We start from the raw sequence: 57671 nt of genomic DNA on the forward strand, positions 1-57671 counted from the left end.
GTTGACGAATCAACGTAGTAGCTTGACAACCATCTATATGCGGCATTTGCACATCCATTAAAATCAGATCTGGCTTTAAAACTTGTAGCAGCTCCATACCATCAGATGCATTGGTTGAGGTTACAACATTTACATTAGCTTTTTCTAAAACACTACTTATAATTTCTAAGTTTAGTTTATTATCATCAATTGCCAAGATCAGTAAACCTGACACCTCTCTACTCGGTTGCTGTGCCTGTATATTAGCGTCACTTGCAATTTGCTTTAATGCAAAACCACTACTTAAATCAAATAATCGCTGCCCAAGTGCAGATGCTTTAACATGCTGCGCTAATAAGCCTTTACTCATAGATGAACTAAAGGTTAGCTGATGATTAACGATAATGACCGATAAAGTGTGTGAAGTAAGCGAGTCATTTATTGCTTTTACACTTAATAGCTCAGGTAAGTCAGCTTCATCAACAATAAGCTGATTATATCCCGAAAGTTTGATTGGGTAATTCAATGCTTCATCTAAATCAATACTGGTCAACTCTGAATAGGCTGCTACAGCGCGTTTTAAAGCTCGGCTTCGCTGGGATATAATAGCCAGAGCATCAACAGGCAACAGCTGATTTTTTGTATCGTCTACCTGTAAACTAATGCTGAAATAAAACTCACAACCAAGGCCTTTTTCACTGTTTACGGCTATCTCGCCGCCCATAAGAGATACAGCATGTTTTACAATAGCCAACCCTAACCCTACACCTTGATGGGTACGTGTTGATGATTCATCGCCTTGTGTAAAGGCATCGAATAAACGTAATTGGTCAGCCTCATTAATCCCGCTGCCAGTATCTTTTACACTAAAACAGATCGCTTGCTCGGTACTATCTCCCTCAATTAGCTCCATTTTTAAGGTAATACTGCCATTGTGAGTAAACTTAACAGCATTAGTTAATAAATTACCCAACACCTGCTGTAGTCTTATGCTATCGCAAATCAAACTAGGTGCAATTAAAGGGTCAACATCAATAATAAATTCAACCCCTTTTTGCTCACACAAGGGCCCTGTTAAGCTATCGCAAATATCAATAAGTTCCACAACCGTAAATGGGGCTAGTTTTAACTCAGCCTGTGCGCTTTCAACTCTGGCAAAATCGAGCATGCGGTTGAGCATTAATAGTAAACTTTGCGCAGCTTGCTTAGCTTGATCTGTTTGCTGAATTTGTCTTTGCGTAAGCCCTTGCTCTATAAGCATGTCAAGCAAACCTAACACCGCATTCAAAGGGGTACGTATTTCATGACTTAAGTTAGCAATAAAGCGACTTTTAGCAAGGGTTGCGCGCTCAGCATTGTGCTTAGCTTTAGTTAATGCACTCACATCTTGTAAGTGGATAACATAATACGAAGGATCTCGCTTTTCATCCCACACGAGCGATACACTGAGTTGAAGCCAGCTAGTCAAATTTCCTCGTGCTAATGTTAAATGATAAACCTCTTTCTTATCATCAAGCAGCTGAGCTAATCTTGTTTTAATTTCTTGCCACTGACTATCATCAAATAGTAGTTTAAGTTGCTCACCTACCAACACATCTTGCTCAGTAAATAGTTTTCTTGCTGCTTTGTTTACCTGCAATATAGTCTGATCAAGCGAAAGAAGCACAACACCGTTTGCAGCAAATTCAATAGCACTTCTAAATTTAGACTCAGACGCTTTTAGTGCATGTAAAGTTTGCTGCTGTTCTGTTATATCTCTACCGATCCCCATTGTGCCTAACAAGTGCTGCTGCTCATTGTAAAAAGGCGCAATCGTCAGTTGGTAAGACTTATCATCTGTATCAACGCGTTGCTGAACATTACTGCGATTTTGTAAAACCTGTTTTTCAAGAATACTTATTTGTTCGTATTCGTCAGTTATATCTTGTATACGCCTACCCACTAGCGCGCTTTGATCGCACCCAATGTACGCTTCAAATGCCTTGTTGCACCCTAAAAAAGACCCATCAATATTCTTAAAATATATAAAATCAGGAACACTGTTTAACATTGTGTTTAGTAAAGCTAAATGTCGCTCTTTAGCTTGATAACTGCGTGTTAGTTTTTCTGATTGCAATTGCAGCTTTTCGTCAAGCTCTCGGTTTACATCTTGCAGCGAATCGACTAGTTGTCTGTTTTTAGCAAATACTAGTTTTATTTTAGTGAACCATGGCTGCCAATTAATAGGGATTTGATAATTAGACTCTTTGCTGTTGTCGTTATTGCTTTGCTCTAAGTAATGCATGAGATGTGTCATAGGTTTTAAAAATATGCGCTGACTTAACCAAAAGAACACGCAAAACATCAAACTTAAAAACAGCGTTAAAAATATAAACTCGAGTAAAATTTCATACCGAATAACATTTACAAAATCGGATTTAGGCTCATAAAATGCAGCATGTATTGGGAGGTTGCTTTTTGGCTGCATAAAAAAGTTTGTGCCACTGGTTAACACCGTTAATTTTTGTTGTGATGCCGCCATTTCAGGCCAGTATTCCTTAAGTGTGATCCCCTCAGCTATCGCATTTTTTGTGCTTGCAACAACCTGATCAAACCGATTAACAAATATATATTCCCCCTGATTTGGCGTAACTTTTTTTAGCCAGGCAGAAATAACCTCCACATCGTAAATAACGATAATATAATCACGCGAGCCAAGTTCTCGCTGGCGTCCGATTGAGTAGTAAGCCTTCCCGTCTATATTTACAATCGGGCTTGAAGATAAAAGGCTGCCTGAAAAGTCTGGTTTAAATCGCCCTTCAAGAATCTCTGTTAGTAATAAACTCTTGCTCTTATTACGCCTAGCTACAAATGCAGCGCCATTTTCATCAACATACGCAACGGCGCTAAGCGACTGCATAAGTGCCAGAGTTGTATTAAACGAAGGACCTAATTTAACTAACTGTTGCCACTTTGAAAGTTCATTTGGTGAAAGATTAAAATCCCCTTTACCTACAATCTCGGTGCCTTGTTGAGTAAAATGGCGATAGTAATAACCTTCATACTGATTAATACCTTCAAATAAATTACGATTAGCAAAACTCAGTGCAGGCTGCTCGTATAAGTTAAGCATATTAGCCATTAAATCACTGATTGATTGCATGCCATGATTTATTTGGGCGGATATATTAAGAAAATCAGCGTCACGTTTTTCTACTGTGCGCTCAAGCTTGATATTGTAAAGATGTAAACACAGTAAAAAAGCAACAATTAAAGGCACCAACAGGGCAACAATTAAAGAGCGATAATAATGTTTGAGAGGTAAAAAATTCAACGTGCAGTCTGCCATTTGGCCCGAAAATCAATCATTAGACTATCGAGCCAAATAGTTAAGCGCAAGTTATAAATTTTCTTCTGCAAATGAAGCCAACCGACTTCTTACTACACCATTTAAATTTATGGTTGCACTGCCTTCAAAGTTTTTAAAACGCTCTACTATGTAGGTTAAACCTGATGTGACTGGCGTTAAATAATTACTGTCTATTTGCGCCAAATTACCGGTGCAAATGAGCTTGGTACCTTCTCCGCAACGAGTAATAATGGTTTTAAGTTGAGACGCTGTTAAATTTTGGCTTTCATCTAAAATTACCACCGCATTTTGAATACTGCGCCCACGCATAAAATTAACCGACTTAAACTGTACATTGGCCTTTTCCATGATGTAATTTCGGCTCGATATTGGGTTCTCGTCACCTTTATGGAGTACTTCTAGCGTATCGGTAATAGCAGCGAGCCACGGCGCCATTTTTTCCTCTTCCGTACCGGGTAAAAAACCAATAGACTCTGCAATTTCAGGGGTATTTCGGGTCACAAGCACTTTATCGTAAATACCCTTTTCTATAACCAACTCAAGTGCACAGGCAAGCGCTAATAACGTTTTCCCACATCCAGCGGGGCCCGTTAAAATCACCAGTTCAATGCTAGTATCAAGTAATGCATCAAGCGCCATACCCTGATAAATATTTTTGGGCTTAACGCCCCATGCATGATGATGCATTAACCGCTCAACACTAATATCTTTTATAGTAATGTGCTTATCATCAAACGACTTTACCCTAGCTGCAAAGTGATTACTCTCGTCAAGTAAATACTCATTACAAAATACATCGGGTATTAAATTTTTAGGCACATGATGAAACGTATCTCGCCCGTGCTGCTCTGTATTGCATTGCCCTACATGTTCCCAAAAATCACCCTCTACTTTTTTATATCCGCTAGTGAGCAAATTAATATCATCAATAAGCTGATCTGTTCGGTAATCCTCTACATATTTAAGCCCTGCACCTTTAGCTTTTAAGCGCATGTTTATATCTTTGGTAACCAATATCACCTTTGAATCGCTATGCTGCTTTTGTAAATATACAGCACAGTTAATAATTCGATGGTCGTTTTCATTGCCTGGCAAACCCGAAATTGAATCTGCGAATAAATGGTCGTTAACAATAATGAGCGTACCGGCAGAGCTCGACTTTGCTTTTTTATTACTGGGTAAGGCTACACCTTGTAGCATTTGTTCAGGGGTTGCGTTTTTGAGTACCTCATCTAAACCACGAATTGCAACGCGGGCATCGCGGCTTACATCGTGTTTTCTATCTTTAATATGATCAAGCTCTTCAAGTACGGTCATCGGAATAACCACGTTATGTTCTTGAAAAGACAAATAAGCGAGGGGCTCGTGGAGGAGTACGTTGGTGTCTAGCACATACATTTTACTTTCAAGGTTCGAAGCTTTTTCCATAGCACTTTCCTTACGTTTTATGATTTTTATGCTATACCAAAATAACTAAGTAAAACGGGCAAAAATCAAAACCTGCAATACTTAATTGCCAAGGCATATTGAAAGTTTAGTCTATTTGTCATAAAAGTCCGTTTTATTACAACCTGAATTTAGTTTTTATTTACCTTTTTAATAGGTTAAAAAATGGCGGTTTTATTCTTTATAATTAACACTTATAAAATTAATTAAAAGTGAGCTAAATAGCGCCTTGCAGTGGTGTTAGCTTACAGGTAACATAGCCGCCTTTTTCATCATAGACGAGACATACATGAATTTTTCCTTAGGTCAGCGTTGGATCAGTGATACAGAGTCAGATTTAGGATTAGGCACCGTTGTTGCCATTGAAGGCCGCCAGGTCAGCATATTATTTCCAGCCAGTGGTGAAAACCGTGTTTACTCTACAGCAGAAGCACCCGTTACCCGTGTGGCATTTAATCCAGGCGATGTGATCAAAAGCGTTGAAGAATGGGAATTAGAAGTCGAATCTATTGAAGTACAAGGCGAGTTACTTTGCTATGTGGGCACCCGTGTTGATAACGGCGAAGAAGCAAAGTTAAAAGAAACCTTTTTAGATCATTTTATAAAATTTAATAAGCCACAAGACCGTTTATTTGCCGGCCAAGTAGATCGTTTTGATCGTTACACGCTTCGTTACCAAACATGGCAACATAAATTTGAACGCGAACAATCACCTATAAAAGGATTGATTGGTCAACGCGCTAACCTTATACCGCATCAGCTTTACATTGCCCAAGAAGTGGGTAAACGTTTTGCACCACGCGTATTATTATCTGACGAAGTAGGCTTAGGTAAAACCATTGAAGCAGGCATGATACTGCATCAGCAAATTATTAGTGGTCGCGCCAGCCGTGTACTTATTGTTGTACCTGAAAACCTTCAGCACCAGTGGTTAGTCGAAATGCTACGCCGCTTTAACTTACGTTTTTCTATTTTTGATGAAGAGCGTTGCGACGAAGCCTTTGCCGACTCGCCAAATGTATTTGATACAGAGCAGCTAGTCCTTACTAGTCTTGAGTTTTTAACCAAGAAAAAGCGCTGGTTTGAACAAGCCACATTGGCTGATTGGGATCTATTAGTTGTTGATGAAGCGCACCACTTAAGCATTAATAACGGTAAACCAAGTACTGAATATCAACGCATGGCTGAGCTAAGCCAAGATATTCCGGGCCTTATTTTACTCACAGCAACGCCTGATCAACTAGGCCATAGCAGTCACTTTGCGCGTTTACAATTGCTCGACCCAGACCGTTTTTACGACTACGACGTATTCAAAGAAGAAGAAGCCAATTACAAAGATGTAGCGCAAGCGGCAAACCAGTTATTGCAAGATCAAGCTCTTGACGACAATGCAAAAACAACGCTAATTGAGCTATTAAAAGAAACCGACATTACCGTCATTCTTGAAAAAGCGCAGCAAGGTGATTTACCAGCGCGTAAAGAAATACTTAACATGCTACTCGACAGACACGGTACTGGCCGTATATTGTTCAGAAATAGCCGCAGTGGCATTGATGGCTACCCAAGTCGTAAATTGCATGCCTATCCAATGGCATTACCAAAGCAATACAAAACGGCCATGTCGGTATTAGGTAACATGAGTGGAATTCAAAACGCTGAACTGAGCGCGCATCGTGCTCTTTTTCCTGAAAAAATATTCCAAGAGTTTGAAGGTGAAAGCGCAAGCTGGGGGGCCTTTGACCCTCGCGTAGATTGGTTAATCGAAACACTTAAAACGCTTAAACACGAAAAAGTACTCCTTATTTGTGCCAAAGCCGAAACGGCTATTAGCCTTGAACAAATACTGCGTGAACGTGAAGCGATTAAAGCCTCGGTTTTCCACGAAGGTATGTCGATTATAGAGCGTGACCGCGCGGCTGCCTTTTTTGCAGACGAATACGATAACGCACAAATATTATTGTGTTCAGAAATTGGCTCAGAAGGTCGTAACTTTCAGTTCTCACATCACCTAGTGTTATTTGATTTACCATTAAACCCAGATTTACTAGAACAACGAATTGGTCGATTAGACCGTATAGGGCAAACACAAGATGTAAACATTCACGTGCCATACTTTGAAAACACGGCGCAAGAGGTGTTACTGCGTTGGTACAACGAAGGCCTTGATGCGTTTGAAACCACATCAACGACTGGCCAGCTATTGTATAAAGAATTTCGTGATGACTTACTCGAGTTTATTTCAGCCCATAACTGTGATGAAGACGAACTTGACCCACTCCTTGAGCAAGTAGCTCAGCAAAATACTTTGCTACGTAAAAAAATGGAAAGTGGACGAGATCGTTTATTAGAACTGCACTCATCGGGACAAGGCGCTGCCGACTCATTAGTTGCTGATATTGAAAAGCTCGACAACCAGTTTGAGCTGCCCAGCTACATGATTAACGTGTTCGACACCTTTGGTGTAAGCCAAGAAGACAAAGGCGAAAATACAATTATATTAAAGCCTACAGAGCATATGTTAAGCGCGTCATTTCCATCGCTTAAAGATGACGGCATGACAGTGACATTTGACCGTGATACTGCACTTTCACAAGAAGATGTACATTTTATCAGTTGGGATCATCCAATGGTGCAAGGCACGATGGATATGATTTGTGATGATGACTTTGGTAGCGCATCGGTTGCTTTACTCAAAAACAAAAAACTTCCTGCGGGCACCTTTTTTGTTGAGCTTATTTTTGTAGCCGAAGCAATGGCGCCTAAAGCATTACAAGTGGGTCGCTTTTTACCCCCAACGCCTATTCGTATATTGCTTGATAAAGCCAGTAATAACTTAGGCGAAAACGTCGCATTTGACGGGTTTAACCAACAGCTTTCAGCCGTTGGTCGTCAAACAGCAAGTAAACTTGCGGGTGCGCTTCAAAGCGCAATTCACCCTATGATCACAACTGCAAAAGACATGGCACAAGAAAAACTCGAGGTTATTCGTTCACAGTCGCTAGCTAAAATGCAAACGTCTCTTAGCGAAGAACAAGAGCGATTAAGCGCGCTTAAGCAAATTAACCCTAATATTCGCCAAGAAGAAATTACCTTTTACGATAAGCAACGCACCGAGCTAACTGCACACATTGAAAAGGCGCAGTTACAACTAGATGCAATTCGCTTAATCGTGGTTTCTCACTAAGATTTTGAGCTTTTAGTTGTTAGTAAAAATTGCAAACAACAGCAGCTAAGTAAAGCGTGGTATTTATACCGCGCTTTTTTATATTCAAAAAAGTATATAAATTAGAAGCCTTCGTACAGGCTATCAATGTTTTCCTTGAGCCTTTGCCCTTGCTACCCTAAAATAGCGTCCTTCAAAATCATTAAGGTCGGCCGTGTTAGTTAATTACAATCCCCCAATGAACCCGTATTTAACCATACTTTTTCAAGACGACGACTTGCTCATTGTTAATAAACCCAGCGAATTATTGACCGTACCGGGTAAAGATCCTAAGCATGCCGACAGCTTGATTAACCGCGTTAATCGCGTGTTTCCAACCGCACGAATTGTTCATCGTCTTGATATGGCAACGTCTGGCATACTCTGCCTTGCTATGAATAAAGCTGCACACCGACATTTAAGCATGCAATTTCAAGATCGCGAAACCGCTAAGCGTTATATAGCTCGCGTTTTTGGTAAGCTTGAACAAGACAATGGCTCGGTTGATTTACCCCTTATTTGCGACTGGCCTAATCGCCCAAAGCAAATGGTAGATCATGAAAATGGCAAGCCATCACTCACTCATTTCAAAGTACTTGAACGAGAAGAAAACGCCACACGCGTAGAGCTCACTCCAATTACGGGGCGTTCACATCAATTGCGCGTACACATGCTAAGCCTTGGCCACCCTATTTTAGGTGACCGACTCTATGCTCATAAAGAGGCGCTTGCAGCCGCACCGCGTTTACAACTCCACGCACAAATGTTGCAACTAAAACACCCTGTCACCGAACAAGTAATGACCTTTGAAGCAGAACCCGAGTTTTAATGGGCTCAATTACTTAGGAAAAATTAAACTTTTAAACAAGCATGCCGATACCTAACTAATGACGACTGGTTGAGCGTGTTATGGTGTTTTTGCAATTATTTAAAAAGGTTCTGTGTTACATGGCGTTTAGCTGTGTAGCCCTTTTAGCACTCTGTACAACGGCTGCAGAACATATTGCCCCGCCTTCTTTATCAAGTATTGAAAATAGCGATATTAAACGCCTTTTACCTACCGACGAAGTAAAAACAATGCTAGCAGGTGAAACTGAATTTTTAAGTTTACGTAGTGAATACATGAGCGCTGATTTTAGAGGGATTGTATTACTTATTCCCGATTGGCAATCAGCCCCTACCAACAATGCTGGAATGAGTTACTTACGCAAAGAGCTTAACAATTTAGGCTACACCACCTATGCGATGGCCACCCCTGATATTGATTGGCAAGCGAGTAAAATAGCTGAGCCTGCTGCAGAAATAGCACCAAGTGCCGCCACTGAAACAGAGAGTCAAGCCAACAGTGAGTCAGATCAGCCTAATGCTTCAAGTAAAAATGAAGCGCCTCATCATGTGGATACCATTGAAGCCATCAGCGACGAAATACTCGATAACTACAAACTAAATTTACTTGCTCGCTACAAAGCGCTTTACCAAACCGCGATGCAAGAACCCACAAATATCGTTGTAATTGCGCAAGGCACCAGCGCAGGGGTGTTAACTGAGTACTATGCAGACTTTCCACAAGAGCGTATTGATGCGTTTATTAGTTTAAGTAGCTATCTGCCCAATGCAAAGCGCAATAAAAGCTTAAGCCAAACAACGTCTCTTGTTACGCCTGCACTTTTAGATATTTATTACGCCAGCGACAACCGCGATATTTTAATTAACTTAAAAAATCGCCAGCGCTGGGTTAACCGAAACGCCAAGTTTGACTACCGCCAGCGCCAGTTATTTGGGCTTCGTGATCAACCTCAACAACATGCTCGGCTAACAAAAGAAATAGACGGCTTTTTACGCCGCCTTTTTTAAATACTCATAGGCTGCTTGAATGTCTTGGCTTTTTTTAACCGCCAATTCCATCATATGTTTTGGTAAACCTTGCGATACTAATTTATCAGGGTGATGTTGCGCCATTAACTTTCGGTACGCTACTTTTACTTCCCGCTCGGTTGCCCCATCGTTAAGTCCTAAAAGCCCAAGCGCTTGCGCACGATTCATATTATTGTTGGGGGGTACATGGTGCCCTGAGCCTTCTTTATAACTGCTACTTTGCCCTTGCTGCTGTTGGTAACGCTGTTGCTGTTTTCTAAAGTTAAATTCAGCTTGATAGCGTTTAAGTACAAACGCAAAATGAGTTTTAGAAATACCTAACTGCTTGCTTACTTCACTTAATAACTGCTTTTCTTGCTCAGCTAAAACGCCATCAGAAAACGCCATTTGAATTTGTATTTCTAAAAATAATTGCAGTAAGTCATGACGCTTAGCAAAGCGTTCTTTAAAATCATAGACAGTTTCTTTTAATGAAAAGTCGCTTTGTTTACCCGCTTGAAAAGCATGCTGTGCTTCACGGCGCTCTTCGCCTTTCAAACCCATTTCGTCCATAAATAAGCTAGCGGCTTTAATGTGTACCTCGCTTACTCGGCCATTAGACTTTGCAATATGCCCCATCACTGCAAAGCAGCTTGAAAAGAATAGCGCTTGACGCTCGTGGACATCATCACCATTAAATAAACTTGAAAAACCACCCGCCTTATCAAAATTATTTTTTAAGCTTTTATCAAATAAATGACCAAGGTATAACCCTAAAATAGCACCAAAAATTTTGCCAAACATAAAACCAAAACAAAATCCGAGTATTTTTCCCCACATGTAAACGACTACTCCTATTAATTATGTGTCGGCTTACGCCAAGCGCTCATTTAATGCCGTTAAACGCGCTGGTGTGCCTATGTCATCCCAATTACCAATATAAAGCTCGGTAGACACTAAATGCTTACTTAATTTTTCTCGTAATAACGGCCCAAGCGGACGAATGCCCGGCTCTAAACCATTAAAAAAGTCAGCCTGATAACGACTAATACCCGAAAACGTATATTTTTGACTATCTGGCGATAAGTGGCTCAATGTAAAATCCCCATCGAGATTATGTGGGGGATTTTCAATAAGCACCAAATGTGCCTCACCTGGTTGCAAATGTAATTGCATAAGCGAGCTTACATCGTAATCGGTAAATACGTCGCCATTTATCACAATAAACGACTCCCCCAATAAAGGAAGTGCTTGAATAATACCACCCGCGGTTTCAAGGCCGCCTTCAACTTCTTGGCTATAAACAATATTTACACCAAATTGACTGCCATCTTTAAAGTACGCTTTAATTTTATCACCCTGCCATGCAAGGTTTATCACTATGTCGGTAATGCCAGCAGCCTTTAAGTTATTAACATGGTGCTCTATGAGTGGTTTATTTTGCACTTTAAGCATAGGTTTAGGCATAGCTTGAGTGAGCGGCATCATGCGCTGCCCACGCCCTGCGGCTAAAATCATGGCTTTCATAAATTTACCTGCTCTAATCTTTTAGTCACTTTTGGCACTATCGTATTTTTAACCCATTCACTGAGTGCATTAAGTTCAGGATAGCGTTCAGCAACATCTACAATATATTCAAGGGTAGGCAAAATATTAGCTAAATAACCTGTCTTGCCGTCACGCAAATACAGGCGACAAAATATACCGGCGGCTTTTAAATGACGCTGTAAACCCGTTAAGTCAAACCAAACCTTAAATTCTTCAAACGAAGTATTACTGACTAAGCCTTCGCGTTTAAACTCGTTATATCCAAATGCTAATAGCTGAGCGAGTTCATTATTAGGGAGCTTAAAATAGCAATCGCGTAACAACGAAACTAAATCGTAACAAAGTGGCCCTCGTACGGTGTCTTGGTAATCAATTATTGCCCACTGAGAATCGCTGTGCATAATATTACGGCTGTGGTAGTCGCGATGAACTGTGACCGTGGGTTGTTCAAGCATGGTTTGAGTGAGTAGATCGCAGCTCGACTCCCACATTTTAAGTTGGTTTGTATCAACGTTTTCAGCAATAAACTCTTTTACTAACCATTGGCTGAATATCGACAATTCAAGCGCTATAAAGTCTTTACCATAGGCCTGCATACCTGAAGCCTCAGGCGTTTTTGCCCACTTGGCTGATAAACTTATTAACTGTGTGTAGTAGTCGGTTCTATTTGCATCATTAAGCATGTCGGCTAAGTGTGTGCTGCCTAAATCAGTTAAAATAAAAAAGCCTTGTTGTTCATCACTTTTAATAATATGCGGTAACAAAAAACCCTGGTCAGTAAAAACTTGATTCAAAGATAAATACGGTGCGTTATTGACCTTTTGTGGATCGGAGTCCATTACAATAAAGCGCTGATTATTAATTGTTAAGCGAAAATACCGCCTAAAACTCGCATCTCCGGTTATCGCCTCAAGGGTATCTGGCTGTTTGCCAAAGTGGGTCGTTATGAAGTGTTGTAAATTATCAAAGCGTGTCATTTTATAAGATATCTATTTTTAACTAAGTTAATTAGGTCAATTACTGTATTTGCCATTATTTTCCTTTATTATGTGTAAATTATATTTATACACACAGTATTAGGGTCAATAAATGAGCAAAACCTGGGGCATTTTGATGCTAAGCGTAGTTAGCGCACCATCGCTTGCCGAAACTGAACTGACACACAAACTTTGTGGCACTTCAATGCAAACCAGAGCTTGGCAACCGCTACCTGGCGTAAAACTCGGTAATGTTGACATTAAAGCTGATGATGTAGAACTCCTTGGTACTCAAAGCGCCGAATTTACCGGCAATGTTGATATTAACACCGTTAATATGAGTTTGTCCGCACAAACTGCATTGATAGACAAGCAACGTGGTTTACTTAATGCCACAGGTCCTATTGTATATCGCGATGCTGTTAGTAACGTAAATAGCTCAGGGTTAAATGCCGATTTAAATAATTCAGAAATTAGCCTGTTAGGTGCTGATTACAAGCTAACAGAACAACAAGGTAAAGGCGGTGCTGAAAAGCTCACTATAAATGATTCTGGCTTAGTACTGATGAATGCAAGCTTTACTGCTTGTCCGGGCGAAACCCCAGCTTGGGAAATTGAAGCCGACGAGATTAATTTATCTCGCGAAGAAGGTTGGGGCGAAACTCACAATGCCATACTTCGAATTTTAAATACCCCTGTTTTGTATTTACCTTATTTTACTTTCCCATTAGACGAGCGCCGTAAATCGGGATTACTCACGCCTAGTATCTCAAGCTCAGACAAGTATGGCTTAGAAACCATTACTCCTTATTATTGGAATATTGCGCCTAACTTAGATGCCACCATCACGCCGCGTTATATGGCTAACAAGGGTTTGCAATTAAAAACAGAGCTTAGATATTTAACCAAGCAACATGAAGGCCTAGTGGGTATAGAATACCTAAACAAAGACGACTCAGAGCCAGCGCTTGGTGAGCGCTACATGTTTCATTGGCAGCAAAAAAGTTACTTAAACGAAAATTGGCGAGCAAGTGTTGACGTTACCAATGTAAGCGACGATAACTACATTACTGATTTAGAATCAAGTTATGCGAGTAAAACCGACACCCAACTTTATCGTACCGGCGTACTGACTCATTTAGGAGACACATGGCGGACCGATATAAAAGTTCAAAACTTTGAGGTGCTGGGTGATCACTTAGAGTCGTACACTGCTATCCCACAAATTAATTTCACACAAACAGCACCATGGAAATTTGATCATTTTGATTTTAGCGTGTCTGGTGAGTTGAGCCATTTTACCAACAGCTCTGCAATTATAGATCAAGCAACTCGAGTTCATATTGAGCCAAAAGCACGGTTTGATTACGACCAATACGCATGGTCATTTTTATCTGAAGTAAGCTTATTACAAACAAATTACGATCAACAAGGTGACCTATCTGGCACACAGTTTAAGCAAAGCGTATCGCGTACTTTGCCAAAAGTACGTTTATATTCACAGCTTAATTTTGAGCGCGATACTTCCTACCTTGTCCAAGACGGTATTCAAACACTAGAGCCGCAAATACAGTATTTATATACGCCTAATAAGGATCAGTCTGATATTGGTTTATACGATACAACCAAATTACAAGACGATTATTACGGCTTATTTAGAGACACACGCTTTTCTGGTGTTGATAGAATAGCCGCCGCAAACCAGTTTACGCTCGGTGCAACAACGCGCTTATTTGATAAAAAACAAGAAGAGATTTTTAACTTTAGTGCCGGACAAATATTTTATTTATCTGATGATGCCAAGCCAACCGAGCAAAGCTTAAACTCAGATACCAATTACAATGCATTATTTGCAGCGCAAACCATGGTACATTGGCATCGTCGTTGGTATTTTTCTGCGGGTATACAGTACAACACTGATAGCAAACAAATGATTCAATCAAATGCCACTTTAGATTACAAAGGTGATAATAATCAGCTAGTGCAATTGAACCATCGCTATGCAAATGATGTCTCAGGAAATACAATCGAGCAAACAGGTGTGTTTACAAGTATTCCAATAAGTGACGAATGGCAGTTTATTGCAAGCTATCATCGCGACCTTGAAAACAACCGAAGTGTCGAAATATTAAGTGGATTGCAGTATGAATCGTGCTGTTGGGCGTTTCAAATTACTGGTCACCGCCAAATCGAAACTGATTTAAATCAGTCAATAGGTACAGAGCAAGCCACCTTTGATTCAGGTATTAGTTTTAATTTTGTACTAAAAGGACTGGGAAGTAAAAGCCGCTATGATGCACAAAAACTATTACAACAAGGTATTTTTGGCTATCGTAGACCGTATTTTCTTAATAACTAGTATCACAAACGTACTATTAGCAAGAGTAGTAAATAGAACATGACTTTAAAAAAATTATTAGTATCAACCGTTTTAAGTATCAGCCTGTGCCAAAATGCATTTGCTGAACCAGTAGAAATTGACAAAGTTGTTGGCATTGTAAACCAAGGTGTTATTTTACAAAGCGAAGTAAACTCCATTGTTGATCGCGTAAAAAAGCAAGCCCAAGAACAAGGTCAACAATTACCTAAAGACGAAACTTTACGTGTGCAAGCCATGGAGCGTTTAGTTAGCCAAGCACTGATGATGCAAATGGCTGAGCGCATGGGTTTACAAATTTCTGACAGCCAATTAGATCAAACGCTTGCTAACATTGCAAAAGAGCAAGGCGGTACAATTAGCGATTTACGACGTACGGTTGAAGCATCTGGCGATAGCTTTCAAGCATACCGTGAAGAAATACGTAAAGAGATCACAACACAACAAGTTACCCGTGCAAACGTTGACCGCCGCATTTATATTAGTGAGCAAGAAGTCGATAATTTATTAAAAATAATGGCTAGCCAAGGTCAAAGTGCGGAAGAGTATGATATTGGCCACATCCTGATCGATATTCCTAACGAAGCAACAGCAGATGAAATATCAGCGGCTAAAACCCGTGCTGATAAAGTTATTGAATTACTTAACGACGGCCAAGAATTTAAACGCATTGCAATTTCATCATCAAGCGGCTCAAAAGCACTTGAAGGCGGTCAATTAGGTTGGATGGGTATAAATGAGATGCCTTCTCTTTTCGCTGAAGCTGTAAAGAGTAAAAAGAAAGATGCTATCGTAGGGCCACTTCGCTCAGGTGCTGGCTTTCATATTATTAAAGTTCAAGATGTGCGTGGCCTACAAGTAGTTGAAACAACAGAAGTGCGCTCACGCCACATACTTATTGAACCTTCAATTATTCTAAGCGAAGAAAAAGCACGTAATATGCTTGCTGGTTTTGCTAAAGACCTACGTGCTGGCAACGCTGATTTTGGCGAGCTCGCTAAAGAATACTCTGAAGATCCAGGCTCTGCACTCAAAGGCGGTGAATACGATTGGACTGATCCAACTACCTATGTTCCTGCGTTTAGAGATACATTACTATCGCTCAAACAAGACGAGATTAGCGAGCCTTTTAGAACCCAGTTTGGTTGGCATATAGTACAGCTACTCGACAAACGTGTTGCTGATAAAACTGAGTTAGCAAAACGTAACCGCGCACATGGCATGCTATTTAACCGTAAATTTAAAGAAGAAAGCTTCAACTGGCAGCAAGAAATGCGCGAACAAGCCCATGTTGAAATTTTCCCTACAGACGAATAAATATGACCTTAAGAATAGCAATTACACCAGGTGAACCTGCCGGTATTGGTCCAGATTTGCTTATTACGCTTGCTCAGCAAGCGTGGGACGCACAACTTGTTGTGCTTGCTGATGCCAAACTATTAAAAGAACGAGCGAAGCTGTTAGGTTTAACTATAAACCTCATTGAGTTTGACGAAAACGCTCCTGCTAAAGCAACACCCGCAGGCAGCGTGTATATTTATCAAGTCAATTTAGGTGATGATGTAGAGCTAGGCGTACTTAACGATGCTAATGGCCAATACGTGTTAGACACCTTGCGTATCGCAAGCGAAAAAAACATGGATGGCACGTTTGACGCTGTCGTTACAGGTCCTGTTCACAAAGGGATTATAAATAAAGCCGGCATTTCGTTCAGTGGCCACACAGAGTATTTTGCACAGCAGTCAAATACCGCAGATGTTGTCATGTTATTAGCCACTGAAGGACTTCGTGTTGCGCTTGTGACAACACATATTCCACTGGCTTATGTTTCTCGTGCAATCACCGAAGACCGCCTTACCAAGGTTGCCACTATTTTAGATCACGACTTACGGACTAAGTTTGGTATTGAAAAGCCGCGTATATTAGTCTGTGGGTTAAATCCGCACGCTGGTGAAGATGGTCACTTAGGCCGTGAAGAAATAGACACAATTACCCCTACCCTTGATATTTTAAGAAGCCAGGGTATGAATTTAATTGGCCCACTACCTGCCGATACATTATTTCAAGATAAATACCTTTCAGAAGCCGATGCCGTACTTGCTATGTATCACGATCAGGGTTTACCTGTGCTAAAATACAAAGGATTTGGTAAATCGGTGAATATCACGCTGGGTTTACCTTTTATTCGCACTTCAGTTGACCACGGTACAGCGCTAGATTTAGCTGGTACAGGCACCGCTGATGTTGGAAGTTTTGAATTAGCGATCCGCGAAGCAATCAAGCTCGCCCATGAAAAAGCACAGAATCAATGACCGATAAAGTACACTTAGGACACCGCGCCCGAAAACGTTTTGGACAAAACTTTCTATTTGATGAAATGATCATCGATAAAATAGTTTCAGCAATCGATCCTAAACCAGAAGATAATTTAGTAGAAATAGGCCCAGGTCTAGGTGCAATCACCGAACCTGTGGCTGAACTTAGCGGACACCTAACAGTTGTAGAGCTAGATAAAGACCTTGCAAAACGCTTAATTGAACACCCATTTTTAGGGCCAAAATTAACGGTAAACCAAGGCGATGCAATGAAATACGACTTTGCAAGCTTAGTTAAAGACGACAAAAAGTTAAAAGTGTTTGGTAACTTACCTTACAACATCTCCACGCCATTGTTATTTCACCTTTTTGAGTTTGCCGATAACATTGAGCACATGCACTTTATGCTTCAAAAAGAAGTTGTAAAGCGCATGGTTGCAGGTCCTGGCAGTAAAACATTTGGTCGTTTAAGTGTAATGACTCAGTACTACTGTAATGCAATGCCTGTAATTGAAGTGCCACCAGAGTGCTTTAAGCCTGCCCCGAAGGTTGACTCTGCAGTTATTCGCTTAATACCAAAAAAGCCAGAGCAACGTACAGCCAAAAGCGTAAAAATACTCAACACAGTCTGTTTAGAAGCGTTTAATCAACGTCGTAAAACATTACGAAACAGTCTTGGCAACTTACTAACAGCTGATGAAATGGCAAGCATAGGTATTGATGCTACATTACGCGCTGAAAGCTTGTCTCTACAACAATTTATCGATATAGCTAACTGGATTTATGACAAAGAGCAGTAATATTGGGTCACCTGTAAAGGTGTCTGTAGAAACATTTTATGTTGAAGGTCAATCGCAGCCTGAAATCGAAAAGTACGTATTTGCTTACTCTGTAACAATAAAAAACCATAGCTTATGCAGTGCTAAGCTATTGCACCGTTATTGGTTAATTACAGACGCAAACGGCAAAGAAGTTGAAGTTGAAGGCGAAGGCGTTGTTGGCGAAACCCCAACAATTGGCCCAGGTGAGAGTTACAAATACACCAGTGGTGCTATCCTAGATACACCTGTTGGTACAATGCAAGGCCACTACACGCTACGCAACGAGTTTGGTGCAGAGTTTGAAGCACCTATTAATGTATTTCGTTTAGCTTGCCCTAATATTTTGCATTAGTAAAAACGCTACATGGCCGATTATGCAATAGGTGATTTACAAGGGTGCTTCAAAGAATTCAGCACCTTGTTACAAAGGGTTGATTTTAACCCAAGTAAAGATCACCTATATTTAGTGGGTGACATTGTTGCCCGTGGTCCTGATTCACTTGCCTGCCTTGATTTCATCTATCAACATCAAGACAGCATGACCATCACACTGGGCAATCATGACTTGCACATGATTGCTTGTTATTTTTTAAATAAGCCGACGAACCCAAAAGATAAATTAGCCCCTATTTTTAAAAGCAGCTTACTCAAGCGTTATATCTCTTTTTTACAAACCCAACCACTCGCTTTATATTTAAAAACACATAATTGCTTTATCTCTCATGCAGGCTTAAACCCTGATTGGTCAATTGAAGATGCATTGCAACACGCAAAATTTGCTCAAGATTGCTATCAATCAAAGAATGCAAAAAACTTTTTTAAGAATATGTACTCTCCCCATCCTAAAAAGTGGTCAACAACACTCAATGACTACGAAAAGTTTAGATATATAGTTAACTGCTTTACCCGCATGCGCTTTTTAACCCATGACCATAAGTTAGATCTTAATGCAAAAGGTGCAATAGCAGATAGCAAAATGTTAACACCTTGGTTTATGCACAAGAACATTCTCACACTTAAGGATGAGCTTGTTTTTGGTCACTGGGCATCACTTGAGGGTAAAACAGGGGTTAACCATGTTCATGCTTTAGACACAGGCTGTGTATGGGGTAACGGGATGACGTTAATGGAACTTAAAACAAAAAATCTATTTATAGAAAAATGACTCTTTTTACCTAAATAACCTGAAAAATTCCAATACATCTGTTAGATTTATAAACTAATAGTTAAAATTAATTAAAGTAATTGATTTTAATTACTTAACTTATCCGAATAAAAGCCGATAAGTTTTAATTAAAGTATCTTTGAGTGGAAATCCATATGAATCTAACAGTGAGCCAACGTATTTGGGGTGGTTTTATATTTATCACGCTATTACTTTTAATTATTGGCGGCAATTCGTTAATTAAAATAGCGAATATAGACCGTTCTACTCAACAGGTGAACCAGCTATCATTACCGGCATTAAACAAAAGTTCAGAGCTACAAGCTGAATTCATATTAATGAGTAAGGCAGCACAAGCAAGTTTTTATACTTCATCTGCAAGTGAGCTTGAACCCATTAAAAAAAGAGTATTCGAACAAAAAAAATCATTCAACGAACTCCATGCACAGCTTCAGAGCGTTGTTAAAAACGACCCTGAACTAAGTAAAAGTAGTCAAAGTGTTGAGCAAACCTATGAAAACTTTTTAAGTATTGTTGAAAACTTACTCGAAGATAAAAATAAACAACTGGCATTAAATAAAACACTCACTGCACAAATTGAAGCCATTGAGCTTAGCGCAGAAGATGCTAACTCAGTAGTTTTAGACATAATTGATATAGATGGTTTTGAACAAGACCACCCTCGTGCTTTCCAAGCTGCGAATAACTTGGAAAATAACTTTATGTCGGTGGTTACCAACAGTACCGACATGTTAACAGTAAAAACGTTAACCACATTAGATATCGTTAAAAGCGAGCAAACCTACTATCTTGAAGAAGTAACACGCACTGTTGCTCTAATTAAACCGGCTATTGAGCAAAGCCATAGCGACTTGTTTAATGACCTCAAAGAGCATGTTGAAGCACTTGAGAGTAACGTAAAAGGTAACAACAGTTTAGCCGCGAATAAAAAACGTTTAATTGATTCAATTGCGCTCACTGAAAAAGAGCTAGCCGACTCAGAAGCCGCAACAAAAATAGCACTTAATCAAATTGACGAGTTAGTTTCGCAAGCAAGTAATGTTGCCTTTGAGCTTCAAAAAGGCGTTCGTAATGACGTAGACTCAGCAAATTTATGGACATGGGTTGGTATGGTTATCGCAACTTTACTTGCCATCGCCATTGCATATATAACCGTAAGCCGTATTACAAAACCACTTGCCGAAGTAAACCGAATTTTAGACATTGTAGCCAGTGGCGATATGACTCAACGCTTAGATGACAGCGCTAAAGACGAATTTGGCGAGCTATCAAAAAGCTGTAATACCTTAATAGACAGTTTACGTAGCTTAATTAAAGGTATTATTTCTCGCTCGACTCAATTAGCAGCTGCATCAGAAGAAACCTCAGCCATTACTGCAGAATCAAGCCAAGCTATTAGTAACCAGCAAGCACAAGTGCAGCAGGCAGCAACAGCAACGACTGAAATGAGCAGCACATCGCAAACAGTAAGCAATAGTGCACAGCAAGCATTAAGCGAAATTAAAAACGCAGATAAAGAAGCTGAACGTGTTAAAGGTATTTCCAACAATAACAAATCAACTATTGAGCAATTAGCTCGCGAGGTTGATGATGCCTCTCAAGTTATTAATAAGCTTCACCAAGATAGCGCATCGATTGGCAGCATACTTGATGTTATTCGTGGCATTGCAGATCAAACTAACTTACTCGCGCTTAACGCCGCAATCGAAGCCGCCCGTGCAGGTGAATACGGCCGTGGCTTTGCCGTTGTAGCAGACGAAGTACGCTCACTGGCAAGTAAAACTCAAGAGTCGACACAAGAGATCCAATCAATGATTGAATCGCTACAAACGGGCGCAGAAGCGGCTGTAACAGCAATGACCAAAGGTAAGCAACGTGCGGTATCGTGTGTAGAGCAAACTGACTTAGCAAGTACAGCGCTTGACTCAATCACCTTTGCGGTATCGCAAGCCCATGACGTGAGTGAAGAAATATCTACAGCAGCACTTGAGCAACAACAAGTGGCTGAAGAAATTAGTGAACGTTTGGAGTCAATTGTTGCTATTGCAGAACAAACAGCTGAAGGCGCAAGCCAAACTAATATCTCAAGCTCTGAAGTAGCAAAACTAGCCGAAGAGCTGCGTTTATCGGTAGACGAGTTTAAAGTTTAAAACGCTTTGTATATACTAAAAACCCCGTTAGCACCATGTGTTAACGGGGTTTTCTTTATAGCATTAGAAAGTAAAGGTAGTTACTTTTGGCAATGTGAACAAAAAACGGTACTACGCTGCCCCAGCCTTATTTCTTCCAGCTCATTATCACACGTTAAACAGGGCTTTCCTTTTCGCCCATATACCAATAGCTCTTGAGCAAAATAACCCGGCTTACCATCACTTTGTGCAAAGTCTTTAAGCGTGGTACCACCTTGAGTGATAGCGGCAGCAAGCGTGTCTTTTATTATAGGGATAAGTGCTTGATAGCGCTTAAGTGACACCTTCCCCGCTTCGCGCTTTGGATGAATCCCAGCTTTAAACAGTGACTCGTTAGCGTAAATATTCCCAACCCCTACTACCACAGCGTTATCCATAATAAACTGTTTTACAGGTACTTTTTTATTGCGTGACTGCTCGTATACGCGCTTTGCGAAAAAGTTATCCGTTAAGGGCTCTGGGCCAAGCTTTGAGAGTAACTTATGCACCTCACCTGGCTCTTGCCATAAGCAACACCCAAAGCGGCGAGGATCGTTTAAGCGCAGCGCTTTATCATTAGCAAATACAAATTCAACATGGTCGTGCTTTTTTAAAGACTCACTCTTATCTACAACCCTTAGGTTACCTGACATACCTAAATGTAAAATAGTGCTACCAAGCTCACAATGCAGCAATAAATATTTTGCACGGCGCTCAATATTGGTAACAGTTAACCCCTCTAGCTGGTAAACATCGTCAGGTACTGGCCAGCGCATACTCGCATTATAAATATTAACCTTGGTTACAACTTGGTTTTTTATATGAGGAGTAATGCCCATTCGGCTCACTTCTACCTCTGGTAATTCAGGCATTAATTAGACCCACTTTGTGAAAAATCAAAACTAGGAAACAACTGTGTAGCTATAGTTAGATCAAGTGCAAATACGCGCTGAGTACTTTTTTCGAGTAAATAATACTGATTATTTCCTTTGTAAAGTAAATACACCCAAGGCAAACTTTCTCCAGCTAATTCAAATGTGGTAACAAACAAAGGCGCATTTGGGTTAAAAACCACAGACTCATTAACTACAGGCAACTGTATTCCTTGCCAAATATTGACAAGTTCTTGTAGTTGTTGCTCTGATGGTTGCCAAAAAACAGGCACATCTTTCTTTATTGCAGTTGTACGCCAACTAGTACCAATACGCTCAATTTTTTGATCAACAAAACTAAGGGTTAAAACAAAGCTTTGTGCAGGTAACACCGCTTGCAATGTGGGCTCTTGTTCACCACTTAAAAACTGCTTATGCCAACCATTTAAAAAGAAAATCATAATCAGCATCGAGAAGATTATAACGTTATTCCACCCCTTACGGCCCAGTCGCATATTTATACACCTAGTAAATTCAATATTTTAAAGTGTAACTAAAACTTAATTGCACTGTCTATATGTTAAAGGGCGCAGACTTTGTTAGAATATCGGCAAATTTAAAGGAGTTCCGTCAATGTCTATGTATGTAGTGGGCCATAAAATCCCAGATTCAGATTCTATTTGTGGTGCAATTGCACTGGCTTATTTAAAAAACCAAATTGATGAGCCGGCAATACCAACTCGTCTTGGTGAAGTTTCACCAGAAACTCAATTTATCCTTGATAAATTTGGCTTCGAAGCACCTGAGCTTAAATTAAGCTACGCGGGCGAAGATGTGTATATTGTCGATCACACAGAAAAAACACAAGCACCTGATGATATCGACCAAGCCCGCGTTGTTGGCGTGGTAGATCACCATAAATTAGGTGACTTAACATCATCTACTCCGCTTGAATGTTGGATCCGTCCTGTTGGCTGCTCAAATACCATTATTAAAATGATGTACGATTTTTACAGCGTAGAAATCCCTAAGGACATCGCAGGTATTATGATGTGTGCAATTTTAAGCGACACCGTAATATTTAAATCACCTACATGTACCACTGCCGATATTAAATGTGTTGAAGCACTTGCTGAAATTGCGGGTGTTGAAGACTTTAAAGAACTAGGCATGGATATGTTCCGCGTTAAGTCTGCAGTAGAAGATACACCTGCACGTGACTTAGTTATGCGTGACTTTAAAGATTTCAACATGAACGGTAACCTAGTAGGTATTGGCCAACTAGAAGTAATCGACCTTGCTGTGTTTGACGATATTAAAGCTGACCTTGAAGCTGATATTGCAAAGCTTAAAGCCGAAGGTAATCGTCACTCAGTATTTTTGCTGCTTACCGATATTATGAAAGAAGGCTCACAAATGCTAATTGTATCTGACGATGCAAACTTAGTTGAGCAGGCTTACGGCGTAAAACCAGAAAATGATAAAGTATGGTTAGATGGTGTATTAAGCCGTAAAAAGCAAGTAGTACCTCCACTACAAGATGCCTTTGCTAAAGCCTAATAGCTTTAATAAATAACACTAAAAAGCCGATATTGCATATGCATTATCGGCTTTTTTGTTTTTAAATTTAAAGAGCAAACTAGCATTAGATTTTACTTTTTATTTCATCATAAACTTTTGCATGGCTTTTTGAGAATTCCACATTAGTTCTATCTATTTTATTTAACCACAAAGCCGCTTGTGTTTTGTTACCCAACTCCCAATACGATTGCGCTAAACGTAAACTATAGGTTGCTTGGTAAATGCTATCCGGTTCGATGTAGTCGAACGCAGTTTTATAATATTTTACTGCGTTATTAAAATCATTATGCTTAAAATATGAAAAAGCTAAGTTACCTAGCGCAATTACAGTTTTAGCATGGTGTTTTGTTCTTTTTATAGCGTTGTAAGCTTTTAAATTACTTTCTATCGCTTGAGGGTACTGTTGCCAATTGTAATAAATGTGCCCTTTATTGATGTGCAGCTCAAAGTGAAAAATAGCATCACTACTTTTTGCATAACGCTTTTCGGCATCAAGCAATACCCTTAGTGCCTTTTTTTTATCGCCAAATATGTGCTGTAAATTAGCCAGCTCTACAAGCCTTAAAGGATCACCAAATACATTATAAATCTCATCAAGTTGAGCAAATGCTTTTGCCGCATAGGCTTTCGCTTGTTGCTTATCACCCAAGTAATTAAGCGATTTAGCATAATAAAAATAAACTTGTATTTTAAATGCGCCGGGTAATTCTTCTTGGTCAACAAAGGGGCTTAATGCGCTATGAAGATTATCGAATTTTTGATAATCAAAATAATAGTCAAACTCGTAAGTTTTCAATTTATACCAATTAGAGGAGTTCTTTTGTGTATTTAAAAGGCGAAATTGAATGTAGGTTAAGCAATCTTGGTCTGTTTTCATACAAAACACTTCATGATCACTTAAGTTTTCAGAGGCTTTTGCACCCATGCTTACATATAAAAGTAAAAAAACAATTAAAACATGCTTCAGCATTAGAACACTCATATTAGCCACATAAGCTTTAAGTGTAATATGAGTGTGCTCTATTTAACAATGGATAAAATAACTACGCGTATTGCCCGGCTGCAAATCCACAGCTCCAAGCGTACTGAAAGTTATACCCTCCAAGCCAACCGGTTACATCCGTTACTTCCCCTATAAAGTACAAGCCTTGTGATTTTTTAGCTTCAAACGTTTTAGAGCTTAGTTCGTCAGTATTTACACCACCCAGGGTTACTTCTGCAGTTCTATAACCTTCGGTTCCGTTGGGTTTTATTTGCCACGTATGAATGTAGTTAGCAAGGTCTTCAATTTGACTATGGGTAAGCTGATTAATATTGCAATCAGGTATTGCATTGCTTTCATGTAGTATTTCAATGAACCGTTTTGGCAATATTGTCGTTAGGCTATTTTTTAGTGATTTTTGAGGTTGCGTTTCTCGCCAGTCTGCAAGCCGCTGTTTTAAATCTAGCTCAGGAAGTAGGTTAATAGTAACAGCCTGGCCTGAACGCCAAAATGAACTTATTTGTAATATAGCGGGGCCAGATAAACCACGGTGCGTAAATAATATATTTTCTTTAAATGTGGTGCCGTCTTCACTTGTTACTTCGCACGGTATGCTAACGCCTGATAACCCTTCAAAGCGTTCTTTGTCGTGTTGGTGAAGGGTAAATGGTACAAGCGCGGCCATAGTAGGTAGTACGTTTAAACCAAACTGCTCAGCAATTTTATAACCAATAGGTGTAGCACCCAGTTTGGGCATAGTAAGCCCACCCGACGCAACCACTAACGACTCGCAATGTAAGGTCTCTTGCTCTGTGGTAACGCTATAACCCGACTCTGTTTTTTGTACATTAATCACTTCACTGCGCAAGGCTATATTTACACCTGCCCACTCGCATTCAGTAAGAAGTATATTAACAATATCTTGTGCACTATTATCACAAAACAGCTGGCCTAACGTTTTATGATGGTATGCCAAACCGTGGCGGTCCACCAGCTCAATAAAGTCATGTTGCGTATAACGGCTCAAACATGATTTAACAAAATGTGGATTGCTGCATAAGTAATTTTCCGGTGCTGCATTCTCATTTGTAAAATTACAGCGCCCGCCACCACTAATTAAAATTTTACGACCCGGCTTTTTACCCATGTCTAGCACTGTAACACGTCGGCCTCGGTATCCAGCTTGCGCCGCACACATTAATCCAGCCGCTCCCGCGCCAATTACAATTACATCTACCTGGGTCATCTATTTATCTCACTTAACAATTTGCTCGATTATAGCAAAATTTAATCGCCAGCAATGTACAGAATTCATTATTACAAATAACACAACAAATATATTTTCTACTTTTTAAAAGTATTAAAAATACAAATTAAAAAGCAGTACCTTTATATCATTTTTATTTTATATGACAAATACAAAACAATGACAAACCCCTTTAAAACACTCGTTATAACTAAATGAAATAGGGACATAATGATTTAGTATTTTAACTTTATTAACACATAATTTACCTTTGTACCTGCATTGTGACAATTCATCACGATATAACTAATAAAAAAATCTAGGGAAAATTATGACAACAAGTAAAACATTTAATAAGTGTGCAATAGCACTTACCATTAGTACGCTTTTTGCTACTGCATCAAGCATGGCTAACCCAGCACAAGCAATTGGCCCTTCAGTGGCTGATACAACAGCTAAACTTCAAAATCAAAGTGGCTTTGAAACGCAATTCATCATTAAATATAAAAATAACAACGTTGATGCACTGAGCTATTCAACTGCAGATGAAAGCCCTGTAAACATGAAAGCACGTGCAAAAAACTTTGTTAAAAACTTTGCCTCTAAAAAAGGAAAGGTAAAAGCAAAGTACATTCGCGCAATGGCACTAAATAACCACCATGTTATGCGAGCAGATAAAAAACTTAGCGCAGCAGAAGCACAAGAGTTTATGCAAGAAATGGTTGATTCAGGCAACGTTGAGTACATTGAAGTTGACCAAATGTTAAAACCTTTTGCGACACCTAACGATCCGCGCTATGGCGACCAGTGGCACTACTATGAGCAAGCTGGCGGTTTAAACTTACCAACAGCTTGGGACACCGCAACAGGTAGTGGTGTAGTAGTGGCTGTTCTTGATACAGGTTACCGCCCTCATGCCGATTTAAACGCTAATATTTTGCCAGGTTACGATATGATTTCTAACCTATCGGTTGCTAACGATGGCGGCGGCCGTGATAGCGATGCACGTGATCCGGGCGATGCAGTAGCAGCCGGCGAATGTGGTAATAATGGTGCGCAAGGGTCTAGCTGGCATGGTACGCACGTTGCGGGTACTGTTGCAGCCGTTACAAATAATGGTGAAGGCGTTGCCGGTGTTGCTTATGATGCAAAAGTAGTTCCAGTGCGTGTACTTGGTAAATGTGGTGGTTTAACGTCTGATATTGCCGACGGCATTATTTGGGCATCTGGCGGTAGCGTGTCAGGTATTCCTGGAAACCCTAACCCAGCAGATGTAATTAACATGAGCTTAGGTGGCAGCGGCTCTTGTAGTTCTACAACACAAAATGCGATCAATACAGCTCGCAACAATGGCGCTGTTGTTGTCATTGCTGCTGGTAACGATAACGATAACTCAGCAAACTACAACCCAGGTAACTGTAACGGTGTTGTTAATGTAGCATCAGTTGGTCGAAATGGTGGCCGAGCTTATTACTCAAACTACGGAAGTAACATTGATGTTGCTGCACCCGGTGGCGCGCAAAGCTTTGCTAACGATTCTGAAGGTGTTCTGTCTACATATAACTCGGGATCTTCTTCTCCATCAACCGATAGCTATTCATTCTCTCAAGGTACATCTATGGCCGCTCCGCACGTAGCGGGTGTAGCTGCACTTATCAAGCAAGCAAAACCAAATGCTACGCCTGATGAAATTGAGAGTATTTTAAAATCGTCTACTCGCTCGTTCCCTGCAACATGTAATAACTGTGGTACAGGTATTGTTGATGCAGCAGCTGCTGTTGCCGCAGCAAGTGGCGGTACAACACCACCTACAACAGGTGATAGTGAACTTGTTGATGGCGAAGCTAAAACAGGCTTAAGTGGTGGTGCTAACGCACAAGATTTTTACACCATGACCGTACCAAGCGGAGCAACCAATGTGACGTTTACAATGAGCGGTGGTACAGGTGATGCCGATTTATACGTTCGTGCTGGCAGCCAACCAACTACATCAAGTTACGACTGTCGTCCGTACAAAGGCGGCAACAGCGAAGAATGTTCTATCGATAATCCAACGGCAGGTACATACCATGTAATGCTTCGTGGTTACTCTGCTTACTCTGGTGTGAGTTTGGTAGGTAATATCACAGGTGCATCTTCTGGTGGCGGTTCAGGCACACCTGAAGCAGGTGGTGGTACTGTTAGTGACGTAAGTGCCAGTGCTGGTCAGTGGAAACACTACACACTAGATGTGCCTGCAGGTATGTCTACATTTACTGTAACTACTTCTGGTGGTACAGGTGATGCTGATTTATTTGTGAAGTTTGGTAGTCAGCCAACATCGTCTAGCTACGATTGTCGTCCATATAAAAATGGTAATGCTGAAACATGTACCTTTAATAACCCACAAGCCGGTACATGGCATTTAAGTGTAAATGCTTACAGAACCTTCTCTGGTTTAACTATTAGCGGACAATACCAACCATAATAGTAATTTCATAATCTTTGGGATAGCAAAGGCCAAACTGACTGTTTGGCCTTTTTTTGTGAATAAGATAATTTTTTAGTTTAATGAGGCTTAATACTAACGAGCTATTTTTAGACAACTAAGCCTCGTCAATCACTAGAAGAAGCTTTGTTATACACCTGTTTTATATAAAGATTAAACGAACAATATCAGTTTTATTCTCTAAAACTGGTTAAGTATAGTTGCTAATGAACATACGTATTAGTTCAAATATATTACTAACTTATCACCAGAAAACAAAAAACCCAGCCTAAGCTGGGTTTTTAAATTCTAAAAAACTAAAATTACTTGATTTTAGCTTCTTTGAAAATCACGTGTTTACGAGCCTTAGGATCGAACTTTTTGATTTCCATCTTTTCAGGCATGTTACGTTTGTTTTTGTCAGTAGTGTAGAAAAAACCAGTACCGGCAGTTGAAACTAAACGGATTTTATCGCGCATGATTCAGTTCCTTAAACTTTTTCGCCGCGAGCACGGATTTCTGTAAGAACCGCGTCGATGCCTTTTTTATCGATAATACGCATACCTTTAGTAGTAGTGCGTAATGTTACAAAACGTTTTTCACTTTCAACCCAAAAACGGTGTGTTTGTAGGTTAGGTAGGAAACGACGTCTAGTCGCGTTTCTCGCGTGTGAACGGTGGTTACCAACCGCTGGACGCTTACCTGTAACTTGACATACTTTAGACATGTCTATATATCTCCAATAACTTCGCTCGAGCTTAATTTAATCTAAGGCCGTGTATTTCTGCCCTAGATAAATCGAAGGGCGCTCTTTATACAGCTTTTACAGGCAAAGATCAAATACTGATCTATCCAACCAGCTCATATGTAAATTTGATAGCGGCCAATTATAAAGATCGAATGCCCTTAGGGAAAGTAAAAACTGCATTTAAATTAAACTAATTTGCTAAAATGTATTAAACCGCTCATTTTTAGCACATTTCTATATCAAAGAGAGTTAAATAAGGCCACGCTCGGCAAACGAAACACACGTTTCACCTCCCACAATGATATGGTCAAGCACATTTATGTCTACTAATTGCAGTGCTTGCTGCAATTTATTGGTAATAAGCTTATCTGCTTGGCTTGGTTCAGCAATCCCACTTGGATGGTTATGAGCAAAGATAACAGCCGCTGCATTATTTTTAAGTGCTGCTTTAACAACCTCCCGCGGATACACACTTGCGGCATTTATTGTGCCGTAAAAAAGAATCTCATCTTTTACTAAACGGTTTTGACTATCAAGATAAAGCACCATAAATACCTCTTGCTGTAGACCCCGCATTTGAATGGTTAGGTAATCGTATACTGAATTAGGGGAGTTAAACACGGCATCTCGTTGGCAGCGCTCCTGCATATAACGCTGACTTAATTCAAGTACCGCTTGTAATTGAACATACTTCGCCGTTCCCAATCCTTTTTGCGAACAAAATTCGTCCATGCTGGCATTAAACAAGTTATGTAATGTTTTATTTTCGTTCAGTAAGTGCTGAGCCAACTCTATTACGTTCATCCCCGGCAACCCGGTACGTAAAAATATGGCAAGGAGCTCTGCATCACTTAGCGCTTTAGCGCCTTTTTCGATAAGCTTTTCACGTGGGCGTTGAGCATTGGGCAGTGAAGTTAGTTGCATTTTTTCATCCTTGAATAACTCATGTGTCTTATAAATGTAATGCAAAATAAAAATTTAGCTTGTAATTTTAAATTAAAAACTTAGCTGAACGAGTAAAGATTTGTTATTTTAGGCGCCATATTTAATAAGATTGACAGACAACCATGATGACGTTAACAAACAAAAAAATTGTACTGGGTATTAGCGGTGGAATTGCAGCCTATAAATGCGCTGAGCTCGTAAGACGATTAAAAGAGCATGGTTGTGAAGTAAAAGTTGTCATGACTGAGTCAGCTAAGCATTTTATTACGCCACTCACAATGCAAGCCGTTAGCGGCGAGATAGTATCGGATTCATTGCTCGACCCTGCCGCTGAAGCCGCGATGGGACACATTGAGTTTGCCAAGTGGGCTGATCTTATTTTAGTCGCTCCTGCAACATGTAATATCATTGCAAAAATGGCGACCGGCATTGCAGACGACTTACTGACGACTTTACTGCTTGCGACCCCAGCAAAAGTTGCAGTAGCCCCAGCTATGAACCAGCAAATGTATGCACATGCTGCAACGCAAGCAAACCTAGCCACCTTGAAAGCGCGTAACGTACTTATTTGGGGCCCGGGTAAAGGAGAGCAAGCGTGTGGTGATGTTGGCTCAGGACGTATGCTTGAACCACATGAGCTTGTAGCGTTATGTCTTGAAAAGCAACCTCCTCAAATTTTAGCTGGTAAAACAATTACTATCACTGCAGGCCCAACCCGTGAGCCGCTTGACCCTGTTAGGTTTATATCAAACCATAGCTCTGGAAAAATGGGTTACGCACTTGCAGAAGCCGCGTTGTTACTCGGTGCTAACGTTAATTTAATTTCTGGCCCTGTAACTATTAAAGCACCTATTGGTGCAAACCTAATAAATATAGAAAGCGCAGAGCAACTATTAAATGAAGCACTAGTATATGCACCGCAGTCGGATGCGTTTATTGGCTGCGCAGCTGTTGCCGATTACAGAGCTGGCGAAGTAGCAACTCAAAAAATGAAAAAGCAAGGCGACGAGCTAACACTAACGTTAGTTAAAAACCCAGATGTAATTGCAGCGGTTGCTAATATAGAAAAAAACCGCCCTTACACTGTAGGTTTTGCCGCTGAAACGCAAAACGTTGAGAGTTATGCTAAAGGTAAATTAGTTAATAAAAACCTAGATATGATATGCGCAAACGATGTATCGCAAAGTGGTTTAGGGTTTAATTCTGATCAAAACGCGTTGACTCTGTATTGGCAAAATAAACAGTTAGAATTGCCCGTTAGCAGTAAAAGTACAATTGCTTTAAAAGTGATCGAACAGCTGGCTAAACATCTATAAAAGGCTGGAAACAAACTGAATAAAACATTAACATATGCTTTTCATTTGAACAAAAAATGATTAACCCCAGCCAAGAATAACTAATAAAAAAGGAATGTTCATGCCTGCGACAAAAAGAAGTAATCGCAAAGAGCAAATACTGCAAGCACTCGCACAAATGTTAGAAACAAGCCCTGGTCAACGTATCACCACAGCTAAACTAGCTGCTGAGGTTGGTGTATCTGAAGCGGCTCTTTATCGTCACTTTCCTAGCAAAGCGCGTATGTTTGAAGGCTTAATCGAGTTTATTGAAGACACTCTTTTATCGCGCATTAACCTTATTTTAGAAAACGAAAAAGAAAGCCAAACCCGTGTTTATAATATTTTACTTTTACTTTTAACATTTGCCGAAAAAAACCCTGGTATTACCCGTATTTTAACCGGTGATGCGCTGCAAGGTGAACAAGAGCGCTTACGTGAACGCGTTCAAAGCTTTTTTGAAAAATTAGAGACCCAACTTAAACAAGTACTCAGAGAACGTAAGCTTCGTGAAGGTAAAAACTTCCAAAGTGATGAGCTTACACTGGCTAACTTTTTACTTGCCTATGTTGAAGGAAAAATGAATCAATTTGTGCGCAGTGACTTTAAAACTAAGCCAAGCGTGCAATTTGAAAAACAATGGCCTGAATTGCAAAAAATTTGGCTCTAACATAATCATACCCACTGAATTAATTTTTAAATAAAACGACCAAATGGTCGTTTTATTGTTTATACCTGTTACTTATCGCCACTACCTGCCTTCTATCCTATCTGGTCGAAATATTAGTCAAACTCGTTACAATAAAATAATGTTAAAAAACGAGATTCAATAATGAAAACAAAGCTCACCCTCCTAAGTAGCGCACTTATTACTGGCTTAGTCAGCACCGCGCCTAATGCAAAAGAGGCATTAGAATTTACAGATGTATTTAACTTTAAATCAGCCAAAGGCACACAACTATCTGAAGATGGACGTATTTTATCTTTAAGTGCCACGCCATACCGCGGCAATGCTGCAGGTCAGGTTTACTCTTTAACCTCAAATAGTTTAATCAGCGAAGTGGACCGCGGCACCAAGCCGTTTATAAACAAAGCAGCCAACTGGACTGCATTTATACAAGTACCCACATTACTCGAAAAAGAAACCACCAAGAAAAAAAACACGCTTAAAAATAACTTAGTACTAGTAAATACAGAAACAGGTGAGCAAAAACGTTTTGAGAATGTAAAAGACTACGTATTATCAAACGACGGGGTATGGCTTGCGTATCGTTTAGATAAAAAAGCAGATAAAACTGATAATGTAGAAAAAAATACCAAGGATGAGAGTGAAGATGAAGACAATAGCGCCATTTCACCTGACAAAAAAGACAAGGTTTACTCCCTCGTTATTGTTAATTTAAAAAACCAACAAAGTGAAACTATTGATAATGTTTTTAGTTACAGTATAAGTGCTACCAATGATCAGCTTTTGCTAAGTCAAAGTTACCCTGATGGTAACGACAACCAAATAAAGCTAATCACACTAACATCTTTTAAAAGTGAAGTGCTAATTGATGAACCCGGTGTTATTGCTAATAAAATAGCATGGCACCCAATCGAAGCAACCGTAGCATTTACATTGGGTAATTATGTAAACGAAGATACCCGCCGTCGAAACCACTCACTACAATTATGGAAAAACGAAACACTTTCAACTATTGAATCTACAAACAAAGAGTGGACTATAGGCAAAACCGCAAAACTAAGCTGGTCAGAAAACGGTGAACGCTTATACTTTGAAAACCGACCAAAACTTGCAGCGAAAGTTAAAGCAAAAGAATTCGTAGATGAAACCTCACTCTATGACATTGCCACTATTCGCGATCAAAAAGGCTTGGATGTTTGGCATAATAAAGACCCAGAGATAAAACCACGAGAAAAACAGCAATGGAACGCGGTTAATAAACACCTTCATTACGAAGCCGTATACCATGTAAATTCACAAAAAGTGGTTCAACTGAGTACCCCTGCAATGCCTAGTGTTGCTCTTAATACAGAACGCGATACTTCCTTGCTGGGCTCGTCAAATTCTCCCTATTTAGAAAAAATAATGTATGGCGGCTTTTTTGCAGATTACTACGCTGTAAACATCAATACAGGCAAGCAAACTCCTATTGTGGCTAACAGTCCTTTTAGACCTTCTCTTTCTCCTAATGGCTTATTTGCGGCTTACTTTGCTGACAACCAAATACAACTAAAAGAATTAGCTAACAATAAAGTTACTCCGGTTACAAAAGCCATAAAAGCAACTTTTGCCGACGACAAACACGATTACCCTTCTACACAACCAGGCTATGGTTTTGCAGGCTGGATGAGCAATAGCAGCCAAGTACTTGCTTATAGCAAATATGATATTTGGGCGTTTAATGTAAACACCAATCAAGCTAAACGCTTAACAAATGGAAAGCAGACTAATACACAGTATCGCGTCATTAAACTTGATAGAAACCAGGTAGGCTTTAAACAAGATGAAACACTGCTAGTTACTGCTGTTAACCTTCAAACAAAGCAACGGGGGGTTGCAAAGCTTGATTTAGAAAATACGACCATTACTGAGACACTCAGTGGTGATAAACGTTTTGATATCGTTAAAAAAGCCAAGAAAGCAGATAAATACCTATTTACTGAACAGAGTTATCATCAGTTCCCAGATTTCTATCAAACCGACTTAAGCTTTTTAACCACACATAAAGTAACTGATTTGAACCCTCAAACCGCAAATTTTGCTTGGGGTGAAAAACCTGAACTGATTAGCTACAAAGGCTTTAATGGTGAAGACTTACAAGGTGTTTTAATAAAACCTGACGGTTACAAGAAAGGCGATAAAGTACCTGTTGTCGTTTATTTTTATCGTTACATGAGCCAGCGTATGTTTGATTTTCCTAAAATGGAGTTAAATCATCGCCCTAATTTCCCAATGTTTACATCAAATGGCTACGCCATCTTTTTACCTGATATTCGTTTTGAAATAGGTCACCCGGGCAGATCGTCAACGCAAACCATGATCAACGCTACCCAAAAGTTAATAGATCTTGGTATTGCCGATCCAAACAAAATTGGCTTGCAAGGTCACTCATGGGCTGGGTACCAAAGTGCATTTATGATCACCCAAACAGATATGTTTAAAGCGGTTGTATCAGGCGCGCCGGTATCTAACATGACCAGCGCATACAGTGGCATACGCTTAAAGTCAGGCCTTGCTCGCCAGTTTCAATACGAAACAGGACAAAGCCGCATAGGTAAAAACTTATTTGAGGCACCAGAGTTATATATTGAAAACTCACCCGTATTTTTTGCTGACAAAGTCAATACGCCAATTTTAATCATGTTTGGAGACAAAGATGATGCGGTGCCTTGGCACGAAGGCGTACAGTATTATTTAGCACTTCGTCGTGCAGGCAAAGATGCCACTTTTTTACAGTATGAAGGTGAACCGCATCACCTTAAAAAATTCCCAAATCAGGTCGATTTTTCAGTCCGTATGATGCAGTACTTCGATCATTACCTAAAAGGTCAGCCTGCAGCTAAATGGATGATTGAAGGTGAATCATTTATAAGTGAGTGAACTGAGACATTCATAAATAAACATGATAAAAGCTGATCAGAGTACTCAGACAGATAGAGGCCGATATTACTCAGTAATATCGGCCTCTAAATAGTCAATTACTTTTCCAGCAACAAAAAAGCCGCGATAATCGCGGCTTTTTTTAAATTACTAATAATTACAAACCAGCACGGTCTTTAATTACAGGAATAAGCGCAGAACCTGCGTGATTGCCTTCAGCCCACGCTATGTCGGCACCGTCTGACAATGAACTTTTAGATAAGTTTTTAACAATATACTCACCTGCATCTACAGCATTGCTGGCAACAGCATGACGCAATAAGTTATTACCGTTACATTGAATAGAATCATATATGTTACGAATTTTTACACGAGAGCTTTTTAACTTGCTACGTAAACGGTTTTTATCATCTGCTGCGATATACTCGCAAATAGATAGCGCTAGTTGATCATTAGCCTTTGCTGGAGCTGTGTACGAAAGTGAACCTGCAGCAATAGCAGAAATAACAACTAACTTTGATAATTTAAACATTGTTGACCCTTGTTTGGTACTTTATTCCTACGTTAACTGGTTAATATTGTACCAACCTAGTTAACCTTACGCAATAATGTTAGCAGTATTTATACAAAGTTACGAATTTATAACTATGTTTATTTTTTTCGTCTGGCTGTTTAACTTGCTCTTCTTTCACTTCCCAATTTGCAATAGCTTGATAATCAGGGAACTGTGTATCACCTTCTACATCAAGATCAATAAAGGTTAAATATAAGCGCTCAGCTTGTGTTAAAAACTGCTGATAAACATTTCCACCGCCTATAATCATGACCTCTTCAACACCACAAACCAAGCTCAGCGCGGCCTCTGGACTTGTTACAGTTTCAATACCCTCGGCCTTATAGTCAGTGTTGCGCGTAATAATAATATTGCGTCTACCAGGTAAAGGACGGCCAATAGACTCAAAAGTTTTACGACCCATGATCACAGGCTTACCTGTAGTAACGGCTTTAAAATGTTGAAGATCTGCAGGTAAATGCCATGGCATTTTATTATCAAGACCAATAACACGGTTATTTGCCATGGCGGCAATCATTGAAATAATCACATTAAATACCTAATACTTTACTATTAAAAAACAAAAAAGGAGCCACTGCTCCTTTTTATATTTAATGAAAATTAACGTTCGTAGACTACTTCTACATCGTAATCATCTTCATCCCAGTCATCCCAATCATCATCGTCGCCTTTGGTAGCTTTTTGATGGTAGGTATCCCACTTAAATTCTATTTCTTCATCTTCAACTTGCTCAAACTTCTCTTTAGGCATGCTATCAAGCAATGTCATAATATCGTGTATAAGCGGTTGAGTATGCAGCTTGTTAATAGCTGAGATTTGATAAATATTTTCAGACTCACCCAGCTCTTGTGCAATCGCATCGCATAGTGCTTGTGCTTCATCTTCAGGTAACAAATCTATTTTATTAAATACTAACCAACGAGGCTTTTCTGCAAGTTTAGGGCTGTATTGGTGCAGCTCATTTATAATTGCAAACGCATTATCGACTGGGTTTGATCCATCAACAGGCATTACGTCAATAATGTGCAATAACACACGACAACGCTCTAAATGCTTTAAGAAGCGGATACCTAAACCGGCACCATCAGACGCACCTTCAATCAACCCAGGTATATCAGCTATTACAAATGACTTGTTAGCTTCCGGACGCACTACACCTAAATTAGGAATAAGCGTTGTAAATGGATAGTCAGCTACTTTTGGTCTTGCTGCTGACACACTGCGAATAAAGGTCGATTTACCAGCATTTGGCAAACCTAGTAAACCTACGTCAGCTAGCAATAGTAACTCTAATTTTAAGTTACGTACTTCACCGGGTGTACCTAGTGTTTTTTGACGAGGCGCTCGGTTAGTACTTGATTTAAAACGTGCATTCCCCAAGCCGTGGAAACCACCTTTTGCAACCAAAATTCGTTGACCATGTTGGGTCAAATCACCAAGCCCTTCTTGCGTATCAACATCGGTTATACGCGTACCCACAGGGACCATTACAAACAAGTCGTCTGCTTTTTTACCTGTACAGTTTCGGCTACGTCCGTTTGTACCGCGCTCAGCTCTGTGAAAGCGCTCAAACTGATAGTCAATCAGGGTATTTAAGTTTTCATCAGCTTGTAGATAAACACTACCACCGTCTCCACCGTCACCGCCGTCAGGCCCACCATCTGGGACATATTTTTCACGTCGGAAAGACACGATACCGCTTCCGCCGTCTCCGGCCTCTGCGCGAATTTCTACTTCATCTACAAACTTCATGATTACTCACTTTAGGGATTGGCTTGCTAATTTATACATTATATACCGAAGCCAAACCGATTGCAGGCTTGGCTTTGGTATATATTTTTGTCTCAAAACAAAAAACCCCGCAAAGGCGGGGTTTTTTAACTACCTTACTGATTACTCAGTTACGATAGTTACGTATTTACGGTTTAAAGGACCTTTTTGTTCAAATTGAACTTTACCATCTGCTTTTGCAAAGATAGTGTGGTCTTTACCGATACCTACGTTTGTACCAGGGTGGAAACGTGTTCCACGCTGACGAACAATGATGCTACCCGCTAGAACTGATTCGCCACCAAAACGCTTAACACCTAGGCGTTTGCTTTCTGAATCGCGACCGTTACGAGTACTACCAGCTGCTTTTTTATGTGCCATTTCTAAGTACCTCTAATTAAGCGCTAATGCCAGTGATTTTAACTTCAGTGAACCATTGACGGTGGCCCATTTGCTTACGAGAATGCTTACGGCGTCTAAATTTAACAACCTTAATTTTCTCACCGCGACCATGTGAAACAACCTCAGCTGTTATCTTACCACCGTTTACGAACGGTACACCGATCTCGATCTTCTCACCATCAGCAACTAAAAGCACTGAATCAAATTCAACTGCCGCACCAGTTTCAACGTCTAATTTTTCAAGACGAATCGTTTGACCTTCAGTCACACGATGCTGTTTACCACCACTTTGGAAAACCGCGTACATAATTAACTCCGTCTGTGCACCCTCAAATCGGCGCAACTAAAATATTCTTCGATAGGGCGCGAAGTTTACGCTAACGCGAAATAACTAGCAAGCCTATTTTGTAATTAAAATGAATAAAAAGTAGCTGCTTTGAGAGCAATTCAATATTTTCTCTATTTTATATTAATTAAGCCTTTTGCCAAGCGCTTTTTAACTCTTTGCAAAAATAACCCTACTAATAAAATTGCAACCTGCGTCGACCATTATTCAAACTCAAAAACCACCTTTCACCGTCTAATAATTAAACACATTTGTGATTGAATTAAGCACTTATTAAGCACTTTAGGTAGGTTTTTTAAATCAATCGTCACAAAATATCGAGCTAGTGCGTTTTTTGTTGTACAATCTGCGCCGTTCACACATAAAAATTGGCTCGGAGATCAATGGATATAAAAGCTATCCAGGCGTTAATAGAAAGCGATATGAATGACGTCAATCAACTTATACATGCGCAAATGCGCTCAGATGTGGCGTTAGTAAACCAACTTGGTTTATACATAGTTAATAGCGGCGGTAAACGCGTTCGTCCTATGTTAGCTATTTTAGCTGCCAAAGCGCTAGGATATACTGGTAAAGACCACATTACACTTGCGACCATTGTTGAGTTTATTCACACCGCGACCTTATTACACGACGACGTTGTTGATGAGTCAAACTTACGCCGAGGCACCCCGACCGCTAACGCTGAATTTGGTAATGCTGCTAGCGTATTAGTTGGCGACTTTATATACACGCGCTCATTCCAGTTAATGGTTGGTTTAGGCAAAATGCAAATTATGCAAATACTCGCCGATGCAACCAATATAATTGCTGAAGGTGAAGTACTGCAACTTATGAATTGCAACGATCCAGACACAACCGAAGCCAGCTACATGCAAGTTATTTACTCTAAAACGGCTAAGCTGTTTGAGGCTGCTACCGGGCTTGCTGCTATTATTACCAATAATGATGAAGCCACGCTCAATGCATTAAACTTATACGGTATGCACTTAGGTACGGCATTTCAGCTTGTTGACGACGTGCTTGATTATAACGCCGATGCAGACCAGCTAGGTAAAAATATAGGCGATGATCTAGCCGAAGGTAAGCCTACCCTACCACTTATATATGCAATGCAACACGGTAATGCGCATCAAACACAGTTAATTCGTGATGCAATTGAGCACAGTAATGGTATGGAACATTTAGAAGAGATTTTATCTACGTTAAAACAAACCAATGCGCTTGAGTTTACAATGCAAAAAGCAGAGCTTGAAGCCGATAAAGCAATTGCTTGCTTAGATTTTTTACCTGAATCTGAATACAAGCACGCATTGGTAAGCTTAGCCCGTATAGCCGTTGACCGTGATCACTAGCCTTAACGAGCCTGTTATTTAACACTAATAGTAAATAACATTCGAGCAACAAAAAAGCCTGCAAATGCAGGCTTTTTTAATGCTCATTCTGGCTATTACGCCATGAAATCAACACCTTCTTTGATGTCTTTTTTCAGTGTCTCAAGCATATCGTTCTTCGCTTTTTCTTCAAATGCGCTTAGCTCGCCGTAAGAAAGAATTTCTTCAACGCCGTTTTTACCTAAACGTACTGGGTGTGCAAAATACTCTGCATCACCATCTTCAACAGCAACGTATGCGTAATCTACAACATCTTCACCTTGTAGGCCTTTAACTAAAGACATACAAAAACGTGCTGCAGCAGCACCCATTGATAATGTAGCTGAACCACCACCTGCTTTAGCATATACTACTTCAGTACCTGCATTTTGGATACGTGGAGTAAGTGCAGCAACTTCGTCTTCAGTGAAAGTTACGCCTTCAACTTGAGAAAGTAGAGGAAGAATAGTTGTGCCAGAGTGACCACCAATTACTGGTACTTTAACTGTAGCAACGTCTACGCCTTTAAGTTCAGCAACAAATGCTTCTGAACGAATCACGTCAAGCGTAGTAATACCAAATACACGGCTTGCATCGTATGTGCCTGCTTTTTTGAACACTTCAGCAACAATCGGTACTGTGCCGTTTACTGGGTTAGTAATGATACCCACAAGTGCTTTAGGACAACTAGCTACAATGCCTTCAGCTAGTGTTTTAATGATACCGGCATTTACGTTAAATAAATCTGCACGATCCATACCTGGTTTACGTGGCATACCCGCTGGGATTAAAACAATATCAGCACCGTCAAGCGCTTTGTTTAAATCGTCTGCGCCAAAACCTGCTACTTTAACATCAGTTGGGATGTGTGATAGGTCAACAGCAACACCTGGTACAACTGGTGCAACATCGTAAAGTGATAATTCAGAACCAGCTGGTAAGCCTGTTTTTAATAGTAAAGACAATGCTTGACCGATACCGCCTGCAGCACCTAATACAGCAACTTTCATTGGAATTCTCCGTCATTTGAGGTAGGAAATACTTGTGGCCCTTAAGATAATGAAATTAGCGCCTAAAAACAAATTTATCGGGCCTATTTTGCGATATTTTCGACCATAGTTGTAAACTTTGGTGGTTTATCGCATCAAACTGTCAAGTTGACTAAACAACTGCTGCATAATTATTCATTTTTGTGTAGTATTTACAGCATAAATAACAATAATGAATAAAGACTATGCAACCTCAAGATAAACAAGAAGCATTGGTAAAAGCGTTTAAATCACTTTTAAAAGAAGAAAACTTTGGCTCTCAGGGCGAAATAGTTGATGCGCTTAAAGAGCAAGGCTTTGACAATATAAGCCAGAGTAAAGTGTCACGCATGTTAAGTAAGTTTGGTGCTGTGCGAACCCGCAACGCTAAACAAGAAATGGTTTACTGCCTACCCGCTGAAATGGGAGTGCCGACAGCTAAAAGCCCATTACGCCAGTTAGTCATTGATATTATGCATAATGAAATGATGATCATTATTCGCACCAGTCCAGGCGCTGCGCAGCTTATTGCCCGCTTACTTGACTCGTTAGGAAAGGCCGATGGTGTATTAGGTACTATTGCCGGAGACGATACTATATTTATTGCCCCAGCTAAAATTTCTGAAATAGACGTTACGCTTGAACGAGTACGTATTTTATTTGATACGGTTTAAATTTGCTTTAAAAACCCAACTGAGGGGGCAAAAAAAGCAGACCCCATATCGGCTTGAGTAAAATCAAGCCAATGGTCGTAACACTCCCCCTCCCCTAAACGGCTATTTAATACAGCCTCAAATGCAGTACCAGTACTTGCGCAGCTTATGCATAACATACCTTGCTCATAAACATCGCCATAAGGCATGCTTTGATTCAACAAAAGGGGTTGCCCCTCTTCATCTTTTAACTCACTACGCGTGGCATGACTGGTATTTAGTGCTGGGGTTATAAGCGTATTATCAAGTCGTGTACGGCCCATAATTTGCTCTTGCTCACTGAGCGATAAGTGCTGCCAAACAGTTAAGTCGTGTTTATAGCGCTGAACATGAATATAACTTCCCTGATCTTCAAAACAACCAGGTTTATTAATTAAAGCAGTTGAACGCTTTTTTCTTCCGTGTGGCGTATCACCACCATAAATAAAACCATTAAAATCTCGGCCATCTAAAAAACGAAAGTTACGTATTTGCTCCACAAGTTCGACATCAGGTGCAAAAAGCTTTAAAACTTGCAATGCAAATAAGTGGTTTACGTCTTCTCTGTCTGAACGCACCTGCACAAACAAGTCACACGGCTGAACACTCATTTGGTGATCTGGATGATTTATATTTGGAAAGCTTTGCAGCTCACTAGGAATATACTCAGGAAGAATATGAGGCCAATATTGGGCGCCAATGGCAACAACGCACGACAACATCGACTCTGAAAACTGATCATTAAACTCTTCTTCAATTGCGCTTACTTGTTTTAATTTAGCGCGCAATGATTCGTCTTGACCATCAAACACATTAAAAAATAAATGCAAACCATGCAGGTTTGCTTCAGCACAAATCCCAGATTGCGCTTGCGCCATTGTTATTCCTCAGTTTTACAGATATGTACACAGTGAATCACATTAACTATGATTCAAAAAAATTCACTGTGTGGGGTTTTATTTTTATTATAACCTGCTCATTGATTTCAAATGATTGGCCATATTGCGCTTCAACTTCAAGCGTTTGTTCGGCTATAACAACTTTATAAACATACGCAGAGCCAATAAAGCGACGACTTAATATTGTAGCCCGTTTACTGAGTTTGTCACTTTGACACTCTTGCACAAGTTCAATTTGGTGAGGTCGCACATATAACTCACCACTACATGGATAGCAGCTCGTTTGCATATCTGACTCAACGGTGCCAAAAGGTGTTTTATATTCAGTAGCCGTTAATGCTTCTGCGGATAAGTATATGCCTTGACCTAGAAACTCTGCAACCACCTTTGACCTAGGAGCAGCAAAAAGCTGCTCTGGCGTGCCTTGTTGGGCAATACTACCGCGATCCATAATGGCAAGCGTATCAGAAAAAGCAAAAGCCTCTTCTTTTGAATGGGTAACAAATACCGCTGATACTTGTTGCGCCTTAATAATACGGCGAATATCTGCAATTAATTCAAAACGAACTTGGGTATCTATATTTGAAAACGGCTCATCAAGAAGTAGTAAACTTGGTTTATATGCCAACGCACGGGCAATCGCAACGCGTTGCTGCTGCCCACCAGAAAGCTGGTGAGGAAATCTATCTGCGCAACCAGACAAATGCACTAACTGAAGCATTTCATCCACACGCTGTTGTTTTTTGGATTGGCTCATTTTACCTAACCCAAACGCAATGTTATTTGCTACGCTTAGATGAGGAAACAACGCGTAATCTTGAAACATCATACCTATATTTCGGTGCTCTGGTGCAATAAATGTTGACTCATCACTTACCAGCTTGCCATCTATAAATACACTTCCATGCTTGGCCTCAACTAAGCCTGCAATGGCTTTTAATGTGGTGGTTTTACCGCAGCCACTGGCACCAAGCAAGCATACAATCTCATCTTTACCCACGGTTAAGTCTAAGTTTTCGATCACCTTTGTACCGTTATAGTGATAGCTGACACCTTGCAAAATTAAACTACTCATTTAAGTGTGTTGCTCCATAGAACGATTAATAAAATACAAGGGGATAAATCCAACAATAACAATAGATAAAGCAGATATAGAAGCCAGCTCTAACTGCTCATCACTCACGTACTGAAAAACATGCGTTGCTAGACTTTCAAAGTTAAATGGTCTGAGTAATAACGCAGCAGGAAGTTCTTTCATGCATTCAATAAAAACGAGTAAGGCAGCTGTCAGTAAGCCTCTTCTTAATAAAGGTAGGTGCACTAAACGCAATGTTTGGCCTTGGCTTTTACCCATAGACTGGCTTGCCATATCAAGTGATGGACTAATACGCACAAAGCTCGACTCTATCGCTCCGTGAGCAATAGCATAAAACCGAACGACATAAGCAATCACAATAGTAAACACACTGCCTGTTAGTAACAAACCTATGTCTAAATTATAAGGCTCTAATACATTATTAATACTACTTTCTAACAGTGTTAGAGGTAATAAAACGGCAATTGCTAATACGGTGCCAGGCAGTGCATAGCCCGTACTCGCTAGTCGCCCAGGAACGAGAGGGTAAGACTGTGTTGTTATACGCTGATAAAAAACAACAAAAACACCTAATGCAATTGTTATTACGCTCACAACTCCTGCCACTTTTAGGCTTTGCCACGCATAATTAAAAAAATCAGCACTCCATGCTTTTTCGAAGTAGGTAATGGCGTAATTAAGTAATACTGCAATCGGGATCACAAAAGATACAAGTAAAACCGTGCCACAAAATGCCGTTGCTAACCAAGCGGACTTTCCCTTTAAAATATAAAGTGCTTCGCTATTTACGCCCGATTGGCGTTCAAATACAGCTTGATTACGACGACTAAAGCGCTCTGCCATAAGCGCTAAAAATAGTAGTAACAGCATGACACCTGATATTTTTGCAGCAGCAGTCAAGGAGTAATAACCAAACCATGTGTCGTAAACCGCCGTTGTTAGCGTGCTAACAGCGAAATAACTAACGGTTGCAAAATCAGCCATTGTTTCCATACTGATCAGCGCAAGGGCCGCAACAATAGAGCCGCGAGATAATACAAGACTCACTTTAAAAAAACTTTTAGTTGGGGAAAGTCCCATTAATTGACTTGCCTGCACCAATTTAAAAGACTGCTCTCTCAAAGCAGTTTTAAAAATTAAAAATAAGTATGGGTAAAGCACCAAGGCAATCATGACTATTGCGCCCGGCAGGGTACGTATATCAAAAAACCAATAGTCACTGGGAGATTGCCAGCCAAACCACTCCCTTAGAGTAATTTGCACTGGTCCTGCGTAATCAAGTAAATCAGTATACACGTAGGCAATAATGTAAGTAGGCATAGCAAGGGGCAGCATGAGCGCCCATTCAAAGTGTTTTTTTCCGGGAAAGTTACAATAAGCAGTTAGCCAACCAAGTGGCAACGCTATAACACTACTGAGTGCACACACACCCAATATAAGTAGTACAGTATTAGAAATGTAATCCCAAAGCACAGTGTCCCAAAGGTGAGTAAAAACCTCTGAGTTGCCTTGTAGCGATTCAAAAAGAAGGAAGAACAACGGGGCCGACAAAACTAAACCTGTCGACCACGCGAATAGCTGCCATTTAGACAGCTTAAATTTATAAGTCATTAAAGATCGAACTTCACCTCATCAATTAACTTAAGCGCTAACGGACGATATTTACTGATCTCATCAAGTGGCAAGCTATCTTCTTTAAAGCTGCCCCATGATGCAACCAAACTGGATAATTGCACACCAGGCTTAACTGGGTATTCCATATTAAGCGATGCATACATGTTTTGCGCTTTATTGTCGGTCATATACTCTATGAGTTTCAAGGCATTTTCAGGGTTTTTAGCATATTTAGTAATAACGGCCCCCGAAACATTGATATGTGAACCACGATTAATTTGATTAGGAAAATTAATGTGTACCGCCTCAGCCCATGTTTTTTGTTCTTCGTCTTGCAACATTTTACCTAAGTAGTAACTATTGCCTAACGCAAGATTACATAGCCCCTCTTTAACGGCTTTAACTTGAGCACGGTCATTGCCTTGTGGTTTACGTGCTAAATTAGCCTTGACGCCTTCAAGCCATGTTTTAGTTTGCGCTTCACCGTGATGAGCAATCATTGAAGCAACTAACCCTAGGTTATACGGATGTTTACCTGAACGAGTACAAATTTGCCCTTTATACTTTGGATCGGCTAGTTCTTCGTAAGTGAGCTTTGGTAATGCGCCCAAACGATCTTTGGACGAATATACATTTCGCACGCGTTTTGTTAGCGCGACCCATTGGCCATCTCCATCTCGAAAAGCAGAAGGTACGTTAGCATTTACATTAGTACTATTAATTGTTTGAGTTAAGTTTAAATCTTCCAATTGAATGAGTGCACTAAAATTAGAAGTAAGAACTAAATCAGCTTTACTATGTTTACCTTCGCGTTTTACACGCTCGATTAAGCCTTTTTTAGCAAACACAACATTTGTTTTAATACCGGTTTGTTTTGTAAAATCGTCTAAAATAGGTTGTATTAAAAAAGGTTGGCGAAAAGAGTAAATATTAACAACATCATTTGCAAAGGCTGGCGCCGATACGATAAATCCTAAAGCGATAGCGAGTGTTTTCTTCATTATTCCACCTAAATAGTAATTATTATCAATAATTCTACCGTGAACAGTTAAAAAGTGCACACCCTAAATACCCATAAATACTAAAAAAGCGTCCAAAACAGAAATACCCTGTAAGAGATATCTCACGGAAGTGGCAGCTTATAAGTAAAACACCGATTAAAAACCTACCAAAAAAAACATAAGCCATTGATATTAAATAACTATATAATATTTAACAATAATAATACATAAACTATTTAGCGTTTTTGTCCTACTTTAGATGGACCATCCACCTATAATTACTTCATCAACTAAGCAATGACGCTTAACGAGTAAAAGGACAGGGATTAATTACTCGCAAACCAGTGACTGGTTATGAAGGATAACACGGAGTTAGGACAGGCTCAGGATGAGTATCGCAACGGAGTGTTAATAAACGGACAGCATCAGGAAGATGCATAAAGGAGTGCAACATTGGAGTGTTGCTTAACAGGAAGTTGAAGGAATATAAAGGACAGGTCTTAACAGGCAACACAATGGACTGATAACAACACGGAAGCACTAGGAAGTGCAAATGAAGGATTTGGTAATAGGTTTTACCGCAACAGGACGTATAGGAATAAAGGAGATAAGCCCGGATTGGCTTATATTGCATAGAACTAAAAAGTAATATAGCAATAAACATGGAACAGTAAAAATTGGAGTTGATTAAGTTCAATTGCAGGATGCAGAAAATTAGAAGATTCCGCAAGCGCGCCTAGAGATAGAGCGCGCTTTTCTTTGCCCTAAATTTAATACTACCACTCAATACAATCGGTATTAAAGAGACTCTGGTCTGCCTTTATTTCGTTTTCCCATAAGATACGCATCTCTAAACTTTATAAAGTGATCCTCAAGCTTTTTAGCTGCATCCATTTCACCCGCGAGTGCTAGCACTAAAATACCTACTTCAGCTGTGCCTAATTGATGCGCATGAGGCGCAACTCGTAAGCGATAATCTGATAACTTATCAGCTGTTATAGACAATACGGGCAAGTTATCTAAATATGGGCTTTTACGAATCATTTTTTTCGCTTCACGCCATGTACCATCTAAAAATATGAATAGCGGCTTTTTATTAGGCTCAATATTCACTTGCGTAATAGCTCGCCCCTCTTCTACATCCTCAGCAGGAAAAATAACCATTGGCTGATATTGCTCATCATTAATAAGCGCTATTAGCGCATCATCTGGATTAGTTCTATCCCATTTAAAAGCATGGTTATCGGGTATAATTTCGGCAATTAAACGCCCCGTATTTGAAGGTTTAAAACTTTCGTTATGGTACATCAATAAACACACTGCAGCATCGCACTGCGCTTTCTCTACGCCTTCACAAATACAGTAGTGCTTTGCAATTAAGCATTGCTCACAACGTGCTAACTTAGCGCCACGGGCATTAAATTCGCGACGAGATTCACTAATTTGCTGAGCGCGTAATACCAGTACTGAATTATGGGAAGAGTGAGTCACTGTGATTAATTACCTTAAATTTGATCGGCGCATATTGTAGCTAAAAACGTGATGAATAGATATCAGCTATCAGCTATCAGCTATCAGCTATCAGCTATCAGCTATCAGCTATCAGCTATCAGCTATCAGCTATCAGCTATCAGCTCAAAATAAAATGGCATTTTATTAAAGCAAGTTTTGTTTATGTTTGGATTAACAGCTATAAAACAAAAAACCCAAGCCGAAGCTTGGGTTTTAAAAAAGCGTTGCTAGTTAAAAGAACTTACTTCTTCTTTTTAACTGCTTTTTTGTTTGGTAAATCAGTGATTGAACCTTCAAAAATTTCAGCTGCAAGGCCAATTGATTCGTTCAATGTTGGGTGAGCATGAATAGTAAGTGCTAAGTCTTCACCATCTGCACCCATTTCAATACCTAAACCGATTTCGCCAAGCATTTCGCCCGCGTTAATACCAATCATAGCACCACCAATTATACGGCCACTTTCTTTATCAAAGATAAGCTTAGTAGAACCCTCAGTACGAGAAGACGCAATTGCACGACCTGAAGCAGCCCACGGGAATACCGCAGTTTCAATGCTTAAACCTTGCTCTTTAGCTTCTTTCTCAGTAACACCTACCCATGCAATTTCTGGGTCAGTGTAGGCAATTGAAGGAATACATTTAGGGTCGAAGAAGTGCTTCTGACCAGAGATAACTTCTGCAGCAACATGACCTTCATGAACCGCTTTATGCGCAAGCATAGGCTGGCCAACTAAGTCACCAATTGCAAAAATATTGCTTACATTAGTACGTAACTGTTTATCAACGTTAATAAAACCACGCTCATCTACATTTACGCCTGCTTTTTCAGCATCAAGTAAATTACCGTTAGGCGTACGACCTACTGCAACAAGTACTTTGTCGTAACGTACTGGCTCAGCTGGTGCATTTTTACCTTCAAATGTAACGTATAAGCCATCGTCTTTCGCTTCAACAGCAACAACTTTAGTTGAAAGCATAACGTTAAACTTATCGCTTACGTATTTTTGGTAAATTTTGATAATATCTTTATCCGCTGCAGGAACTAATTGATCAGCAAATTCTACTACATCAATGGCAGAACCTAATGCGCGGTAAACAGTACCCATTTCAAGACCGATGATACCACCGCCTAAAACAAGTAGTTTTTCAGGAATATCTTTAAGCTCTAATGCGCCAGTTGAGTCAATTACACGGTCATCTTCTGGGATAAAAGGTAAATTAACTGGTTTTGAACCTGCGGCAATAATAGCATTGTCGAATGTGATAGTAGTTGTACCGTCAGCACCTTCAACAGCTAAAGTGTTGCTACCAGTAAATTTACCATAGCCTGGTACAACTTTAACTTTACGCATTTTAGCCATGCCGTCTAAGCCGCCCGTAAGCTGGCCAACAACAGACTCTTTCCAAGAACGGATTTTGTCTAAGTCAATTTGCGGTGCACCAAAAGTAACACCATGAGATGACATTTCTGCAGCGTCATCAATTACTTTAGCTACGTGTAAAAGTGCTTTTGAAGGAATACAACCCACATTAAGACATACGCCGCCTAATGTTTCACGCGATTCTACTAATGTAACTTCTAAGCCCAAGTCAGCAGCACGGAAAGCCGCAGAGTAACCACCAGGACCACCGCCTAGTACAACAACTTGAGTTTTTAATTCGTTGCTCATGCTATTACCTTAATTGTTTGAACGGGACACTGCCCTAAAATTTAACTGCCATGTTTCTGCATGGGCAGAAAATCAGAGCAATTCACAAATAGTGCAAAGATTGTATCATTGCATATAGTAAAAATCCCAGCTAAAAACAACTGGCTGGGATTTGATTTTGTTCATATTGTAGCGATTACATCACTAATTGACGTATGTCGCTCATGTAGCTAGCAAGCGTTGCGGTAAAGCGTGCAGCTAGAGCACCGTCAATCACACGGTGATCGTACGACATAGACAATGGAACCATTAATTTAGGCTCAAAGTCTTTACCGTTCCACTTAGGTTTCATTTCAGATTTAGATACACCTAAAATTGCAACCTCTGGTGCATTAACAATCGGCGTAAATGCCGTACCGCCAATACCGCCTAAGCTTGAAATAGTAAAACAGCCGCCTTGCATATCAGATGACGTTAACTTACCTTCACGCGCCTTTTTAGAAATATCCATCAGCTCACGAGATAGCTCAATAATGCCTTTTTTGTCCACATCTTTAAATACTGGAACAACCAAGCCATTAGGCGTATCTACTGCCACACCAATATTAATGTACTTTTTAAGAATCAAGCTTTCGCCATCTTCAGACAGCGACGAGTTAAACGTTGGGAACTCAGCAAGTACTTTAGCCGCGGCTTTCATCACAAACACAAGTGGTGTGATCTTAACGCCAAGCTTTTTCTTCTCGCTTAACACGTTTTGTTCTTTACGGAATACTTCAAGGCTTGTGATATCCGCTTCGTCAAACTGTGTAACATGCGGTATTTGTACCCAGTTACGGTGTAAGTTTTTACCCGATAGCTTTTGGATGCGAGACAGTTTTTTCTCTTCAATTTCACCAAATTTAGCAAAATCTACTTTTGGCCAAGGAATTAAGCCAAGCTCACTGCCACCAGCATTACCTGCTGATGCTGAAACTTGACCAGACTCAACTTGCTTCACTAAGCTTTTAACATAGTTTTGCACGTCTTCTTTAACCACACGGTTTTTACGACCCGTGCCTTTTACGTTCGCTAAGTTAATACCAAACTCACGTGCTAAACGACGAACAACTGGCGATGCATGAGCATACGCGCTATTGTTTTCAAAACTTTCGTTGCTAACTTTAGCAGCAGGTGCAGCCTGTGCTGGCGCAGACTCGGTTTTTGCAGGTGCCGCCGCTGGCTTTTGTTCAGCAGGTACTGAAGCTTTTGTAGGTGCACTGCCTGCAACTTCAAATACAAAAATAAGTGAACCAGTTTTAACTTTATCGCCCGCTGCTACTTTGATTTCTTTAACTGTACCTGCAAATGGCGCGGGTACTTCCATAGCCGCTTTGTCGCCTTCAACGTTTAAGATAGATTGCTCTTCTTCAACGGTATCACCAAGAGCAACCATGATTTCAGTTACTTCAACTTCGTCGTCGCCAATATCAGGGACGTTTACTTCTTTTGTGCTTGGCTCGGCGCTTTGAGCAGTCTCTGCTGGCGCAGATTCTTGCTTAGGCGCATCTGATGCGGGTACGCTCGAACCTGCAACTTCAAAAACAAATACTAATGAACCTGTTTTTACTGTATCGCCAGTAGCTACTTTAATCTCTTTTACAGTACCAGCAAACGGTGCTGGTACTTCCATAGCCGCTTTGTCGCCTTCAACGTTTAAGATAGATTGCTCTTCTTCAACGGTATCGCCAACAGCAACCATGATTTCAGTTACCTCAACTTCGTCATCACCGATATCTGGTACGGTTACTTCTTTAGTTGAAGAACCTGAAGCACGAGCTGGTGCTGCCGATTCAGCGGGTGCTTCAGGTGCTGAATCAGCACCTGCGCTTTCGCCTTCAAATATAAATACTAAAGAGCCCGTTGTTACTGTATCGCCAACATTTACTTTAATTTCTTTTACGGTACCCGCTTGCGCAGCAGGTACTTCCATTGAGGCTTTGTCGCCTTCAACTGTCAGTAAAGATTGGTCAACATCTACTTTGTCACCAACGCTTACTAAGATTTCGGTTACTTCTACGTCATCGCCACCGATATCTGGAACATTAATTTCAATACTCATTGCAAACCTCTTATGCGTACAGTGGGTTTAGTTTATTTGTGTCGATGTCGAATTTCTTAATCGCGTCAACAACAACAGACTTTTCAACTTCACCGCGTTTAGCAAGTTCAGATAACGTAGCAACAACCACGTAGCTTGCGTTAACTTCAAAATGACGACGTAAGTTTTCACGGCTATCAGAACGACCGTAACCATCTGTACCTAACACTTTATAGTTGTTGCTAGGGATAAATGAACGCGCTTGTTCTGCGTAGTTTTTCATGTAATCGGTAGCGGCAACGGTTACTGAGTCGTTTAATACGCTCGTAATGTAAGCTGTTTTTTGCTCGCTTTCAGGGTTAAGCATGTTGAAGCGCTCAACATCTTGACCATCACGCGTAAGCTCATTGAATGACGTTACAGAGTAAACGTCTGATGCAATGCCGTAATCATCACTTAAAATTGCAGCCGCTTTACGCACTTCAGTCATGATAGTACCTGAGCTTAATAACTGTACGTTGGCTTTTTTGCCTTCGTAGCTTTCAAGCTTATAAATACCTTTACGAATACCTTCTTCAGCGCCTTCTGGCATAGCTGGCTGATGATAGTTTTCGTTCATTAGCGTTAGGTAGTAGTAAATATTTTCTTGGTCGTCACCATACATACGACGAATACCATCTTGTACAATTACGGCTACTTCAAATGCGTAAGTCGGGTCGTAAGAAATACAGTTAGGAACCGTGTTTGCAAGAATATGGCTGTGGCCATCTTCGTGCTGTAGACCTTCACCATTTAGCGTAGTACGACCAGCCGTAGCACCTAACAAGAAACCACGTGCTTGTTGGTCTCCCGCCATCCATGCCATGTCACCAACACGTTGGAAACCAAACATAGAGTAGTAAATGTAGAATGGGATCATTGGTAAATCATTCGTGCTGTATGATGTTGCAGCAGCAACCCATGACGACATTGCACCTAACTCGTTAATACCTTCTTGAAGTACTTGCCCTGATGTAGCTTCTTTATAGTAAGAAACAATATCACGGTCTTGAGGGGTGTAGTTTTGGCCATGTGGGTTGTAAATACCGATTTGGCGGAATAAACCTTCCATACCAAAGGTACGCGCTTCATCGGCAATAATTGGTACAATGTTTTTACCAATGCCTTTGTCTTTTAATAAAATATTAAGAGCACGAACAAAGCCCATTGTGGTTGAAATATCACGTTTTTGCTCTTCAAGTAGTGGCTTAAATGCTGAAACTTCTGGCAACTGTAATTTTTCAGAAAACTTAGCTATACGTGTTGGTGTATAACCTTCTAAGTCTTTACGACGAGCGTGTAAGTACTTGTACTCTTCAGAGCTTTCATCAAGCTCTAAGTAAGGTAAGTCTTTAATTGCTTCTTCAGAGACTAAGTCTTGTAGGCCTAAACGGTCACGTAGGTGTTCAACATGGCTCATGTCCATTTTTTTCACTTGGTGCGCAATGTTTTTACCTTCAGCTGCTTCACCCATACCGTAACCTTTTACAGTTTTAGCAAGTATCACAGTAGGACGGTCGTTAGTTTGCTCGGCCTTTTTAAATGCAGCATAAAGTTTTGATGGTTCATGACCACCACGCTTAAGCGCAAAAATTTCGTCATCCGTCATATCAGCAACAAGGGCTGCTGTTTCTGGGTAACGACCAAAGAAATGCTCACGAACGTACGCGCCATCTTTTGCTTTATATGTTTGGTAATCACCGTCAATTGTTTCGTTCATCAATTGTAGTAATTTACCTGTTGTATCTTTAGCTAGCAGAATATCCCAACCGCTTCCCCATACAACTTTAATTACGTTCCAACCTGCGCCTTTAAATAGGCCTTCAAGTTCTTGAATAATTTTGCCATTACCCATTACTGGGCCATCTAGACGCTGTAAGTTACAGTTAATTAAGTAACATAGGTTGTCTAGCTTTTCACGTGCAGCAAAAGAGATTGCGCCGCGTGATTCTGGCTCATCCATTTCACCATCACCTAAAAACGCGTATACACGTTGGTTTTTAGTGTCTTTTAAGCCACGGCCGTCTAGGTATTTTAAGAAACGCGCTTGGTAAATAGATGCAATTGGACCTAAACCCATTGATACTGTAGGGAACTGCCAAAATTCAGGCATTAATTTAGGGTGTGGGTACGACGGTAAACCTTTACCATCAACTTCTTGGCGGAAGTTATCTAGTTGAGCTGCGCTTAAACGGCCTTCAACAAATGCACGCGCGTAAATACCCGGAGAAATATGACCTTGGTAATAAACTAAGTCACCACCGTCTACCTCGTTTGGCGCTTTAAAAAAGTGGTTAAAACACACTTCATAAAATGCTGCTGACGATTGGTAAGACGCCATATGGCCGCCTAAGTCGAGATCTTTTTTAGATGCACGCAGAACGATCATAATCGCGTTCCAACGAATAATTGAACGAATACGGCGTTCAAGGTTCACATCACCTGGATAAGCAGGTTCTTGATCTACAGGAATAGTATTAACGTAGTTCGTGGTAATACCCGTTGGCATATCAACGCCGTCTAAGCGGGCTTGCTCTAATACTTGCTCAAGTAAGTACTGAGCTCGTTCAACACCTTCTTCGCGCACAACTGATTCAAGAGCTTGTAACCACTCTTGTGTTTCTAGCGCGTCTACGTCAATTTTATTGACTTCAGACATATGGAGGTTTCCTTATGTTTAAAATACGAATGTTGTTAATTTAATACAACTGATACTTAAGTTAGTGTGTTCAAGTAATAGAGTATTAGCTTAATTTTGTTTTGTGCGTCTTAAACTACGTTCAATTCGCGAATATTCTTTGCCCGCTTCAAGTAATGCTTCTTCAATAAACGCTAAATGCGCATTACTTGCTAAACGAGCTTGTTCTGGATTGCCGTCAATAACCGCATCCATTAACAAACGCCTGTGCTCGGCTAACTGACTGCTAATATCAGGTTTTTCTAATAAAACCGTTAAATTTTGCAATACGTTTTGCTCAAGCAACGCCTGCATACCTCTCACCAAGTGCAATAACACAACATTATGTGAGGCCTCAGCCACACTAAAATGAAAGGCATTAATTGCTTTTGCTTTTTGCTGTAGGTCATCATGCGAAAGCGCAATTTTATCAAAGCTTTGTTTTACTTTAGTAAAATCGTTACTTGTACCTCGCAGTGCTGCATAGTAAGCAGCAATACCTTCTAAAGCATGACGAAATTCGAGCAAATCAAATTGTGACTCAGGGTGTTTACTTATCAGTTCAAACAACGGATCAGTTAACCCTTCTTCAAGCTGATTTTTTACAAACGTACCACCGCCTTGACGACGCGTAACTAGCCCTTTTGCTTCTAGCTTTTGAATGGCCTCGCGCAGCGAAGGACGAGACACTTCAAACTGTTTTGCTAGTTCACGCTCTGGAGGCAGCTTTTCTCCTGGTGCTAACGATCCCTCAAGAATCATATTCTCAAGTTGCTGTAAAATAACATCAGATAGTTTTGCTGCTTTAATCTTTAAAGACATGAATCAACGTCCGCGTTGTATAAATACCAAGCCCTAAAACTGGAGCTTAAAGTTATAAGATTTACCCAAAAGGTAAATTGGTCATACCAAGAATTTGCAATACGTTATCAAAAACCCATATAGCTGTCAATTTACAGGTTACTCGTACGGGGATATTAGCGTAACGCATTTTTAACGAAGATCAAACAATACACAATATAGCTTAGTTTTGAGAGGCTAGTAAGCTGGTCATTCAAATGGTCTGACCAGATAGATTTAGAGTTTTAACTCTATTTTAAAGGAGGAGTTAATCGCTATGTTTAAAGTGTTTTAAATAGGCAAGGAGGCCAAAAGCAAAGCACTTTAGCGTAAATAAGTGCTTTGCCTTTAAATAGGCTGTAAAAATAAATAAGGTGTTAAGACAAACCGCCAAACAAAGTAAGTAATGCAATTAAAACTAAATAAAATAGTACATTACGCTTAACTAACTTAATCATACACGTTGCCTCGTAAGTGCAACCGTAATAACGCTTTTCTACTTGCTCTGCTGCAAGCGCAGTATAAGTGACGACCTTTCGGTTAGGGCTTGAAAAATCAAGCGCGTAATGTAACCAGCAGCTCGTTCCTTTATTAAAGTTACCAATTACTAAGTAACCAAAACTCGCTATACGTGCGGGTAACCAATCTAACCAAAACAGTAATTTATGTATTAACTTAAAATGTTTAGCAAATATCACTTTGTGGTTGTCTCGCACTAAATCGGCAAAGGTACGTACAAGAGCATATAAAACAGCCCCCGGCGCACCTAAAACAACAAACCAAAAAATAACTGCACAGTAAAACCTAAAATTTACCCAAGCAAGTGTTTGCCCAAAGGTTTCACCGCCTTTTTGATCTTCAGTACGTTTTTGCCCCATTTGCAATGCATATAAAGACGCCGCGGTACCATCATCGCGTGTAAGTGCGTTTAAATATGCTTTATATAAAGCACGTTGCTTTGCACAACCAAAGCAAACAAGTAAAACAGCAATATTAATGGCCAACTCCCACAAAACAAATTCCGACAAATTGTAAATACACGCCATAGCAACTACAGGTAAAAATAGCCAAATTAAAAAACCAATTGCCGAACTAAATAAACCGTTACTGGCAAGTAAGCGGTTGGAGCGTTTTAAATAGCCATTAGCGTAATAGCTTATTTGCCAATAGTTAGCTCGCGCCCCTAAACGCTCTAAAATTAACGCTAAAATAATAGAAACTAAAATCATGATAGTGACTCTCTCAACTTGGTTGCTCAAGCATATTTAAAAATAATGGCCAGTTAAAACTAATGCCGGGGTCTGTTTTGCGACCGGGTGCAATATCGCAGTGCCCCACAATACGCGAAGAGGTAATTTTGGGGTAGCGCTGAATTATAGATTTACTTAAATTACATAACGAGGCGTACTGAGCGCGAGTATAAGCAGCTGTATCGGTGCCTTCAAGCTCAATACCAATACTGTAATTATTGCACGCAGTTTGTCCTTCATATTCAGATACGCCCGCATGCCAAGCACGCTTGTTAAATGGCACGTATTGAATAACCTCACCAGTGCGTTTAATAAAGCAATGAGCTGATACGCGCAGCCCTTTTAAATCACTAAAACTTGTATGGGCATTGCAATCAATGCACCCCATAAATAAATCATCCACAAAGGGTGTGCCAAACTGCCCTGCGGGGAGTGAAATATTATGAATGACCAACAAGGTAATATCTGTGTGTTCTGGGCGCTCATCATAGTGCGTGCATGCGCGCTGTTGCGCCGTTAACAACACTCCATTTAAATCTATTGCCATCACATTTATACCAAACTATTCATAACCTTGATGCTAAAGGATTTATAAAAATAATGATAGTAACCAAGCCTCATCTAGGTAGGTAGGGAATTATAAGCTGCTTATATTTTAGTATTAAAGCTCTCAGCTATGCTCTAATAATTAAAAGCGCTTCTATTCATTATTTAAACATAGTAAAATTTTCTTTAATTTATTAATGCTTATGAGCTTTTAGCCATGTCTATTTCGCACACTTTACTTAGTCAACTTGTTACCCTTGCGCTCGACGAAGACTTAAACTACCAAACCGCAGCCGATGGAGATATTACCGCTCAGCTTATCCCACAAAACGAGCAAGCAAGTGCCAAAGTGATAACCCGTGAAGACTGCATATTTTGTGGTAAAGACATCATTATTGAAGTGTTCAAGCAAGTAGACCCAACAGTACAAGTGTCAGTACTTGTTAGCGATGGTGACGTTGTCACTGCCAACAGCCCCCTGTTTACAGCAAAAGGGTCCGCCCGCGCAATTTTAACCGCAGAGCGCACCGCGCTTAACTTTGTACAAACGCTTTCTGGTACAGCAACAACCACAGCGCATTATGTAAAAGAGCTTAGTGGTACAACTACACAATTACTCGATACCCGCAAAACGATTCCAGGACTAAGAGCCTTACAAAAATATGCAGTAAAATGCGGCGGTGGCGCAAACCACCGTATTGGGTTGTTTGATGCGTTTTTAATAAAAGAAAACCACATAGCAGCCTGCGGAGGTATTGAAAAAGCCGTTGCTCAGGCAAAACTAAACCACCCAAGCAAACCGGTTGAAGTTGAAGTTGAATCGCTACAAGAGCTAAAACAAGCCATAGAAGCAGGCGCCGATATAATCATGCTTGATAACTTTAGCGTTGAACAAATTAAGCAAGCCGTAGTCTTAACTAACAAGCGCGCTAAATTAGAAGTGTCTGGCAATATGACCCTAGAAACACTCAAAACGTATTCTCAAGCCGGAGTTGACTTTATATCTAGTGGCGCATTAACAAAAAACTTACAATCAATCGATTTGTCGATGCGTTTTGAATGATGTATGGCCAAAGTAATAATTTAGTTCTACATTTAATAAATGCTAAAGCGTTGACAAGTTAAAACAAAAGTAATTTAATAGTTAAAAATAACTAATTGTAACAATTTGTTAAATTAATTAGCTGTTTTAGGAAAAGTAGCGTGCTAACAACTAAAATAAAATGATACACTTGTATTGTTTTATTATAAAAGCTCGTCATAAATAATTAGATGCTTGT

47 protein-coding genes (1 of these 47 running past the window's edge) are annotated in these 57671 nt (G+C 40.1%); 18 read left to right on the plus strand and 29 right to left on the minus strand.

The genetic code is table 11. From position 1 onward, the window contains the following. On the minus strand, positions 1-3292 hold the 5' portion of the coding sequence (locus AC27JL_RS11665; protein ID WP_487195676.1) for a PAS domain-containing hybrid sensor histidine kinase/response regulator. It extends 500 nt beyond the left edge of the window; the window shows 3292 of its 3792 coding nt (coding positions 1-3292); it begins with the start codon at positions 3290-3292; the stop codon falls past the left edge of the window. A 66-nt stretch (positions 3293-3358) separates the two neighbouring features. After that, entirely contained in the window at positions 3359-4756 is a 1398-nt protein-coding gene (locus AC27JL_RS11670; RefSeq protein WP_058429693.1) for a PhoH family protein, read from the minus strand. Between the two features lie 307 nt (positions 4757-5063). Between AC27JL_RS11670 and rapA the strand changes: the two genes are divergently transcribed. From rapA to AC27JL_RS11685, 3 genes are all read left to right on the plus strand, one after another. After that, complete coding sequence (gene rapA, locus AC27JL_RS11675; protein WP_487195677.1) at positions 5064-7958, plus strand: RNA polymerase-associated protein RapA; 2895 nt, start codon at positions 5064-5066, stop codon at positions 7956-7958. 193 nt (positions 7959-8151) lie between these two features. Continuing rightward, positions 8152-8805 (plus strand): bifunctional tRNA pseudouridine(32) synthase/23S rRNA pseudouridine(746) synthase RluA, encoded by a 654-nt coding sequence (gene rluA / locus AC27JL_RS11680; RefSeq protein WP_138739840.1) that lies wholly within the window; start codon positions 8152-8154, stop codon positions 8803-8805. Positions 8806-8924: 119 nt separating this feature from the next. Next, positions 8925-9830 (plus strand): DUF3530 family protein, encoded by a 906-nt coding sequence (locus AC27JL_RS11685; RefSeq protein ID WP_487195678.1) that lies wholly within the window; start codon positions 8925-8927, stop codon positions 9828-9830. On the opposite strand, the gene djlA is transcribed toward AC27JL_RS11685, so the two are convergent. Genes djlA through AC27JL_RS11700 form a run of 3 tightly spaced genes read right to left on the minus strand, consistent with a single transcriptional unit; the run spans position 9813 to position 12355 of the window. After that, positions 9813-10670 (minus strand): co-chaperone DjlA, encoded by an 858-nt coding sequence (gene djlA, locus AC27JL_RS11690; protein ID WP_008131833.1) that lies wholly within the window; start codon positions 10668-10670, stop codon positions 9813-9815. The two genes, AC27JL_RS11685 and djlA, sit on opposite strands and share 18 nt — an antisense overlap. A gap of 33 nt (positions 10671-10703) precedes the next feature. Next, positions 10704-11357, minus strand: a complete 654-nt coding sequence (gene murU, locus AC27JL_RS11695) for an N-acetylmuramate alpha-1-phosphate uridylyltransferase MurU (protein ID WP_008131831.1) — start codon at positions 11355-11357, stop codon at positions 10704-10706. Beyond that, positions 11354-12355: an aminoglycoside phosphotransferase family protein gene (locus tag AC27JL_RS11700; protein WP_487195679.1), complete on the minus strand. Its 1002-nt coding sequence runs from the start codon at positions 12353-12355 to the stop codon at positions 11354-11356. The genes murU and AC27JL_RS11700 overlap by 4 nt, the downstream gene beginning before the upstream one ends. Before the next feature lie 112 nt (positions 12356-12467). Between AC27JL_RS11700 and lptD the strand changes: the two genes are divergently transcribed. From lptD to AC27JL_RS11735, 7 genes are all read left to right on the plus strand, one after another. After that, a complete protein-coding gene (gene lptD / locus AC27JL_RS11705; protein WP_006793223.1) occupies positions 12468-14714 on the plus strand; it encodes an LPS assembly protein LptD in 2247 nt (748 codons plus the stop codon). A gap of 39 nt (positions 14715-14753) precedes the next feature. Beyond that, positions 14754-16049: a peptidylprolyl isomerase SurA gene (gene surA, locus AC27JL_RS11710; protein ID WP_006793224.1), complete on the plus strand. Its 1296-nt coding sequence runs from the start codon at positions 14754-14756 to the stop codon at positions 16047-16049. Between the two features lie 2 nt (positions 16050-16051). Continuing rightward, positions 16052-17044, plus strand: a complete 993-nt coding sequence (pdxA, locus tag AC27JL_RS11715) for a 4-hydroxythreonine-4-phosphate dehydrogenase PdxA (RefSeq protein ID WP_487195680.1) — start codon at positions 16052-16054, stop codon at positions 17042-17044. Beyond that, entirely contained in the window at positions 17041-17847 is an 807-nt protein-coding gene (gene rsmA, locus AC27JL_RS11720; RefSeq protein ID WP_010556602.1) for a 16S rRNA (adenine(1518)-N(6)/adenine(1519)-N(6))-dimethyltransferase RsmA, read from the plus strand. The genes pdxA and rsmA overlap by 4 nt, the downstream gene beginning before the upstream one ends. Next, the gene (apaG, locus tag AC27JL_RS11725) at positions 17831-18220 is read left to right on the plus strand and encodes a Co2+/Mg2+ efflux protein ApaG (protein ID WP_006793227.1); all 390 of its coding nucleotides are present in this window, start codon (positions 17831-17833) and stop codon (positions 18218-18220) included. Before rsmA ends, apaG begins: the two co-directional genes overlap by 17 nt. A gap of 12 nt (positions 18221-18232) precedes the next feature. Further along, positions 18233-19033, plus strand: coding sequence for a symmetrical bis(5'-nucleosyl)-tetraphosphatase (locus AC27JL_RS11730; protein ID WP_487195681.1), 801 nt, complete (start codon positions 18233-18235; stop codon positions 19031-19033). A 155-nt stretch (positions 19034-19188) separates the two neighbouring features. Then, positions 19189-21204, plus strand: a complete 2016-nt coding sequence (locus tag AC27JL_RS11735; protein WP_010556604.1) for a methyl-accepting chemotaxis protein — start codon at positions 19189-19191, stop codon at positions 21202-21204. Positions 21205-21284: 80 nt separating this feature from the next. On the opposite strand, the gene mutM is transcribed toward AC27JL_RS11735, so the two are convergent. Then, positions 21285-22094, minus strand: a complete 810-nt coding sequence (gene mutM, locus AC27JL_RS11740) for a bifunctional DNA-formamidopyrimidine glycosylase/DNA-(apurinic or apyrimidinic site) lyase (protein ID WP_487195682.1) — start codon at positions 22092-22094, stop codon at positions 21285-21287. Continuing rightward, positions 22094-22609 carry a hypothetical protein gene (locus AC27JL_RS11745; protein WP_487195683.1) on the minus strand — a complete coding sequence of 172 codons (516 nt, stop codon included), beginning with the start codon at positions 22607-22609 and terminating at the stop codon, positions 22094-22096. Before AC27JL_RS11745 ends, mutM begins: the two co-directional genes overlap by 1 nt. Positions 22610-22727: 118 nt before the next feature. On the opposite strand from AC27JL_RS11745, the gene AC27JL_RS11750 reads away from it, so the two are divergent. After that, positions 22728-23654, plus strand: a complete 927-nt coding sequence (locus AC27JL_RS11750; RefSeq protein WP_010556607.1) for a manganese-dependent inorganic pyrophosphatase — start codon at positions 22728-22730, stop codon at positions 23652-23654. Between the two features lie 85 nt (positions 23655-23739). Here the strand turns inward: AC27JL_RS11750 and AC27JL_RS11755 are convergent, their stop codons facing one another. After that, positions 23740-24645, minus strand: a complete 906-nt coding sequence (locus tag AC27JL_RS11755; RefSeq protein WP_487195684.1) for a tetratricopeptide repeat protein — start codon at positions 24643-24645, stop codon at positions 23740-23742. 73 nt (positions 24646-24718) lie between these two features. Continuing rightward, on the minus strand, positions 24719-25903 hold the full coding sequence (locus AC27JL_RS11760) for a BaiN/RdsA family NAD(P)/FAD-dependent oxidoreductase (protein ID WP_487195685.1): 1185 nt from the start codon (positions 25901-25903) through the stop codon (positions 24719-24721). Between the two features lie 331 nt (positions 25904-26234). Here AC27JL_RS11760 and AC27JL_RS11765 point away from each other — a divergent pair, with 331 nt between their 5' ends. Then, positions 26235-28370, plus strand: coding sequence for a S8 family peptidase (locus AC27JL_RS11765; RefSeq protein WP_487195686.1), 2136 nt, complete (start codon positions 26235-26237; stop codon positions 28368-28370). A 323-nt stretch (positions 28371-28693) separates the two neighbouring features. On the opposite strand, the gene rpmG is transcribed toward AC27JL_RS11765, so the two are convergent. The 3 genes from rpmG to radC all read right to left on the minus strand — a co-directional run bounded on the left by rpmG (position 28694) and on the right by radC (position 30042). Continuing rightward, the gene (gene rpmG, locus AC27JL_RS11770) at positions 28694-28849 is read right to left on the minus strand and encodes a 50S ribosomal protein L33 (RefSeq protein ID WP_004587947.1); all 156 of its coding nucleotides are present in this window, start codon (positions 28847-28849) and stop codon (positions 28694-28696) included. Positions 28850-28860: 11 nt separating this feature from the next. Further along, the gene (rpmB, locus tag AC27JL_RS11775; RefSeq protein ID WP_006793236.1) at positions 28861-29097 is read right to left on the minus strand and encodes a 50S ribosomal protein L28; all 237 of its coding nucleotides are present in this window, start codon (positions 29095-29097) and stop codon (positions 28861-28863) included. A 270-nt stretch (positions 29098-29367) separates the two neighbouring features. After that, positions 29368-30042 (minus strand): RadC family protein, encoded by a 675-nt coding sequence (radC, locus tag AC27JL_RS11780; RefSeq protein WP_008131137.1) that lies wholly within the window; start codon positions 30040-30042, stop codon positions 29368-29370. 143 nt (positions 30043-30185) lie between these two features. Here radC and coaBC point away from each other — a divergent pair, with 143 nt between their 5' ends. The 3 genes from coaBC to AC27JL_RS11795 all read left to right on the plus strand — a co-directional run bounded on the left by coaBC (position 30186) and on the right by AC27JL_RS11795 (position 35004). Then, positions 30186-31379, plus strand: a complete 1194-nt coding sequence (coaBC, locus tag AC27JL_RS11785) for a bifunctional phosphopantothenoylcysteine decarboxylase/phosphopantothenate--cysteine ligase CoaBC (protein ID WP_008131136.1) — start codon at positions 30186-30188, stop codon at positions 31377-31379. Between the two features lie 100 nt (positions 31380-31479). Continuing rightward, a complete protein-coding gene (slmA, locus tag AC27JL_RS11790) occupies positions 31480-32067 on the plus strand; it encodes a nucleoid occlusion factor SlmA (RefSeq protein WP_006794533.1) in 588 nt (195 codons plus the stop codon). Between the two features lie 162 nt (positions 32068-32229). After that, the gene (locus AC27JL_RS11795) at positions 32230-35004 is read left to right on the plus strand and encodes a S9 family peptidase (protein ID WP_487195687.1); all 2775 of its coding nucleotides are present in this window, start codon (positions 32230-32232) and stop codon (positions 35002-35004) included. Positions 35005-35161: 157 nt separating this feature from the next. Here the strand turns inward: AC27JL_RS11795 and AC27JL_RS11800 are convergent, their stop codons facing one another. From AC27JL_RS11800 to rplU, 5 genes are all read right to left on the minus strand, one after another. Next, positions 35162-35536 (minus strand): DUF3718 domain-containing protein, encoded by a 375-nt coding sequence (locus AC27JL_RS11800; RefSeq protein WP_138739834.1) that lies wholly within the window; start codon positions 35534-35536, stop codon positions 35162-35164. Between the two features lie 79 nt (positions 35537-35615). Continuing rightward, positions 35616-36107 carry a type 3 dihydrofolate reductase gene (gene folA / locus AC27JL_RS11805; RefSeq protein WP_487195688.1) on the minus strand — a complete coding sequence of 164 codons (492 nt, stop codon included), beginning with the start codon at positions 36105-36107 and terminating at the stop codon, positions 35616-35618. Positions 36108-36178: 71 nt separating this feature from the next. After that, positions 36179-37330: an Obg family GTPase CgtA gene (gene cgtA, locus AC27JL_RS11810; protein ID WP_006794537.1), complete on the minus strand. Its 1152-nt coding sequence runs from the start codon at positions 37328-37330 to the stop codon at positions 36179-36181. A 141-nt stretch (positions 37331-37471) separates the two neighbouring features. Then, complete coding sequence (rpmA, locus tag AC27JL_RS11815; RefSeq protein WP_002957747.1) at positions 37472-37729, minus strand: 50S ribosomal protein L27; 258 nt, start codon at positions 37727-37729, stop codon at positions 37472-37474. 16 nt (positions 37730-37745) lie between these two features. Continuing rightward, complete coding sequence (rplU, locus tag AC27JL_RS11820; RefSeq protein WP_006794538.1) at positions 37746-38057, minus strand: 50S ribosomal protein L21; 312 nt, start codon at positions 38055-38057, stop codon at positions 37746-37748. A gap of 422 nt (positions 38058-38479) precedes the next feature. Here rplU and ispB point away from each other — a divergent pair, with 422 nt between their 5' ends. Then, a complete protein-coding gene (gene ispB / locus AC27JL_RS11825; protein WP_248519582.1) occupies positions 38480-39451 on the plus strand; it encodes an octaprenyl diphosphate synthase in 972 nt (323 codons plus the stop codon). 95 nt (positions 39452-39546) lie between these two features. On the opposite strand, the gene mdh is transcribed toward ispB, so the two are convergent. Continuing rightward, the gene (gene mdh / locus AC27JL_RS11830) at positions 39547-40479 is read right to left on the minus strand and encodes a malate dehydrogenase (protein WP_487195689.1); all 933 of its coding nucleotides are present in this window, start codon (positions 40477-40479) and stop codon (positions 39547-39549) included. Positions 40480-40703: 224 nt separating this feature from the next. Here mdh and argR point away from each other — a divergent pair, with 224 nt between their 5' ends. After that, positions 40704-41171: a transcriptional regulator ArgR gene (gene argR, locus AC27JL_RS11835; protein WP_006794541.1), complete on the plus strand. Its 468-nt coding sequence runs from the start codon at positions 40704-40706 to the stop codon at positions 41169-41171. Here argR and AC27JL_RS11840 read toward each other — a convergent pair. The 11 genes from AC27JL_RS11840 to ampD all read right to left on the minus strand — a co-directional run bounded on the left by AC27JL_RS11840 (position 41168) and on the right by ampD (position 56392). After that, entirely contained in the window at positions 41168-42067 is a 900-nt protein-coding gene (locus AC27JL_RS11840) for a Dyp-type peroxidase (RefSeq protein WP_039038021.1), read from the minus strand. The genes argR and AC27JL_RS11840 overlap by 4 nt on opposite strands. A gap of 46 nt (positions 42068-42113) precedes the next feature. Then, a complete protein-coding gene (locus AC27JL_RS11845; RefSeq protein WP_487195690.1) occupies positions 42114-43163 on the minus strand; it encodes an ABC transporter ATP-binding protein in 1050 nt (349 codons plus the stop codon). Next, positions 43164-44795, minus strand: coding sequence for an ABC transporter permease (locus AC27JL_RS11850; RefSeq protein WP_487195691.1), 1632 nt, complete (start codon positions 44793-44795; stop codon positions 43164-43166). Further along, positions 44795-45799, minus strand: a complete 1005-nt coding sequence (locus AC27JL_RS11855; protein ID WP_286889061.1) for a Fe(3+) ABC transporter substrate-binding protein — start codon at positions 45797-45799, stop codon at positions 44795-44797. Before AC27JL_RS11855 ends, AC27JL_RS11850 begins: the two co-directional genes overlap by 1 nt. A gap of 798 nt (positions 45800-46597) precedes the next feature. After that, entirely contained in the window at positions 46598-47290 is a 693-nt protein-coding gene (locus tag AC27JL_RS11860) for a tRNA-uridine aminocarboxypropyltransferase (protein ID WP_008131110.1), read from the minus strand. Between the two features lie 262 nt (positions 47291-47552). Beyond that, positions 47553-48980: a dihydrolipoyl dehydrogenase gene (lpdA, locus tag AC27JL_RS11865; RefSeq protein WP_006794548.1), complete on the minus strand. Its 1428-nt coding sequence runs from the start codon at positions 48978-48980 to the stop codon at positions 47553-47555. Between the two features lie 175 nt (positions 48981-49155). Further along, on the minus strand, positions 49156-51060 hold the full coding sequence (gene aceF / locus AC27JL_RS11870) for a pyruvate dehydrogenase complex dihydrolipoyllysine-residue acetyltransferase (protein ID WP_487195692.1): 1905 nt from the start codon (positions 51058-51060) through the stop codon (positions 49156-49158). Between the two features lie 10 nt (positions 51061-51070). Then, positions 51071-53737 (minus strand): pyruvate dehydrogenase (acetyl-transferring), homodimeric type, encoded by a 2667-nt coding sequence (gene aceE, locus AC27JL_RS11875; protein WP_487195693.1) that lies wholly within the window; start codon positions 53735-53737, stop codon positions 51071-51073. A 90-nt stretch (positions 53738-53827) separates the two neighbouring features. Beyond that, entirely contained in the window at positions 53828-54577 is a 750-nt protein-coding gene (gene pdhR / locus AC27JL_RS11880; RefSeq protein ID WP_006794551.1) for a pyruvate dehydrogenase complex transcriptional repressor PdhR, read from the minus strand. A 395-nt stretch (positions 54578-54972) separates the two neighbouring features. Further along, positions 54973-55824, minus strand: a complete 852-nt coding sequence (gene ampE / locus AC27JL_RS11885) for a beta-lactamase regulator AmpE (RefSeq protein ID WP_243531715.1) — start codon at positions 55822-55824, stop codon at positions 54973-54975. 13 nt (positions 55825-55837) lie between these two features. After that, complete coding sequence (gene ampD, locus AC27JL_RS11890) at positions 55838-56392, minus strand: 1,6-anhydro-N-acetylmuramyl-L-alanine amidase AmpD (protein ID WP_305400991.1); 555 nt, start codon at positions 56390-56392, stop codon at positions 55838-55840. 216 nt (positions 56393-56608) lie between these two features. Here ampD and nadC point away from each other — a divergent pair, with 216 nt between their 5' ends. Then, positions 56609-57454 (plus strand): carboxylating nicotinate-nucleotide diphosphorylase, encoded by an 846-nt coding sequence (nadC, locus tag AC27JL_RS11895; RefSeq protein WP_487195694.1) that lies wholly within the window; start codon positions 56609-56611, stop codon positions 57452-57454. Positions 57455-57671 lie beyond the last annotated feature (217 nt).

The sequence above is a fragment of the Pseudoalteromonas sp. 4NS20-0020 genome, assembly GCF_057554385.1.

Excerpts from the sequence above, each read along its gene's own strand:
- AC27JL_RS11670 (WP_058429693.1), bottom strand. The coding sequence starts at position 4,756 with ATGGAAAAAGCTTCGAACCTTGAAAGTAAAATGTATGTGCTAGACACC.
- rapA (WP_487195677.1), top strand. The coding sequence starts at position 5,064 with ATGAATTTTTCCTTAGGTCAGCGTTGGATCAGTGATACAGAGTCAGAT.
- AC27JL_RS11685 (WP_487195678.1), top strand. The coding sequence starts at position 8,925 with ATGGCGTTTAGCTGTGTAGCCCTTTTAGCACTCTGTACAACGGCTGCA.
- djlA (WP_008131833.1), bottom strand. The coding sequence starts at position 10,670 with ATGTGGGGAAAAATACTCGGATTTTGTTTTGGTTTTATGTTTGGCAAA.
- murU (WP_008131831.1), bottom strand. The coding sequence starts at position 11,357 with ATGAAAGCCATGATTTTAGCCGCAGGGCGTGGGCAGCGCATGATGCCG.
- AC27JL_RS11700 (WP_487195679.1), bottom strand. The coding sequence starts at position 12,355 with ATGACACGCTTTGATAATTTACAACACTTCATAACGACCCACTTTGGC.
- lptD (WP_006793223.1), top strand. The coding sequence starts at position 12,468 with ATGAGCAAAACCTGGGGCATTTTGATGCTAAGCGTAGTTAGCGCACCA.
- surA (WP_006793224.1), top strand. The coding sequence starts at position 14,754 with ATGACTTTAAAAAAATTATTAGTATCAACCGTTTTAAGTATCAGCCTG.
- pdxA (WP_487195680.1), top strand. The coding sequence starts at position 16,052 with ATGACCTTAAGAATAGCAATTACACCAGGTGAACCTGCCGGTATTGGT.
- rsmA (WP_010556602.1), top strand. The coding sequence starts at position 17,041 with ATGACCGATAAAGTACACTTAGGACACCGCGCCCGAAAACGTTTTGGA.
- apaG (WP_006793227.1), top strand. The coding sequence starts at position 17,831 with ATGACAAAGAGCAGTAATATTGGGTCACCTGTAAAGGTGTCTGTAGAA.
- AC27JL_RS11730 (WP_487195681.1), top strand. The coding sequence starts at position 18,233 with ATGGCCGATTATGCAATAGGTGATTTACAAGGGTGCTTCAAAGAATTC.
- AC27JL_RS11735 (WP_010556604.1), top strand. The coding sequence starts at position 19,189 with ATGAATCTAACAGTGAGCCAACGTATTTGGGGTGGTTTTATATTTATC.
- mutM (WP_487195682.1), bottom strand. The coding sequence starts at position 22,094 with ATGCCTGAATTACCAGAGGTAGAAGTGAGCCGAATGGGCATTACTCCT.
- AC27JL_RS11745 (WP_487195683.1), bottom strand. The coding sequence starts at position 22,609 with ATGCGACTGGGCCGTAAGGGGTGGAATAACGTTATAATCTTCTCGATG.
- AC27JL_RS11750 (WP_010556607.1), top strand. The coding sequence starts at position 22,728 with ATGTCTATGTATGTAGTGGGCCATAAAATCCCAGATTCAGATTCTATT.
- AC27JL_RS11755 (WP_487195684.1), bottom strand. The coding sequence starts at position 24,645 with ATGCTGAAGCATGTTTTAATTGTTTTTTTACTTTTATATGTAAGCATG.
- AC27JL_RS11760 (WP_487195685.1), bottom strand. The coding sequence starts at position 25,903 with ATGACCCAGGTAGATGTAATTGTAATTGGCGCGGGAGCGGCTGGATTA.
- AC27JL_RS11765 (WP_487195686.1), top strand. The coding sequence starts at position 26,235 with ATGACAACAAGTAAAACATTTAATAAGTGTGCAATAGCACTTACCATT.
- rpmG (WP_004587947.1), bottom strand. The coding sequence starts at position 28,849 with ATGCGCGATAAAATCCGTTTAGTTTCAACTGCCGGTACTGGTTTTTTC.
- rpmB (WP_006793236.1), bottom strand. The coding sequence starts at position 29,097 with ATGTCTAAAGTATGTCAAGTTACAGGTAAGCGTCCAGCGGTTGGTAAC.
- radC (WP_008131137.1), bottom strand. The coding sequence starts at position 30,042 with ATGCAACTAACTTCACTGCCCAATGCTCAACGCCCACGTGAAAAGCTT.
- coaBC (WP_008131136.1), top strand. The coding sequence starts at position 30,186 with ATGATGACGTTAACAAACAAAAAAATTGTACTGGGTATTAGCGGTGGA.
- slmA (WP_006794533.1), top strand. The coding sequence starts at position 31,480 with ATGCCTGCGACAAAAAGAAGTAATCGCAAAGAGCAAATACTGCAAGCA.
- AC27JL_RS11795 (WP_487195687.1), top strand. The coding sequence starts at position 32,230 with ATGAAAACAAAGCTCACCCTCCTAAGTAGCGCACTTATTACTGGCTTA.
- AC27JL_RS11800 (WP_138739834.1), bottom strand. The coding sequence starts at position 35,536 with ATGTTTAAATTATCAAAGTTAGTTGTTATTTCTGCTATTGCTGCAGGT.
- cgtA (WP_006794537.1), bottom strand. The coding sequence starts at position 37,330 with ATGAAGTTTGTAGATGAAGTAGAAATTCGCGCAGAGGCCGGAGACGGC.
- rpmA (WP_002957747.1), bottom strand. The coding sequence starts at position 37,729 with ATGGCACATAAAAAAGCAGCTGGTAGTACTCGTAACGGTCGCGATTCA.
- rplU (WP_006794538.1), bottom strand. The coding sequence starts at position 38,057 with ATGTACGCGGTTTTCCAAAGTGGTGGTAAACAGCATCGTGTGACTGAA.
- ispB (WP_248519582.1), top strand. The coding sequence starts at position 38,480 with ATGGATATAAAAGCTATCCAGGCGTTAATAGAAAGCGATATGAATGAC.
- mdh (WP_487195689.1), bottom strand. The coding sequence starts at position 40,479 with ATGAAAGTTGCTGTATTAGGTGCTGCAGGCGGTATCGGTCAAGCATTG.
- argR (WP_006794541.1), top strand. The coding sequence starts at position 40,704 with ATGCAACCTCAAGATAAACAAGAAGCATTGGTAAAAGCGTTTAAATCA.
- AC27JL_RS11840 (WP_039038021.1), bottom strand. The coding sequence starts at position 42,067 with ATGGCGCAAGCGCAATCTGGGATTTGTGCTGAAGCAAACCTGCATGGT.
- AC27JL_RS11845 (WP_487195690.1), bottom strand. The coding sequence starts at position 43,163 with ATGAGTAGTTTAATTTTGCAAGGTGTCAGCTATCACTATAACGGTACA.
- AC27JL_RS11850 (WP_487195691.1), bottom strand. The coding sequence starts at position 44,795 with ATGACTTATAAATTTAAGCTGTCTAAATGGCAGCTATTCGCGTGGTCG.
- AC27JL_RS11855 (WP_286889061.1), bottom strand. The coding sequence starts at position 45,799 with ATGAAGAAAACACTCGCTATCGCTTTAGGATTTATCGTATCGGCGCCA.
- lpdA (WP_006794548.1), bottom strand. The coding sequence starts at position 48,980 with ATGAGCAACGAATTAAAAACTCAAGTTGTTGTACTAGGCGGTGGTCCT.
- aceF (WP_487195692.1), bottom strand. The coding sequence starts at position 51,060 with ATGAGTATTGAAATTAATGTTCCAGATATCGGTGGCGATGACGTAGAA.
- aceE (WP_487195693.1), bottom strand. The coding sequence starts at position 53,737 with ATGTCTGAAGTCAATAAAATTGACGTAGACGCGCTAGAAACACAAGAG.
- pdhR (WP_006794551.1), bottom strand. The coding sequence starts at position 54,577 with ATGTCTTTAAAGATTAAAGCAGCAAAACTATCTGATGTTATTTTACAG.
- ampE (WP_243531715.1), bottom strand. The coding sequence starts at position 55,824 with ATGATTTTAGTTTCTATTATTTTAGCGTTAATTTTAGAGCGTTTAGGG.
- ampD (WP_305400991.1), bottom strand. The coding sequence starts at position 56,392 with ATGGCAATAGATTTAAATGGAGTGTTGTTAACGGCGCAACAGCGCGCA.
- nadC (WP_487195694.1), top strand. The coding sequence starts at position 56,609 with ATGTCTATTTCGCACACTTTACTTAGTCAACTTGTTACCCTTGCGCTC.